Below are 55,767 nucleotides of genomic sequence, written 5' to 3'. Positions count from 1 at the left end.
GCCGCCCGCGCACGGGCCGAGCATCACCGAGATCTGCGGGATCACGCCGGAGGCCCGGGTGTTGCGCTGGAAGATGCCGCCGTAGCCGGCCAGCGCGGTGACGCCCTCCTGGATCCGGGCGCCGGCGCCGTCGTTCAGCGAGACCAGCGGCGCGCCGGCCGCGATGGCCATGTCCATGATCTTGTGGATCTTCTGCGCGTGGGCCTCGCCCAGCGCGCCGCCGAAGATCCGGAAGTCGTGCGCGTAGGTGAAGACGGTGCGGCCGTGGACGGTGCCCCAGCCGACGACCACGCCGTCGGTGTGCGGCTTCTTCGCCTCCAGGCCGAAGCCCTGCGCGCGGTGCCGGCGCAGCGGCTCCACCTCGTGGAACGAGCCCTCGTCCAGCAGCAGCTCGATCCGCTCCCGGGCGGTCAGCTTGCCCTTCGCGTGCTGGGCCTCGGTGGCCTTCTCGCTGGGGCCGCGGCGGACCTGCTCGCGCAGCTCGTGCAGTTCGGCGACCCGACTACGGGCGTCGGCCGGAGCCTCGCCGCCGACCGGCGCATCGTGCAGGACCGTCATTTCGAACCACTCCAAGCTCGCGTGGGTCAGCGAACACCTCTTCTGTTACGACAGTACGAGTCAGTGCACCCGCCTTTCGGCGTCGAATCCGTACAAGGTCGGGACCCGATCGCTGTACAGCCTCGACAGAAGGGGGCGCACGGGCCTCCTGCCGGGTCGGTCCGGACGGGTGGTCGGGCCGGGGTCGGGCCGGGGGCGGCCGGAGGGTCGAATTGGCAGGTCAGCGGCAAGATCGGGGCAGCAAGGAGGCCGCCGGTCCGCCGCGCGCCGACGGGGGCGCACGGCGGCCGGCGGCCGGGTGCTCGGGCTCCGGAGCAGGTCCGGATGGTAGGGATGCGCCAAAAGGCGGGATCAGCCCTTGGGGCGGTCGCCCTCCTCGGGGCGGTCCCCGCCCCGGCGCAGCTCCTCCTCGCGGCGGCGCAGGTCCGCCTCCCACTGCTTGAGCATGTCCTCGTGCCGCTCGTTGCCGCGCTTCAGCGAGGCCAGGAACTCCGGGTCGTCGTCCGGCGCGAGCGGCCGCCGCGGGCGCTCGTACTCCGGGTACCCGGCGGTCGGACCGGACGGCCAGGCCACCTGCCGGCGGCGGGCCCCGGTGCGGTCGCGCCCGGCCACCAGCCAGGCGATCGAGCCGACCAGCGGGAAGAACAGCACGATGATCACCCACACCACCTTCGGCAGGTGGCGGACCTCGTCCTCGGGGGTGGTCAGGCAGTCGATGAACGCCCACACCCACAGGGCCAGCAGCGCGACCACGGGCACGACTCTCAGCACAGCGCAGAACTCCGGAGCAGGTTCGGACAGGACCCTTGGCGGGCTCAGGGTAGCCCGTATCGGATACTGACAGGTATGGCATACGACGATCTCCGTTCCTTCCTCCGGGCACTGGAGCGGGAAGGCGACCTCAAACGGATCAAGGTCGAGGTCGACCCCCACCTGGAGGTCGGCGAGATCGTCGACCGGGTGCAGAAGGCCAAGGGCCCCGCGCTGCTCTTCGAGAACGTCAAGGGCTCGGCGATGCCGCTGGCCATGAACGTCTTCGGCACCGAGCGGCGGCTGTCCAAGGCGCTCGGCCTGAAGTCGCCCGACGACATCGCCGAGAAGATCGGCGGCCTGCTCAAGCCCGAACTGCCGCAGGGCTTCACCGGGTTCCGGGAGGCGTTCGGCAAGCTCGCCACGATGGCGCACGTCCCGCCGCGGAACGTGAAGTCCGGCGACGCGCCCGTCCACGAGGTGGTGCTCACCGGCGAGGACGTCGACCTGGAGCAGCTGCCCGCGCTGTTCACCTGGCCGCTGGACGGCGGCTCCTTCTTCAACCTCGGCCTCACCCACACCAAGGACCCGGACTCCGGCGTCCGCAACCTCGGCCTGTACCGGCTGCAGCGGCACGACAGGCGCACCATCGGCATGCACTGGCAGATCCACAAGGACAGCCGCAACCACGCCGCGGTGGCCGCCAAGCGCGGCGAGAAGCTGCCGGTGGCGATCGCCTTCGGCTGCCCGCCCGCCGTCACCTACGCCGCCACCGCGCCGCTGCCCGGCGACATCGACGAGTACCTGTTCGCGGGCTTCGTCGCGGGGGAGCGGGTCCGGATGGTCGACTGCAAGACCGTCCCGCTGCAGGTCCCGGCGGACGCCGAGGTGGTGCTGGAGGGCTGGCTGGAGCCCGGCGAACTGCTGCCCGAGGGCCCGTTCGGCGACCACACCGGCTTCTACACCCCGCAGGAGCCGTTCCCGGCGCTGACCATCGACTGCGTCACGATGCGCCGCCGCCCGATCCTGCAGTCCATCGTGGTCGGCCGCCCGCCGACCGAGGACGGGCCGCTCGGCAAGTTCACCGAGCGCTTCTTCCTGCCGCTGCTCAAGGTGATCATCCCGGACATCGTCGACTACGACCTGCCCGAGGCCGGCGGCTTCCACAACTGCGTGATCGTCTCGATCGACAAGAAGTACCCCAAGCACGCCCAGAAGGTCATGCACGCCATCTGGGGCGCCCACATGATGTCGCTCACCAAGCTGATCGTCGTGGTGGACGCCGACTGCGACGTGCACGACTACCAGGAGGTCGCCTGGCGGGCCCTGGGCAACGTCGACTACAGCCGGGACCTCTCGGTCGTCGAGGGCCCGGTCGACCACCTCGACCACGCCTCCTACCAGCAGTTCTGGGGCGGCAAGGCGGGCATCGACGCCACCCGCAAGCTCCCCGAGGAGGGCTACACCCGCGACGGCGGCTGGCCCGAGATGGTCGCCTCCGACCCGGAGACCGCCGCCCGGGTCACCCGCCGCTGGAAGGAGTACGGGCTGTGACCACCGCCGACGCGTTCGAGGCCCCGCCGAGCCGGACCCGGGCCTTCCTGCGCCTGGTCGCCATCGAGCACTCGGTGTTCGCGCTGCCCTTCGCCTACACCGCCGCGCTCACCGCGATGTTCCTCGCCGACAAGTCCGTGCACTGGCGCGAACTGCTGCTGGTCACCGTCTGCATGGTCGGCCTGCGGACCTTCGCCATGGCCGCCAACCGGATCATCGACCGCGAGATCGACGCCCGGAACCCGCGCACCGCCGGCCGCGAACTCGTCACCGGCGCCGTCTCGGTGCGCACCGCGTACGTCGGCTCGGCGATCGCCCTGGTGGTCTTCCTCGGCTCGGCCGCGCTGCTCAACACCCTCTGCCTGCTGCTGGCCCCGGTCGCCGTCGTCCCGATGGTGGTCTACCCCTACGGCAAGCGGTTCACCGACTTCCCGCAGGCCATCCTGGGGCTCGCCCAGGCGATGGGCCCGATCGGCGCCTGGCTGGCCGTCACCGGCACCTGGTCCTGGGACGCGGTGGTGCTCGGCCTCGCGGTCGGCATCTGGATCGGCGGCTTCGACCTGATCTACGCCTGCCAGGACGTCGCCGCCGACCGCGGCATGGGTGTCCGCTCGGTGCCCGCCCGCTTCGGCGTCCCGGCCGCTATCACCGGCGCCCGGGTCTGCCACGCGATCACCACCGCGCTGCTGGCCTGGTACGCGGTGCTGACCGACGCGGGCGCGTTCTTCTGGTGCGGGCTCGCCGTGGTGGCGGGCGCGTTCGTCTACGAGCACACCATCGTCAAGCCGAACGACCTGTCCCGGCTGAACCGGGCGTTCTTCTCCACCAACGGGTTCGTGGGCATCTCGCTGTTCGCCTTCGCGCTGATCGACCTGATCGCCCGCGGCCTGACGGTCTGACGGCCGCGCTAATCCGCTGGCCCGTGCCCGCCGCCCGTCCCTAGGGTGGCGGGCATGCGCGTCCCCTACCCGCGGACCCCGCACCTCCCGTGGTCGCCGGGGGCGGCGGCCGACGACCTCCGCAGCGGCGACCTCTCCGGCCTGGCCGGCGCCGAGGTGGTCGTCACCGAGAAGCTCGACGGCGAGAACACCACGCTGTACGCGGACGGGCTGCACGCCCGCTCGCTGGACTCCGGGCACCACCCGTCCCGGGCCTGGGTGAAGGGCCTCCAGGGGCGGATCGGCGCGGGCGTCCCGGCGGGCTGGCGGATCTGCGGCGAGAACCTGTTCGCCCGGCACTCGCTGGCCTACACCGACCTGGACAGCTGGTTCTACGGCTTCTCAGTCTGGACGGCCGAGGACCGCTGCCTCGACTGGGACGCCACCGTCCGCTTCCTGCGCCGCCTCGGCGTCCCGGCGCCCCGGGTGCTGTGGCGCGGCCGGTACGAGGAGCGGGCGATCCGCGCGCTCAAGCTCGACCCCGAGCGCCAGGAGGGCTACGTCGTCCGCACCGTCGCCGGGTTCGACCGAGCCGAGTTCGGACGGCGGGTCGCCAAGTGGGTCCGGCCGCACCACGTCCGGACCGACACGCACTGGATGCACGCCGCCGTGGTGGAGAACGGCCTCGGGCCGAACTCCGCGCTCTGGCACGTCCGTTCGGGCGGCGAACCGGACGCCGCCGGACTCGGCGCCGCGCTCGGCCTCCCGCTGCACCCCGAACTCGACGACGTCACCGCCCGGTTGGACGCGCTCGGCCGCACCGGCGACGCCCGGCTCGCCGGCGTGCTCGCGCACGGGCTGCGCACCGCCCGCCGCGCCGAGCTGATGCCCCGGCTGGCCGGGCCGCTCGGCCTCCGGCAGGCCCGCCGGGTCGCCGACCTGGTCGGCCTCCACCCGCGACTCGGGCAGCCTTTCCCCGACGAACACCGCCGGGCCGGACTCACCGCCCTCACCGCCGCCGCCGACCTCGGCGTGCTGCACGCCGTCGCCGCCGCCGCGCTGCCCGCCGCCGAGCAGGAGGTCGCCTGGTCCGCCCTGCACGCCGAGGACGCCGGGCTGCTCGGCCCCGACCCGCTCGGCTGGCTGCGCACCGGCCTGCGCGAGGCCCTGACCGGCCTCGACTCGGACGTCCGGGACCGGTGCTGGGCGCACGCCCGCGAGGCGTACGGACTCGGCCGGATCTCCACCGTCGAGGAGGCCGTCGCCGCCACCTGGACCTGGCGGGACGGCCGCTTCCCCCGGCTGACCCACCTGTGCGGCCCCTCCGGCAGCGGCAAGTCCACCCACGCGGCGACCCTGCCCGGCACCCGGATCTCGCTGGACGATCTGCGGGCCGCCCGCGGCTCCCGCACCGAACAGCGTGACAACCCCGAACTCCTGCGAGAGGGTCTCACCGCGCTGGAGGCCGCCCTCGCCGACGGCGGCACCGCGGTCTGGGACGCCACCTCGCTCAACCGCCACCAGCGCGCCCACGTGCACGCCGTCGCCGAACGCCGCGGCGCGCTGCTCACCCAGGTGGTCACCGTCGTCGACGAGGCCGAACTGCTCCGCCGCAACGCCGTCCGCCCGCACCCCGTCCCCGCCGAGGTGCTCACCGCCCAACTGCACCGCTGGAGCCCGCCCTACCCCGGGCAGGCCCACCGCACCCGCTACCTCGACGCCGACGGCACCGTGGCGGACGGCGCGGGATCCCTGGACGAGGAGGACTGATGCGTCCGATCGAGCAGGTCTGCCAACGCATCCGCTGGGACGACCGGTTCGACCCGGCCCGGTTCACGCTCGGCGTCCGGCAGCGCGACGACCGGATCAAACGCGTCCCGCTGGAGACCTTCACCGCCGCCGGGGACGTGCCCTGGCACCGGGTCCGGCAGGTCGAGGCCGACGGGCAGGTGGTCTGGGACCGCGAGCGCGGCACCGACCTGCTCGACACCACCACCGCCGGACGGCGCCGGCGCCCGCGCGGCCTGCCCGCGCCGTTCTTCACCCCGAGCACCCCGCACGCCTGGCACCCCGACCGCGGCTGGCGGCCCGCCGAGGCCGAACCGGCTCTACCCGCAGGAGAGTTGAAGGTCGTCACCTGGAACACCCTGTGGGACCGCTACGACGCCGACCGGATCCACACCGTCCGCCGCCGCCCGCTGCTGCTCGCCGAACTCGAAGCCGCCGACGCCGACCTGATCGCCCTCCAGGAGGTCGAACCCGCCCTGGTCAAGCTCCTGTTGAACCAGGACTGGGTGCGCGGGCAGTACACCCTAGGCGCCGACCCGTTCGGCCGCGAGATCGACGGCCACGGGCTGCTGCTGCTCTCCCGGCTGCCCGTCCTGGAGGCCGGCCGGCACGCACTGGGACCGCACAAGGCCGTCACCGCGATCACCGTGCCCACCGCCGCCGGACCGCTCACCGTCGCCGCCGTCCACCTCAGCAGCGACCACTCGGCCGACGGACCGGCCCGCCGCACCGCCGAACTCGCCGAACTGGCCCAGGGGTTCGCGGCCGTAGACGGCGAACTCCTGGTCCTCGGCGACTTCAACGACAGCGGCTGGGAGCCGTGCACCGCACTCGGCCTGCGCGACGCCTGGACCGAGCAGTACGGCCCCGAGGACCGCACCCCCACCTTCGACCCGACCGCCAACCCGCTCGCCGCCGTCGGCTCCCGCACCGGCCGGGCCGGCCGCCTCGACCGGATCCTGCTCCGCCCCGGCCGGGCCCGCACCGCCACCGCCCACCTGCTCGGCGACCGCCCCGACCCCACCGGCCTGCACCCCTCCGACCACTACGGCCTCGCCGCCGTCGTCGGCCTCACCGACACCCCCGGCGTCGAGGCGCTCGACGCCCCGCCGACCGTCCGGACCGCCGTCGCCTGGCTCCCGCCCGCCGAACTCCGGCCCGCCATCCAGGAGTTGCGGTCCCGCACCGACCCGCAGTACGACCGCTGGCCGCCGCACGTCAACCTGCTCCACGGCTTCGTCGCCGAGCACCACTTCGACCGGGCCCTCCCGCTGCTGGCCGAAGCCGCCGCCGAAACCGCCCCGTTCCGCACCACCCTGTCCGGCGTCCACACCTTCACCCACCGGCTCACCGCCACGCTCTGGCTCGACCCCGCCGTCGGCGCCGCCGCGCCCTGGGCCGCCCTCCGGCACGCCCTGGCCCGCCGCTTCCCCCGCTCCACCACCCACGGCGAGGGCTACCACCCGCACCTCACCGTCGGCCTGGCCTACGAACCGCACGACGCCGCCGACGCCGAGGCCGCCCTCGGCACCAGCACCGCCACGGTCGGCGAACTCGTCGTGCTCTCCCGGCGCGGCGACAGGCCGATGCTGCCGCGCGCGACCATTGCGCTCGGCACCGGCGAGATCCGCGAGCTGCCCGAGCCGGCCGCCCCGGTCGCCCGTACCGAACCTGCCTTGGACATCGGCGAGTTGACCGACCGGATCGCCGCCGCGCTGCCCGGCGAGACCCACCTGGCCGGCTCCCGCCGGATGGGCTGCCACCTCGACGGCGCCGACCTCGACCTGGTCACCGTCCTGCCCGGCGCCGTCCGACCCGCGCTGCTGGCAGGGAAGCTGGCCGAGGCGCTGCCCGAGGCCCGGAACATCCGGGAAGTCCACGGCGCCCGCGTCCCCGGCCTGCGGCTGGACGTCGCCGACCTCGCCGTCGACCTGGTGCTCGCCCCCGCCGAGGACTCCGCGATCGCGTACAGCGCCGTCACCGACGCCGACGCCGTCCTGGCCGCCGTCGGCCCCCGCCACGCCGCCTTCGCCGCCCTCACCCGCCGGGTCAAGAGCTGGGCCTCCGCCCGCGGCCTGGTCTCCGCGCCCTTCGGCCAACTCCCCTCCCTCGCCTGGACGGTGCTCGCCGCCCGGACCGTCACCGAGGCCGGCACCGAGGACCCGGCCGAACTGTTCCACCACTTCACCGAGACCTGGGCCGCACACGACTGGCGCCACCCCGTCACCCTGCACGGCGGCCCCACCACCCCGCAGCCCGACCCCGTCACCGTCCTCACCCCCACCGCCCCCGTCCGCAGCTGCACCACCCAGGTCGGCCCCGGCACCCGCGACCTGCTCACCGAAGAGCTCTACCGCGCCTGGGAACTCGGCCCCGACCACCCCGAACTCCTCGCCCCGCCCCCGCTGCACCGCCGCCACGCCGCCTGGCTGCTGCTCACCCCCGCCCCCGACCGCCTCGGCGCCACCCGCGGCCGCCTGCGCACCCTCCTCACCGCCCTCGACCCCCTCGCCCCCACCCACCACGCCTGGCCCCACCCCCTCCCCGGCCCCACCCTCGCCATCGGCCTCGGCCCCACCCCGCCCACCCCGGAAACCCTGGCCCCGCTCCTCCGCCGCACCCTCCCGGACGTCCCCACCCGCTACGCCTCCGGCGGCGACCTCGGCTTCTAGAACGGCGGGATGCGAAATCAGGGGCTCGGGGAACGGCGAGCCCGAGTCTGCTGGCGGTGCACTGCCGTTGCGCGCATCGGCTTCCGGTTCTGTCACTACACGCAGCAGCACGGACCTCCGATGGGCTCCGACCGCCAGCAGCATCGACTCGCCGTTCCCCGAGCCCCTGAATGCGCGTCCCTACGCCCCCTCCAACGCCAGCCGCGCGTACGCCCGGACGTCCGCGTCGCCGTCCGTCAGCCGTTCCCGCAGCGCCGCGGCGACGTCCGCCTCCGCGGCGCCCGCGGCCATCGCCCGGACGGCGGCCTTGCGGACGTCTCCGTTCCCGTCCGTCGCCAGCACCGTCAGCGCCTCCCAGCGTCCGGCCGCGCCCAGCACGCCCGCCGCAGCCTTGCGGACCTGCCAGGCCGGGTCCGGGCGCTGTGCCAGTTCCGCCAGCGCCCCGCCCAGGCCCGCCGCACCGGTGAAGGCGCCGGCCCGCACCAGCGGGTCGGGGTCCTCGGCCAGTACCACCAGCACTGCCGCCGAGGCGGGGTCGCCGATCACGCCCAGCCCCTCGCCGACGGCGACCCGGACCTCCCGGGCGGGGTCCGTCGCCCCGGCGGCCAGCGCGTCCGCCGCGTCCAGCGAGACCAGCCCCCGGACGGCCTGCAGCCGCACCGCCGTCTCGGCGTCGCGCAGTCCGGCCGCGAACAGCTCCACCGATCCGCCGCGCAGGACTCGGGCGAGTTCCTGGACGCCCGCCCGCACCACCGGGTCGGCGGATCCGGCCGCGGCGGCCAGCGCGGTCCCCAGCGCGGGGTCGAGGACCTCCACCAGCTCCCGCAGGCCCGCGACGGCCGCGCCGCGGACCCGCCCGTCCGGGTCGCCGAGCGCGGCGACCAGCGCGCGGCCGGTGCCGTCCGGGGTGTGCTCGGTGAGCGCGGCGACGGCGGCCAGCCGGACGTCCGGGTCGGGGTCGGTCAGGTAGTCGACGACCGCGGCGCCCTCGGCCCGCAGCACCTCCAGGACGCGCCCCTGCGGCTTCGAGGCGCCGGTGGCCCCCGTCCCGCCCGCCGCGACCGCGCTCACCCCGGTGCGGCCGACCACCATCGCCTCGACGGTGCCGAGCAGTTCGACCTCCCCGCCGGGCGGCTCCAGCCCGTCGACCGGCACGAGGTAGGGCGCGACCGGCCGGGTCAGGAACTCCATCGCGCCGTCCCCGGCCCGCTTGCGCAGGTTGAGGTGCCGGAACCAGCCGGTGTCGTCCCGCTCGGGCCGGTCGAGGCGCTGGTGGTAGAGGCCCCAGCGGGACTCGTCGCGGGCCAGCGAGGCGCGCGCCGCCATCTCGGCGCAGTCCCGGATGAAGTCGACCTCGACCGCCCGCATCAGCTCGTGCGGGGTGCGGGCGCCGATCGAGGCGACCTCGCCGCGCATCCGCTCGAAGTGGTCGAGCGCGACGGAGAGCCGGGCTCCGGTCTTCGGCGGGGCGATGTAGTCGTTGACGAAGCGCCGCAGCTTGTACTCGACCTGCTGCTGCGGCGGCCCGTCGGGGTGCTCCAGCGCCCGGTAGACCAGCCGGTGCGCGTCGGCGACCTGGTCCTGAGGCAACTCCGGCCGCACGGCGGGCAGTTGGCCGGCCGCGTGGGTGCCCGCCAGTTCGCCGAAGACGAACGCCCCGATCATGTAGTTGTGCGGCACGCAGGCCAGGTCCCCGGCCGCGTACAGCCCGGGCACGGTGGTCGCGGCGTTCTCGTCGACCCAGACGCCGCTGGCGCTGTGGCCGCCGCACAGGCCGATCTCGGAGATGTGCATCTCGACGTCGTGGGTGCGGTAGTCGTGGCCGCGCCCGGCGTGGAAGGTGCCCCGGCTGGGGCGCTCGGTGGTGTGCAGGATGGACTCCAGCGCCTGCACGGTCTCCTCCGGCAGGTGGGTGGTCCGCAGGTACACCGGGCCCCGGTCGGAGGCGAGTTCGACCGCGAACTCGGCCATCATCTGCCCGGACCAGTAGTCGGAGTCGACGAACCGCTCGCCGTGCCGGTTCACCTGGTAGCCGCCGAACGGGTTGGCGACGTACGCGCAGGCCGGGCCGTTGTAGTCCTTGATCAGCGGGTTGACCTGGTAGCACTCGATGCCGGACAGCTCCGCGCCCGCGTGGTACGCCATCGCGTAGCCGTCGCCCGCGTTGGTCGGGTTCTCGTAGGTGCCGTACAGGTAGCCGCTGGCGGGCAGCCCGAGCCGCCCGCACGGCCCGGTGGCCAGCACCACCGCCCCGGCCGAGACCAGCACGAACTCGCCGCTGCGGGTGTCGAACCCGGCCGCGCCGACCGCCCGGCCCCCGGAGGTGAGCACCCGCACCGGCATCACCCGGTTCTCGATGGTGACCTTCTCGCGCATCCGGCGCTCGCGCAGGACGCGGTACAACACCTTCTTGACGTCCTTGCCCTCGGGCATCGGCAGCACGTACGACCCGGAGCGGTGCACCTGCCGCACCGCGTACTCGCCGTGCTCGTCCTTCTCGAACTTCACGCCGTAGCGCTCCAGCCGCTGCACCATGGCGAAGCCGCGCCGGGCGGTCTGCCGGACGGTGGCCTGGTTGACGATGCCGTCGTTGGCGCGGGTGATCTCGGCGACGTACGCGTCCGGATCGGCCCGGCCGGGGACGATCGCGTTGTTGACGCCGTCCATGCCCATGGCGAGCGCCCCGGAGTGGCGCACGTGCGCCTTCTCCAGCAGCAGGACGCGGGCGCCGGCCTCGGCGGCGGCGATCGCGGCCATCGACCCGGCGGTGCCGCCGCCGATCACCAGGACGTCGCACTCCAACCGGCGCGCCTCGCTGATCTCGGGTGTGCGCATCTGCCGTGCCTCTCAAGTGTGTTCAGGTGTACGGGGTTCAGGCGTACTGGGTGAGGAGCAGCGCCCGCAGCGCGCTCCGGTCGGCCGCCGGGTCGCGCGGCGCGGGCACCTCGTGCAGGGCGGCCAGGGTGCCGCCGGACAGCACGGCGACCCGGTCGCCGAGCAGCAGCGCCTCGTCCACGTCGTGGGTGACGAAGACGACCGTGCAGCGCTCCTTCTCCCAGACGGCGAGCAGCAGTTGCTGCATCGCGGCGCGGGTCTGCGGGTCGAGCGCGCCGAACGGCTCGTCCATCAGCACGGCCTTCGGCGCGCCGACCAACGCCCGGGCCAGCTGGACGCGTTGGCGCTGCCCGCCGGACAACTCCCGTGGCAGCCGCTCGCCGTGGCCGTCCAGGCCGACCCGGCCCAGCCAGTCGGCGACCGGGGCGCGCCGCTCGGCGCGCTTCAACCCGGCGATGGCGAGCGGGAGTTCGAGGTTGCGGCGGACGGTGCGCCAGGGCAGCAGCCCGTCCTCCTGGAAGACCAGCGCCCGGTCCGCGCCGGGCCCGGCCAACGGCCGCCCGTCGGCCAGCAGTTCGCCGCCGGTCGGCCGCAGCAGCCCGGCCAGCGCCCGCAGCAGGGTGGACTTGCCGCAGCCGGACGGCCCGAGCACGGTCAGCACCTCGCCCGGCGCGACGTCCAACTCGACGCCGTGCAGCACCGGTTGACCCGGGTGGCCGACGCTCAGGCCGCGCGCGGTCAGTCGCAGGCTCATGCCGCCACCCCCGCCGGGACGGCGGCGGGCAGCCAGCGGGTCAGCCGCCGCCCGAGCAGCTCGACCGCGCCGGAGGTGGCCCAGCCGAGCAGCCCGATGGTGGCCATCCCGACGAACACCCCCGGGTAGTCCAGCACGGTGTACGCGGACCAGGTCCGGTAGCCGACGCCGTACTGGCCGGAGACCATCTCGGCGGAGATCACGCAGATCCACGAGACGCCCAGGCCGACCGACAGCCCGCCGACCACCCCGGGCAGCGCGCCCGGCAGCACCACGCCGAACAGCACCCGCCCCGTCCCGCCGCCCATCGTGCGCACCGCCTCCTCCCAGCGCGGCGGCACCGCCCGCACCGCGTGCCGGGTGGCCACCGTGACCGGGAAGAACGAGGCGGCGCAGGTGATGAACACGATGCCCTGCTCGTTCTCCGGGAACAGCATGATCGCCACCGGGACGAGCGCGATCGCCGGGATCGGCCGGATCAGCTCCAGCACCGGGCCGAGCAGGTCGGCGGCGGTGCGCGAGCGGGCGGTCAGCACCCCGGCGGTGACGCCGAGCACGGCGGCCAGCGCGAAGCCGGTGCAGATCCGCCGCAGGCTCTCGGCCAGGTCCTGCCAGTACACGGCGGTGCCGAGCTGCACCCGCAGCGCGTCGGCGACCTGCAGCACCGTCGGCAGGTGGTCGAAGCGCACCCAGGCCACCACCTTCAGCGCGGTGAGCAGCTGCCACAGCCCGAGGAAGCCGAGCAGCGCCGCCGCCCGCAGCAGCCTGCGCCGCGCGGTCACGAGGCGTCCAGCGCTTGCTGGTAGGTCAGCCCGGTCGCGGTCGGGTGGGCGGCCAGGTAGGTCTTCGCGCCGTCCTCGGTGGTGAAGGGCTTGAACGCGTCGCCGTCGCGCACCCACCAGTCCTGGTCGGCGAACCAGCGGGTGCCGGTGGCGGCGTCGGGCACGTACGCGGCCCGCAGCTTCCCGCCCGAAGCCGCGCCCGCCTTCACGGCCTTGAGCAGGCAGGTCGGGTCGGCGGCCGGCCGGGTGGCCTGCTCGCCCTGGTACCAGAGCTCGCCGGCCAGCGCCGGGTCGGTGACGGGCTTGCCGCAGACCGGGTCGGTGCCGGTGATCCGGGCGGGCTCGCCGTCGGTGACGCCGGAGTCCTTCAGGTAGGACGGGTCGGTGAACCGGTCCAGGTCGAGCGCCTTGAGGACGCCGACCGAGGCCAGGAACGGCACGTCGGTGCGCAGCGCGGCCAGCAGCCGCGGGTCGAGCGCGGTGGCGAAGGTGGCGATGCCGTTCGGGCCGTTGTAGAGGTACACCACCTCGGGCGGCAGGCCGGTGGCCTCGGCGACGCTCTGCGCGGCGGCCAGCGGGTGCTGGTTGAGGTCGCGGGTGGCGGCGTCCTGGGCGCGCAGGAAGGCCCGGACCACGTCGGCGTGCGCGGTGCCGAACTTCTGCCGCACCACCACGCCGTGCAGGGTGGGCCGGCCGAGCGCCGCGCCGTCGTACAGCAGCCGCCCGTCCCCGGCGAACACCACGGCGGCCGGCCAGGCCACGAACTGGGCCAGCGCGTCCACGCCGTGCGCCTTCAGCGCGGAGGCGCCGACGGCGGGCTGCTGGTTCTGCTTCTGGATGTCGGACTCGGCGACCCCGGCCTTGGCGAGGGCCTGCACCAGGGTGCCGTCGGAGGCCGAGCCGACCGAGCTGGAGACCTTCTTGCCCTTCAGGTCGGCCAGCGTGTGCGCGGGCGAGTCCTTCGGCACCACGACGGAGTTGAGCGCGCCGAGCAGGTTGTAGCCGGTCACCGAGACCAGCCGGGTGCCGGGCCCGCCGGCCGCCTGGGCCCGGGAGCCGTTGATCAGCAGCGGGTAGTCGCCCATCGAACCGATGTCGATCTTGTCGGCGAGCATCTGCGCGGTGATCGGCGCGCCCGCGTCGTAGTCCTGCCAGACCACCTTGTAGTGCCGGCCGTCCTGCTTCCCCAGTTCGGCGAGCTGCTGCTCGAAGTAGCCGCGGGCCCGCAGCAGCGTCCCGGCGGTGACGGTGTTGATGGTCTTCGACTGGTAGCCGACCACCACCTCGACCGTTTTTGAGTCGCCCCCGGAGGAGCACCCGGCGGCCCCCGCGACCAGCGCCCCGGCCGCCGCCAGCACGCCCAACTTCCTTACTGCACCAGACATGTGACGCATCCTCAGCGAATCAGGTAGGGCATGTTGACGGTGACCGCCCCGGTGGGGCAGCGGGCGGCGCACGGGCCGCAGTACCAGCACTCGTCCACGTGCATGTACGCGGTGCCGCTCTGGTCGTCGATCGCCAGCGAGTCCAGCGGGCACATGTCGACGCACAGGGTGCAGCCGGCGATGCACAGCGAGGCGTCGATGGTCACGGGCACGTCGGTGCGGTGCTCGGCGAGCGCCATCGGTCCAACTCCAAGGTGAGGAAGGTCAGTTCGGGTTTCGCGGGGTCAGGCGAGGTCGCGGAGCAGCCGGCCGCGCATGGCCAGCCGGTCGCCGCGGAAGCGCACGTACTCCAGGTCCACCGGCCGTCCGTCGGCCAGCGTGCTGAGCCGCTCCAGCATCAACAGGGCGGACCCGCGCGGGACTTCGAGCACCGCGGCGGAGTGCGCGTCGGCGTTGACGGCCTCCAGGGTGATGTCGGCGGCGCCCAGCGGCTGCCCGGCGGCCTCCTCGATCAGCCGGAACACGTCCCGGTGCGCGAGGTCGGCCGGCTCCAGCAGCGCGCCGATGTCCGGCGCCAGGTAGGTCAGGTCCAGCGACAGCGGCAGCCCGTTCAACCGGCGCAGCCGCTCCACGTACACCACGTCCGCGCCGTCCGGCAGCCCGAACCGGCGGGCCACCGCCCCCGGCGCCCGGACCGGCCCGAACGAGCGGACCTCGTTCACCACCTCGCCGTGCTCGTGCAGGGTCTCGGCCAGGCCCTCCAGCCGGTTCAGCCCGTGCGGCACCTTCTCCGCCGCCACCAGCGTCCCCGACCCGGGCACCCGGCGCACCAGGCCCTCCCCGCGCAGCAGGTCCAGCGCCTGCCGCACGGTGTTCCGGGACGCCCCGAACTCCTGCGCCAGCACGTCCTCGTGCGGCAGCGGACCGGCCCCGAACGCCTCGCTCAGCACCTGCTGCCGCAGCACGTCCGCGACCTGCCGGGCCCGGTCGGCCCGCGGTCGCCTGGCCGCGCCACTGTTCTGGCTGCGAACGGTGTTCTCGCTGGTCATCGGGTCTGCTCCGGCCCTCGGCTGCGCTGTCGGCGGCAACCCTAGGGCCGCGGCGCCCCGGTTTTCGTTGCCGCACCATTACGCCACCTGACGCCCCGTCGGAACCGGCTCCCACCTGCGAGAACACCGTTTCCGCCGGACGAACCGCCACCCGCCGCGCCGATGCGCCATGCTGGAGGACGGGGGGTCACCGCGAACGGAACGGGGAGCACGATGATCGGCACACTGCAGTGCGTGGTGCTGGACTGCCACTACCCGGCGGGCCTGGCCCAGTTCTACGCCGCCCTGCTCGGCGGCGAAGCGGACCGGCCCGACCCGCGCTGGTCGCTCGACGAGGCCTGGTCCACCGTCCACCTGCCCGACGGCCGGGTGCTCGGCTTCCAGCGGGTCGAGGACTACCGCCAGCCGATCTGGCCCGACCCGGCCCACCCCCAGCAGCTCCACCTCGACATCGACGTCGCCGACCTCGCCGAGGCCGAGCGCGGGGCGGTCGCCCTCGGCGCCGAGGTCAAGGCCCGGCACGAGCGCTGGACGGTCCTCACCGACCCGGCCGGCCACCCGTTCTGCCTGGTCCCGCGCCGGGCCGGCTGACCTGGCCGACTGACCGGGCCGGCTGACCGGGCCGACCGCTGCGGGTCGACGGGCGTCAGGCCAGCGAGAGCACGTCCCCGACCCGCAGCAGCCCCGGCCGCGCCACCGTCGCCAGCGCGCCCAGCTCGCCGTCCCGCTCGTGCGCGACGGCCTTCAGGATCTCCGGCGCGTGCGGCAGCCCCGGCTGCGCCGCCCCGACCATCGCGCACCGCACGCTGGCCCGGACGAACGCCAGCCGCACCCCGCCCTTCACCCGGCCCTCCCGGCCGAACCACCCGTCCTCGCCGAACGGCGGCGTCCCCGGCGGGGTCCGCAGCAGCACGTTCGGCCGGAACCGGCGCTCGTCGACCACCGCCGACGGCACCGCCTGCGCGACCCAGTCCAGGGTGGCGGTGGTCAGCACGCTCACCGGTAGCTCGTCGAAGTGCGACACCGCGTCCTCGCGGGCCAGCGCCACGTCCTCCTGCTCCAGGTAGGCGCGCAGGAAGGGGTCCGGGTCCGGCACCGGCATCCCCAGCGGGTCGAACAGCTCCGGGACGTCGATCCGCGGTCCCAGCCGGGCGCTGAGCCGCAGCAGCCCGTCCATCCGCCGGAACCGCCGGGTGCTCTTCCCCGACCCGAGCTTCCCGGCGCCGTCGCGCACCGCGTACAGCCGGTCGCCGACCAGACCGCGCCCCTCCACCTCGACGGAGTCGAGCAGCTCGCCGCCCGCGGACTTCACGGGATAGCGCCACAAGCGCTCGACCACACCGACGATCTCAGGCATGGCGGGAGCCTAGCGGGGCGCTCCGGGATGGTCTAGACCAAGTCCCGGAAGCGGGCGCTCCGTTGGCCGCCCCCGCCACCCCCGCCGCTCACCCGATCCGCGCCACCGCCCGCACCGGCGCCCCGTCCGCCGCCGTCAACCGCAACGGGAACAGCGACACCTCCACCGGCCGCCCCGCCGCCTGCGCCTCCAGCAGCGCCGACAGGTCGGTCAGGTTCTCCGCGATCACCCCGCCGCCCTCCGGCCCCAGCAGCACCCGGTGCGCCGCCAGCGTCGCCTGCTCCGGCTCCGGGTCGTGCTCGTCCGCCAACTCGGCCAGCAGACTGGCCACTTTCGGATCCGACGGCCCCGGATCCGGCGTCGGGTCCACCGACAGCGCGTCGATCCCCACCGTCCGCACCCCCGCCGCCACCACGGCCTCCGCCGCCTCCGGCGCCAGGTACGGGTGCGCGAAGTACCGGTCCGTCCCCCAGTACCGCGGCCACCCCGTCGCCAGCAGCAGCACCGTCCCCGGCCCCGAGACCGCCAGCGCCGGCGCCAGGTGCTCCGCCGTCACCACCCCCCGGGCCGGCAGGCTCCGCAGGTCCACCACCACCGCGGGCCCGGTGAACAGCTCCAACGGCAGCCCGTCCAGGGTCGGCCACCGCACGTCCAGGTGGTACGGCGCATCCACGTGCGTCCCCGTCTGCGACCCCAGGTGCACCGCCAGCACGTTCACCCCCTCCCCCTCCACCGTCAACGCCGCCCGCAACTCGACCCCCGGATCCCCCGGATACACCGGCATCCCGGACACCACCGGATGCGTCAGATCCACCAACTCCGCTGCCATACCCCCATTGTGGCCCCGCCGGGGGCCCGACAGAGAGCCCCGATAGAGAGCCCCGACAGAGGGCCCCTTCAGGGGCCCGGGGAACGGCGGGTCGATGCTGCTGCCGGTCGGAGCCCACCGAAAAGCCCGTGCGGCTGGGGGCCTGTAAAAACAGCACCCCAACCAACCGTCCCTGTCCGTCCTCGCCCTGCCCGCCCTTCCACCTCCGGCAACCTCAGGTAGCCTCGGCCGAGCCCCGACAATGGACCCATGAGCCCCACCCGCAAGCCCTGGATCGTCGGCGTCTCCGGCGCCAGCGGCACCCCCTACGCCGCCGCGGTGATCCGCGCGCTGCTGGCCGCCGGCGAGCCCGTCGACCTGATCGTCAGCCGGGCGGCACGCCTGACCATCCTGGACGAGACCGGCATCTCCTTCCGCGACGCGCACTGGCGCACCGACCTCGCCGCCTGGCTGGACACCCCGGAGGCGGACCTGCACGACGTCCGCCACTGGCCCGCCGGGGACTTCGCCGCGGGCCCGTCCTCCGGCTCGTACCCGGCGAAGGGCATGCTGGTCGTCCCGGCGACCACCGGCGCCGCGGCCGGCATCGCGCTGGGCCTGTCCAAGGACCTGCTCCAGCGCACCGCCTCGGTCACCCTCAAGGAGCGCCGCCCGCTGGTCCTGTGCCTGCGCGAGACCCCGCTGACCGGCACCACGCTGCGCCACCTGGTGGCGCTCGACGAGCAGGGCGCGGTGGTCCTCCCGGCGTCCCCGGGCTTCTACGCGGGCGGCTCGACCGCCCGCGAACTGGTGGACTTCGTGGCCGGCCGGGTGCTGGACGCCGTCGCCGTCCCGCACGCGCTGTACCGCCGCTGGTCGGGCACCCTCGGCGAGGCCGCGAGCACCCCTTCGCGGGACGGAGAAACCGGGCCGCGCCGGGGCGAGTGAGCGGGCACGTTACGGGAGAGTATGTTCTCTGGGATACCCGGGTTGATCGGCGCGCAGCGCCTTGGATTCCGGATAATGATCTGTGGTTCTGGTGAGGTTCGGAAGGACGCGGCAGGCAATGGACTCTGTGGACAGACAGCTCATCCAGGCACTCCGGGAGAACGGCCGCGCCTCGTACGCCGAGCTGGGCCGCCTGGTGGGCCTGTCCGGGCCGAGCGTGACGGACCGGATCAACCGGCTGGAGCAGGCGGGCGTGATCACCGGCTACCGGGCGACGGTCAACCCGGCGACGCTCGGCTACGGCGTGACGGCCCTGATCGGCCTCCAGCTCACCGACGCGGCCGACCACGACGACGTCTCGCACCGGCTGAAGGACCTCCCGGAGGTGGAGGACTGCTGGTTCATCGCGGGCGACGACTCCTACATGCTGAAGGTCCGGGTGCCGGACGTGGAGGGTCTGGAGTCGGTGGTCAAGCGGCTGTCCGGCACCAAGGGGGTGGCCCGCACCCGCACCACGGTGGTGCTCTCCACCAAGTGGGAGAACCGGGTCAGCGAACTCCCGCTGCACCTCGCCGAATAAGCCCCAGCCCGGAGGAAGCCCCGCCATGACCCTGGTCGACCTGGAAGACCTGCGCGCCGCCCAACGCCGGATCGCCGGCACGGCGGTGCGCACCCCGCTGCTGCCCTGCCCGTGGGCCGAGGACGGCGGGCGGCGGCTCTGGCTGAAGCCGGAGAGCCTCCAGCCGACCGGGGCGTTCAAGATCCGCGGGGCGACGAACCGGCTGGCCGCGCTCACCGACGAGGAGCGGGCCAGGGGAGTGGTCGCCCAGTCCAGCGGCAACCACGCCCAGGCGGTGGCGTACGCGGCGCAGCGGCTCGGCATCAAGGCGGTGATCGTGATGCCCGACACCTCGCCCGCCGTGAAGATCGAGAACACCCGCTCGTTCGGCGCCGAGGTGGTGATCGTCCCGGCCGAGCAGCGCGACACCGTCCCGGCCGAGCTGGCCGCCGCGCACGGCTACGTCTGGGTGCCGCCGTACGACGACCCGTACATCGTGGCGGGCCAGGGCACGGTCGGCCTGGAGATCGCCGAGGACGCCCCGGACGAGCTGGACACCGTGCTGGTGCCGGTCTCCGGCGGCGGGCTGATCTCCGGGACGGCCGCCGCGCTCAAGCTGGCCTGCCCGGGCGTCCGGGTCGTCGGCGTGGAGCCGGAGCTGGCGGCGGACGCGCAGCAGAGCCTGCGCGAGGGCGTCCGCACCGCCTGGCCGGTCGCCGACACCTACCGCACCATCGCCGACGGCCTGCGCACCCCGTCGGTGGGCGTCCTCCCGTTCGAGCACATCACCGCCTACGTGGACGACATCGTCACCGTCACCGAGGACGAGATCCGCGCCACCGTCGCCCGGCTGGCCCGCCGCGGCCGCCTGGTCGCCGAACCCTCCGGCGCGGTCGCCCCGGCCGCCTACTTCCACCACGCCGACGAGCTGGGCGGACGGGTGTTCGCGGCGGTCGTCAGCGGCGGCAACCTCGACCCCGCCCTGCTGGCCGAACTGCTCGCTGCGTAGGCGTAGTCTCGGGTCCGGCAACGAATCGAAGTCCCGAGGAGGCGGAGCACCGCATGGACGCAGGGCTCAAGCGCGAGCTGGAGGCGAAGGTCTACGCCGGTGAGCGGCTGACCCGCGAGGACGGGATCGCGCTCTACGCGAGCGACGACCTGGCCTGGCTGGGCGGGCTGGCGCACCACGTGCGGACGCGGAAGAACGGCGACGTCGTCCACTTCAACGTCAACCGCCACCTGAACATGACCAACGTCTGCAGCGCCTCCTGCGCGTACTGCTCGTTCCAGCGCAAGCCGGGCGAGAAGGACGCGTACACGATGCGGATCGAGGAGGCCGTCCGGCTCGCCAAGGCGATGGAGTCGGAGTCGCTGACCGAGCTGCACATCGTCAACGGCCTGCACCCGACCCTGCCGTGGCGCTACTACCCGCGCTCCCTCAAGGAGTTGAAGGCCGCGCTGCCGAACGTCTCGCTGAAGGCGTTCACCGCCACCGAGATCCACTGGTTCGAGCGGATCAGCGGCCTGAGCGCGAGCGAGATCCTGGACGAGCTGATCGAGGCCGGCCTGGAGTCGCTGACCGGCGGCGGCGCGGAGATCTTCGACTGGGAGGTCCGCCAGCACATCGTCGACCACGAGACCCACTGGGAGGACTGGTCGAGGATCCACCGCCTGGCGCACGAGAAGGGCCTCAAGACCCCGGCCACCATGCTCTACGGCCACATCGAGGAGCCCCGCCACCGGGTCGACCACGTGCTGCGGCTGCGCGAACTGCAGGACGAGACCGGCGGCTTCCAGGTCTTCATCCCGCTGCGCTACCAGCACGACTTCCACGACTCCAAGGACGGCAAGGTCCGCAACCGCCTGATGGAGCGCACCGAGATGGCCACCGGCGCCGAGGCGCTGAAGACCTTCGCGGTGTCCCGCCTGCTGTTCGACAACGTCCCGCACGTCAAGGTCTTCTGGGTGATGCACGGCGTCACCACCGCCCAACTGGCGCTCAGCCACGGCGCGGACGACATGGACGGCTCGGTGGTCGAGTACAAGATCACCCACGACGCGGACAACTTCGGCACCCCCAACAAGCTGGGCCGCGACGACCTGCTCCAGCTGATCCGGGACGCCGGCTTCCGCCCGGTCGAGCGCAACACCCGCTACGAGATCATCCGCGAGTACGACGGCCCGGACCTGCTGCGCCGGGAGACCCCGCAGGCGATGCGCCTCTGACTCCCCGCCACGCGCGGCCCGCGCCCGGTGACCGGTTTCCGGCCACCGGGCGCGCGGCGTTCCCCGGGGGCGCGGGGGACGAAGACGCACTACCGGGGCGGTCGGGAGCGCGAAGAAACGTTTCCCGGGCGCGTATGCTCACAGGCTCATCACACGGCCCGGGTTCCACCCCGTCCCCGCGGTCTGGGAGGATCGTTCGCATGTCCGGTTCCCATCGCACCGCCTCGCACCGCCGTCCGGCCGCCGCGCCGACCGACCGGAGCGAGGCCGAGCAGCCCCAGGGCCGAGCCGCCACCCGTCGCAGCCGCCGCAAGCCCAAGCCGCCGCGCCGCGCCCGCAAGCTCACCGTCGGCACCGCGACCCTGCTGGCCCTCGCGGCCGGCTGGTTCACCGTCGGCCCCGGCCGCAGCTTCCAGGGCCAGACCGCCAGCGCCGCCCCCGACCGCGAGCCCGAGGTCGTCCCGATGCAGGCCGCCGACGCCGGCCAGCACACCGAGGCCCCCGCCGCGGACCGCTCCGACCGGGACCGGATCACCACCATCCCGGGCATCGGCGCCGGCTGGATGGCCAAGGTCCCCGCCGACACCCGCCAGCTGCTGGTCGCCAGCGGCCAGGGCAAGGACTCCTCGGACAACACCGTCACGCTCTGGACCCGCGGCGACGACGGCAGCTGGCAGGCCGGCCAGGCCTGGCCCGCCCACAACGCCTACAAGGGCTGGACCGCCGACCACCGCTCCGGCGACCTGCGCAGCCCGATCGGCCTGTTCTCGCTCACCGACGCCGGCGGCCGCGAGGCCGACCCCGGCTCCAAGCTGCCGTACGACCACAACAAGAACTTCGTGATGTCCGGACGCGGCTTCAACAACGAACCGCTGGCCGGCTCCTTCGACTACGTGGTGGCGATCAACTACAACCGGGCCGAGGGCAAGTCCCCGCTCGACACCACCTACCCGGAGGGCGCGGCCAAGGGCGGCGGCATCTGGCTGCACCTCGACCACGGCGGCCCCACCCACGGCTGCGTCTCGCTGACCGAGGACCACATGGTCGAGCTGATCAAGACCCTGGACCCGGCGCTGCACCCGATGATCATGATGGGCGACGCCCAGTCGCTGGCCACCTGACCGCGTTCCGGTTGTGAAGGCCCTACAGCTTCCGACACTCGATCCTGTGTCAGGGCGTCACCGCCCGACTCGCCGGTAACCCGGTTGAGTGGCTGTATGACCGCCTCCCGCATCGTGGCGCTGGGCCACCACCAGCCGCCGAAGGTCCTGACCAACGACGACCTCTCGGCGATGGTCGACACCGACGACGAGTGGATCCGCTCCCGGGTCGGCATCCGCACCCGGCACATCGCGGAGGAGGAGACCCTGGTCGACCTCGCGGTGGGCGCCGCCGAGAAGGCGCTGGCCAACGCGGGGGTGACGGCCGACCAGGTCGACCTGGTCGCCGTCGCCACCTGCACCGCCGTCGAGCGCAGCCCCAACACCGCCGCCGCCGTCGCCGCCCGCCTCGGCATCCCCACCCCCGCCGCGTACGAGCTGAACACCGCCTGCTCGGGCTTCTCCTACGCGCTGGCCACCGCCGACCACGCGATCCGGGCCGGCGCCGCCACCCGGGCGCTGGTGATCGGCGTGGAGCGGATGTCCGACATCCTGGACTGGACCGACCGCACCACCTGCGTGATCTTCGGCGACGGCGCCGGCGCGGCCGTGCTGGAGGCGGTGCCGGACGAGCGGGCCGGCGTCGGCCCGGTGGTCTGGGGCTCCGAGCCGGAGAAGGGCGACGCGGTGGTGATCGGCGGCGACTGGAAGCCGGTCATCAGCCAGCAGGGCCAGACCGTCTTCCGCTGGGCCACCACCCAGGTCGCCCCGCTGGCCCGCAGGGCGTGCGAGAAGGCCGGCATCGACCCGTCCGAGCTGCGCGGCTTCGTCGCCCACCAGGCCAACCTGCGGATCATCGACGCGATCGCCGGCAAGCTCGGCCTGGCCGAGGACGCGGTCGTCGCCCGCGACGTGGTCGACTCCGGCAACACCTCCGCCGCCTCCATCCCGCTCGCGCTCTCCAAGCTGGTCGAGCGCGGCGAGCTGCACAGCGGCGACCCGGTGCTGCTCTTCGGCTTCGGCGGCGGCCTGGCCTACGCCGGCCAGGTCGTGCGCTGCCCCTGAGCGGCGCCCCGGCAGCACGAAGGGGCGGCCGGGAGAGGAATCTCTCCCGGCCGCCCCTTCGTCCGTTGTAGGACGGCGCTCCGCGGTACGTCGGCGAACCTCCCCCGAGGCACGGCCGCATCCGACACACCCGGACAGGAACCGGGGCCGAGCGCCAATTCGGGCCGGTTTTACTTCGGCGGCTTCTTTCCGGTGACTCCCAGGTAGACCTGGAGCGCCAGGTTGGGCTTGAGGTCCTTGACCTTCACGCCCCACGAGGTGAACGCCTTGCCGTGCTCGGCCGCCGCGGCCAGCAACGACACCAGGGCGCCGGCGACCGCCGACGGTTCGACCGTCTTGTCGGTCTTGCCCTGGTTGTTGCGCACCGCTTCGGTGAGCGGGGCCGCCACCGAGTTGAGGACCTTCATGCGGATCTTGAAGAACCGCTTGTCCCCTTCGGCGGCACCGAGTGTGACCACTCGGAGAATGGCGTCATTCTTGCGCCAGAAGGCGAGGAATCCGTCCACCAGTTCTTCGGAAGTGGTGAAGCCGGTCTTTCCCGCCCAGGACTTTCCATCGACGAGCTCTTTGAGCCCGCCGCTGTCCTCGGCCATTTCCTCGGCGATCTCAAGGACTGCGCCCTCGACATCCGGGAAGTACTGGTAGAAGGTCGCGGGGGAGGTTCCCGCCATACGGGCGACGTCGATGACCTTGACGTCCCGGTACGGCGACGTGCTGAGCATCTCGCGGAGGCAGTCGAGCAGCTTCTGCCGCGTCTCCTGTCCGCGCCGCCCGGCGACGCGACCGTCGACGGTGCGAACTTGTCCTGTCATGCCGTCAGCTTACAGCGGCGAGATCTTGGCGCTAATCGGTAGTGCGACTATTAGTCCGGGTGAGGGGGGAAACAGTGCCATTTCTGCTTGAGTTGTTGCCCCCCCGTGTGCTGATGACCCCACAGCGTGACGACAAGTCAGCTGCGGAGGGGTCGGAGGGTGCCGGGGGCGGAGCCGGAGCGGGCGGCTCCGGTACCGGGGGGCGTGTCACGGGCGGGGGAGATTGGCTCCCGGGCGGCGGGCATTGGAGAATCGGGGGGCGCCACCGCCGGGGGGCGTTGGCGGAAGGGGAGGTGGCTGCGGAGTGGACCAGCTGACGGCGCACGATCCGAGGCGGATCGGGCCCTTCGAAGTGCTGGCCCGGCTCGGCGCGGGCGGCATGGGCCTGGTGTACCTGGCCCGGTCGGCCTCGGGGCGCCGGGTGGCCATCAAGACCGTCCGCAGCGAGCTGGCCGAGGACAACCTGTTCCGGGTCCGCTTCGCGCGGGAGATCGCCGCGGCCAAGACGGTCGGCGGCTTCTACACCGCCGCCGTGGTGGACGCCGACGCCGACGCGGCCGTCCCGTGGCTGGCCACCGCGTACGTGCCCGCGCCCTCGCTGGAGGACCTGGTCACCGACTGCGGGCCGCTGCCCGCCGACGCGGTGCGCTGGCTGACCGCGGGCATCGCCGAGGCGCTGCAGTCCATCCACGCCGCGGGCCTGGTGCACCGGGACCTCAAGCCGTCCAACGTGCTGGTGGTCGAGGACGGGCCGCGGGTGATCGACTTCGGCATCGCCGCCGGGGTCTCCAGCACCCGGCTCACCATGACCAACGTCGCGGTCGGCACCCCCGCCTACATGTCGCCCGAGCAGGCCCGGGACAGCCGTAGCGTCACCGGCGCCAGCGACGTGTTCTCGCTCGGCTCGCTGGTGGTGTTCTGCGCCACCGGGCACCCGCCCTACCGCGGCTCCAACCCGGTCGAGACGGTGTTCCAGCTGCTGCGCGACCAGCCCGACCTGTCCGGGCTGCCGGTCGAACTGGTCGACCTGGTCCGGGCCTGCATGCGGCCCACGCCCGAGCACCGGCCGACGCCCGCCCAGATCCAGGCCGAGCTGGCCCCGCACCTGTTCTCCCGGGAGGACGCCTCCGGCGAGGCCGGCGACTGGCTGCCGCCCGCCGCGCTCGACCTGATCGAGGCCAAGCGCAGCAGCAGACGGCCCGTCAGCCAGCCGCCGGCCCGGCCGCAGCCGCCGGTGCTGCTGCCGGCCCAGCCGGTCGGGCCGCCGCTCTCGCCGCCGCCCGTCCCGCAGTCCCCGGCCCTGTCCCCGTCCCCGGCGCCGATCGGGGCGCTCGGGCCGGTCGGGTCGGCCGGGCCGGTCTCCGAGGCCGAGGTGGTCACCGAGCGGGTGCGCCCGCACCGGCGGCCGGTGCCCGGCGCCCCGGGCGGCGACGGCGAGATCCGGCTGGCCGGCGCGCACGTGCCGATAGGGCCCGGGCCGCGGGCCGAACCGGCCGCCCCCTCGGCCGCCCCGGCCGGCACCGACTGGGTGCGCCGCAGCTCCGCCCCGTCCGCCGCCCCGCCGCAGCCCGCCACCCGCTGGCGGCCCTGGCGGTTCCGGATGTCGAACGACGTGTGGGGCACCCCGGTGGTCGCCGACGGCACGCTGTTCGCCTCCAGCTTCGAGGTGCACGCGCTGGACATCGGCTCCGGCGAGCGCCGCTGGAAGACCCGCGACGTGGCCTGGGCGCTGGCCGTCGACGCCGGCCGGGTGCACGCCGCCGACGGCCCGCACCTGTACACGGTGGACGCCGCCGACGGCACCGAGCGCTGGCGGCATTCGCTGGACGGCTGGGTGTACTCGCTGGACGCCGCCGACGGCGTGCTGTGCTGCGGGGTGCGCGGCGGCGGCGTGCAGCTGCGCGCGGCGGCCACCGGCGCCGAGCTGTGGCGGGCCGACGACGCCCAGCAGGAGTACGAGAACCCGCAGTCCGGCCCGGCGCTGATCGCCGGCTCCGCCTACTACCAGGGCGGCGGCCGGCTGCACTGCGTGGACCCGCTCGGCGGCGGGGTGCGCTGGGCGGTGCCGCTGGGCGGCGAGGTGCCCTCCCGCCCGGTCGAGCGCGGCGGGGTGCTGTACGTGACGTCCGGTCAGCGGGTGCACGCGCTGGACGCGGCCACCGGCGCCGAGCGCTGGCGGTTCGACGCGCCGGTGGTGCTGTTCACCCCGCCCGCGGTGGACGGCCGCGCGGTGTACGTCGCCGACTACCTCGGCACCCTGTACGCGCTGGACGCCGCCACCGGGCACGGCCTGTGGCGGGCCGCCACCGCCTCCCGGCAGGGCGCCGAGCCGGCCGTGGTCGCCGACGGGGCGGTGCTGCTGGGCTCCGGCGACACCCTGTTCGCGTTCGAGGCGGCCGGCGGCCGGGAGCGCTGGCGCTACACCACCCGGGGCGACCTGGTCGGCTCCCCGGCGGTCGCCGAGGGCCTGGTGCACCTGGGCAGCCGCGACCACTCGCTGCACACCCTGGAGCTGGCCACCGGCCGGCTGCGCTGGGAGCTGGGCACCAAGGGCGAGCTGACCGGCTCCCCGGTGGCGGTCGGCGGCCGGGTGTTCGTCGGCTCCAAGGACCGCTGCGTGTACGCGCTGGACTCCTTCTACGGCACCGCCGTCCCGCAGTAGCCGCGGCGAAACGGTACGGCCCCGGACCTCGCGGTGAGGTCCGGGGCCGCCGCGCGGGCGGGCGCTACGGGTGGCGGTGCTGCCAGCCGGCCCAGGCCGAGGCGACCGTCTCGCGCACGTCGTACCGGGCGCTCCAGCCGAGCTCCTGCCGGATCAGGTCGGCGGCGGCCACCACCCGGGCCGGGTCGCCGGGGCGGCGCGGGGTGATCTCGGGGGTGGTGTCGAGGCCGGTGACCTCGCCGATCACGGTGAGCATCTCCTGCACCGAGACGCCCTCGCCGCGGCCGATGTTCAGGGTCAGGTTGACCCGCTCGTCCGGCCCGGCCGCGTTCAGCCGGCGGACCGCCGCCAGGTGGGCGGAGGCGATGTCCGAGACGTGGATGAAGTCGCGGACGCAGGTGCCGTCCGGGGTCGGGTAGTCGGCGCCGAAGACCCGCGGCGGCTGCCCGGCCGCCAGCCGCTCGAACACCATCGGGACCAGGTTGGTGACGCCCTCGTCGGACAGCTCCGGGGTGGCCGCGCCCGCCACGTTGAAGTAGCGCAGCGCCACCGTGGACGTCCCGTAGGCGGTGGCGCAGGCGTTCAGCAGCCACTCGCCGACCAGCTTGGTCTCGCCGTACGGGTTGATCGGCGCGCACGGGGTGGACTCGGTGACCAGGTCGACGTCCGGCATGCCGTAGACGGCGGCGGAGGAGGAGAGCAGGATCCGGCGCACGCCGCCGGCCACCGCGGCCTCCAGGACCAGGCGCAGGCCCTCGACGTTCTCCCGGTAGTAGCGCAGCGGCTCGTCGACCGACTCGCCGACCTGCTTCTTGGCGGCGATGTGCAGGATGCCGGTCACCCCGTGCTCGGCGATCACCTTGTCCAGCAGCGGCCGGTCCAGGGTGGAGCCCTCCACCAGCGGGACCCCGGCGGGCAGGCGGTCGGCCGAACCGCTGCTCAGGTCGTCCAGGACGACCACCGGCTCGCCCGCACCGGTCAGTTCCTTGACGACGTGTCCACCGATGTAACCGGCACCGCCGGTGATCAACCAGGTCATGGCCCGATCCTAGACGCGGCCTTTTCCCGGTGTTGTGGTGTGTCCGCACGGACATTCGGACATTTCGGTGAAACAGTGACAAAGTTCTGTCCTGCGACCGGAGGTGGCCGTGGTGCGCCCGAAGAAGGAACCGACCCGCCCGATCCCGGCGGGCCCCCGGCCCACCGGGCCCAAGCTGTGGCTCGGGCCCGCGGCGGTGCTCGCCGCGGCGGCGCTGCTGGCCACCGGCTGCTCCAGCTCCGGCTCCGGGACCAGCTCCACCGCGGCGGCCAGCAGCTCCTCGTCCGCGCCCGCCCCGTCCAGCAGCAACCAGCTGGAGCAGGACTACCAGCACGTGATCTCCCAGGTGCTGCCCTCGGTGGTGCAGATCACCGCGGGGGACAGCCTCGGCTCCGGGATCGTCTTCGACGACAAGGGCGACATCGTCACCAACGCGCACGTGGTCGGCACCGCCACCACCTTCACCGTGACGCTGGCCAACAGCACCAAGCCGCTGGACGCCACGCTGGTCGGCAGCTACCCGGACTCCGACCTCGCGGTGATCAAGCTGGGCAGCCCGCCCAGCGGCCTCAAGCCCGCCGCCTTCGCGGACAGCGCCAAGGTCGCGGTCGGGCAGATCACGCTGGCGATGGGCAGCCCGCTCGGCCTGTCCAGCAGCGTCACCCAGGGCATCGTCTCGGCGGTCGGGCGGACCGTCAGCGAACCGAAGACCACCGACTCGCCCGGCGCCACCATCGGCAACATGGTGCAGACCTCGGCCGCGATCAACCCCGGCAACAGCGGCGGAGCGCTGGTCAACCTCTCCAGCCAGGTGGTCGGGATCAACACGCTGACCGCCGTCGACCCCGAGCTGAACGGCTCGGCCGCGCCCGGCATCGGCTTCGCCATCCCCGCGGCCACCGTGACCAGCATCGCCAACCAGCTGATCAAGGACGGCAAGGTCACCAACTCCGGCCGGGCCGGGCTCGGGGTGACCGTCCGCCCGTACTTCGACACCAACTTCCAGCCGGCCGGCGCGGCCGTGGTCTCGGTGGTCGGCGGCGGGCCGGCCGCCTCGGCCGGGCTGCAAGCGGGCGACGTGATCAACAAGGTCAACGACACCACGATCACCAGCCCCTCGGCGCTGACCAGCGCGCTGGCCTCGCTGAGCCCCGGTGACAAGGTCACCGTCGGCTACCTGCGGGACGGGCAGCCCAAGACCGCGGAGGTCACCCTCGGGACGCTGTAGCGCCCGACAGGCCCGGGCCCGGAGTGCCGTACCGCGCAAGGGAGGCGGCACTCCGGGCCCGTCCACGTCCGCATCCGCGGGGGCTCAGCCCTTGTGGCCGGCCCGGGTGCGCCAGGGCAGCTCGACCGTCACCGAGGTCGGCCCCTCGGCCGGGCTGTCCACCACGAACACGCCGTCCACCGACTCGGCCCGCTCGGCCAGGCCGGCCAGCCCGCCGCCCGGGTGCACCCGGGCCCCGCCCCGGCCGTCGTCCCGCACCGTCAGCATCAGCCGGTCCTCCTGGCGCCAGACGTCCACCGAGGCGGTGCGGGCGCCGGAGTGCTTGGAGGCGTTCGTCAGCAGCTCGCTGACGGTGAAGTAGGCGATGCCCTCGACCGCGGAGTCCGGCCGCTCGCCGCCCAGCTCGACGTGCACCCGGACGCCGCCGGGCAGCGTGCAGCGGGCCGCGACCGAGGAGAGCGCCGCGTCCAGCCCGCGGTCGGTGAGCACCGCGGGGTGGATGCCGCGGGCCAGGTCGCGCAGCTCCTGCAGGGCCAGCTTGACCTCGCCGTGCGCCGCGTCGACCATCTGCTGGGCCGCCGCCGGATCCTCCGTCAGCTTCTCCTTCGCCAGGCCCAGGTCCATCGCCAGCGCCACCAGCCGGGCCTGCGCGCCGTCGTGCAGGTCCCGTTCGATCCGGCGCAGGTCGGCCGCGGCGGTGTCGACCACCACGCCCCGGTCGTCCTCCAGCTCGCGGACCCGCTCGGCCAGCGCGCCCGGCGCCAGCAGCACCTCCACCAGCCACCGGGAGACGCCGCTCAGCATCCGCATCGCCCACGGCAGCACCGGCCAGCCGACCACCAGCAGCAGCAGCGTCAGCACGAAGCCGAGGATGCCCCAGATCAGCAGCACCACGCAGTACAGCGCGGAGCGCCAGCTCAGCCCGTCCCCCAGGGCGGCCATCACCCGGCCGGCCACCCCGGCCCGGGACGGGCGCAGCGGCTCCGGCTCGGGGACGGTGCTGCCCAGGTCGGCCCGCGCCCGGGCCCGGGCCAGCCGGCCGAACTGGCGGCAGCAGCCCAGCCCGAAGGCCAGCAGCGGCAGCCCGATCACCGTCACCGCCAGGCCCAGCCCGGCCGTCAGCAGCACCGCCGTCACGGCGAACCCGGCCACTCCGATCGGCAGGTTCAGCAGCGCGTTGCGCACCTCCCGCCACAGCGGTGCCCCGTACAACGACGGGCGCTTCGCCTCGTCCTCCATGGTCGGCGCCCTTTCCTGGTGCTCTCGCCGGTGCTTCGTCGATCACCAGCATCCCGGCCGGCGACCTCCCCCCGCCATGGTGCTGCACACCGTCTTCTTCCGGGGGTTATCCCCACCCTCCGTCCTGCAGCCCGGGCCCGGACCGTCCGCAAGCGGAATTCCGCCGGCGTCCAGCGGACGTCCACCGTCCGTCTTGCAGAACGGGCGGGTGGCGGAGTAAACGAGCGGTGCACATAGACTCCCGCGATAGCGATGGTTATGGACGGGCAAAGAAGAAGGGCGTGACCCATGGAGTGGCAGCCGCTCGCTGCCGACCCCGCCGCCGGCAGCGGCTACTTCGACGCCTACGCGGCGATCGGTCTGCTGGCGGTCATCGGCGTCCTCTTCGTCGCGGTGGCCTTCACCGCGAACCGCCTGATGCGACCGGTGGTCGACACCCCCGAGAAGCTGCTCGCCTACGAGTGCGGGGTGGACCCGGTCGGCGAGGGCTGGGCGCACACGCAGATCCGGTACTACGTCTACGCCTTCCTGTACGTGATCTTCGCGGTCGACGCGATCTACCTGTTCCCGTGGGCCACGGTGTTCTCCGCCGCCGGCTTCGGGGCGGTCACGCTGGTGGAGATGTTCGTCTTCATCGGCTTCCTCGCGGTCGGACTGCTCTACGCCTGGAAGAAGGGCGTTCTGGAATGGACGTGACGCACTCGCACGGGACGCCCGGCTCCGGCCCCGTCCCGCTCGGCATCCCCGACCCGGCCCGCCCCGGCGCCGCCGTCGAGCAGCGCCGCCTCGGCCCGCTGGCCCGGCTCGCCCCGGACCCGGTCAAGGTGGTGCTCAACTGGGGCCGCCGCTACAGCCTCTGGTGCTTCAACTTCGGACTGGCCTGCTGCGCGATCGAGTTCATCGCCGCGTCGATGGCCAAGCACGACTTCATCCGGATGGGTGTCATCCCGTTCGCGCCCGGCCCCCGGCAGGCCGACCTGATGATCGTCTCGGGCACCGTCACCGACAAGATGGCCCCAGCCGTCAAGCGCCTGTACGAGCAGATGCCCGAACCGAAGTACGTCATCTCCTTCGGCGCCTGCGCCAACTCCGGCGGCCCGTACTGGGACTCGTACTCCGTCACCAAGGGCGTCGACCAGATCATCCCGGTCGACGTCTACGTGCCCGGCTGCCCGCCGCGGCCCGAGGCGCTGCTCCAGGGCATCCTCAAGCTGCAGGAGAAGATCGCTGCCGAGGACGTCCCGCAGCGCTACGCCGCGCCCGCCGCCGCGCTGGGCCGCCCGCTGCGGACCGCGCCGGGCACCGCGCCGGGGGAGGGGCAGCAGTGACCGACACCCCGGAGACCCCCGAGGTCCCCGAGACGCCCGCCGAGCCGGTGCCCGCCGCCGAGCCCACCCCCGCCGAGCGGACCGCCGCGTCCGTCGGCCCGTGGGCGAGCGCCACCGAGGCGTACGACCTGCTGACCGTCGACGTGCCCGCCGAGCACTGGATCGAGGCGCTCACCGCCGCCCGCGACGTCCTCGGCCTGGCCTTCCTGGACTGGCTGAGCGCCGTCGACGACCTCGACCGGGGCTTCGCCGTCTGCGCGCACCTGGCCGCCGTCGGCGGGCCCGGCGGCGTGCGCCGGCTGCTGCTGCGCACCCGGGTGCCGCGCGAGAGGGCCGAACTGCCCACCGCCGTCGGGGTGTACGCCGGTGCCGCCTGGCACGAGCGGGAGACCCTGGAGATGTTCGGCATCGGGTTCACCGGCCACCCGCACCCCGTCACCCTGCTGCTGCCGGACGGCTTCGAGGGCCACCCGCTGCGCAAGGACTTCGTGCTGGCCGCCCGGGTCGCCAAGGACTGGCCCGGCGCCAAGGAGCCCGGCGAGTCCGCCGACCACGGCGGCCCGGCCCGGCGCAAGATGCAGCCCGCCGGCGTCCCCGACCCGAACGAGTGGGGCCCGCTCAAGGGCACCCTGCCGCCGGTCGCCGAACGCCCCGCCCGCGGGGCCCGGGCCGCCGCCGCGGGCGCCGACCGCCCGCGCCGCACCCGCAGCACGGAGGCCGGCTCCGCGAGCCAGGCCGCCGCCGACGCCCCGCCGGTGCGCGCGGACCGGCCGCGCCGCACCCGCAGCGTCGGCGAGGGCTCGGTCAGCCAGGCCGCCGAACCGGCCGAGCAGCCCGAGGCGCCGCGCCGCACCGCCCGCACCCAGTCGTCCGACGCCCCGTGGCACGCGCCCGTCCCGGCCCACGACGAGCAACCGGAACAACCGGAACAGCCGGATCAGTCGGACCAACCCCAGCAGCCCGAACAGCAGACCGAGAAGCAGGACGGAGACAGCGCGTGAACCTCCTCGACACGCTGCTGCGCTGCGTCGGCACGCTGGTGGCGTTCCTGGTGCTGCCGCTGGTGGTCGGCCAGGCCGAGCACAAGGTGATGGCGCACATGCAGGGCCGGCTCGGCCCGATGTACGCGGGCGGCTTCCACGGCTGGGCGCAACTGGTCGCCGACGGCGTGAAGTTCGTCCAGAAGGAGAACGTCGTCCCGTCCGGGGCGGACCGGAAGGTCTTCCAACTGGCCCCGGCCGTCGCGCTGCTGCCGTACCTGCTGGTGCTGCTGGTGATCCCGGTCGGGCCCGGCGGGATGGTCGGCCAGGTGGTCGACGCGGGCATCTTCTTCGTGCTGGCCGTGATGGGCGTCGGCGTGCTGGGCTCGCTGATGGCGGGCTGGGCGTCGGCCAACAAGTTCTCGCTGCTGGGCGCGCTGCGCACGGCCGCGCAGCTGATGTCGTACGAGCTGCCGATGCTGCTGGCCGCCGCCTCGGTGGCGATGGCGGCGGGGACCGTCTCGCTGCCCGGCATCGTGGACGCCTACCACTGGTGGTGGGTGCCGTGGCAGGCGATCGGCGCGTTCGTGTTCTTCACGGCCGGCCTGGCCGAGTTGCAGCGCCCGCCGTTCGACATGCCGGTGGCCGACTCGGAGATCATCTTCGGCGCGTACACCGAGTACACCGGCCTGCGCTTCGCACTGTTCCTGCTCGCCGAGTACGCGGGCATCGTGGTGCTCTGCGCGCTGACCTCGGTGCTGTTCCTGGGCGGCTGGCACGGCCCGTTCTCCGATCAGCTCGGCTGGCTGTGGACGCTGGCGAAGACCTTCGCGCTGGCCTTCGTGGTGCTCTGGCTGCGCGTCACCTACCCGCGCCTGCGCGAGGACCAGCTGATGCGCTTCGCGTGGACGGTGCTGATCCCGCTGGCGCTGGCCCAGCTCGCCCTGACCGGCATCATCAAGGTGGCGATCTCCTAATGGGAATTCCCGGCTCCGGCCTGGCCAAGGGCCTGGCCGTCACCCTGCGCACGATGATGCGCAGGACCGTCACCGCGCAGTACCCGGACGTGCAGCCCGACCTGCCGCCGCGCTCGCGCGGCGTGATCGCGCTGCTCGAGGAGAACTGCACGGTCTGCATGCTGTGCGCCCGCGAGTGCCCGGACTGGTGCATCTACATCGACTCCCACAAGGAGACGCTGCCCGCCGCCGACCCGAACGCCCGCGCCCGCACCCGCAACGTGCTGGACCGCTTCGCCATCGACTTCTCGCTCTGCATGTACTGCGGGATCTGCGTCGAGGTGTGCCCGTTCGACGCGCTGTTCTGGTCCCCGGAGTTCGAGTACGCGGAGACCGACATCCGCGAGCTCACCCACGAGCGCGAGCGGCTGCGCGAGTGGATGTGGACCGTCCCGCCGCCGCCCGCGCACGACGCCGCGGCGGAGGAGCCCAAGGAGATCGCCATGGCCCGCAAGGCCGCCGACAAGCTGGCCGCCGCCGCTGCTGCCGAAGCCGCTGCCGCCGCTGCCGCCGAGGAGGGTGGGGAGAGTTGAGCACCCTGCTGGCCGCGGCGGGCTCGCTGGAGCCCGCCGCGCGCTCGTACCTCTCGCCGACCGGGCAGGAGATCGTCTTCCTGCTGGTCGGTGTGCTCGTGCTCGGCGCCGCCGTGGTCTCGGTGACCACCCGCCAACTGGTGCACGCCGCGCTCTGGCTGGTGGTCGCGCTGGGCGGGCTGGCGGTCGAGTTCCTGCTGCTGACGGCCGAGTTCGTGGCCTGGGTGCAGGTGCTGGTGTACCTGGGCTCGGTGATCGTGCTGGTGCTGTTCGGCCTGATGCTGACCCGCGCCCCGATCGGCCGCTCCCCGGACGCCGACTCCGGCAACCGCCCGGCCGCCCTCGCGGTCGGCGCCGCCTCCGCCGCGACCCTGGTCACCCTGGTGGTCGACGCGTTCCGCTCGTCCTGGATCGACCTGTCCGGCGCGGCCGGCACCACCCGGCTGACCGGCGAGTACCTGTTCTCGCACTGGGTGCTGCCGTTCGAGGCGCTCTCGGTGCTGCTGCTGGCGGCCCTGGTCGGCGCGATCGTGCTGTCCCGCACCGAGGGCGGCCGCGCCAAGCCGCGGGCGGGCAGGCTGCGGGCCGGGAAGCCGTCCGCCGCCGCCCCGACGAAGCCGAAGGAGCGCTGACGTGCACCTCGCCTACCCCGCCGTCCTCGCCGTGCTGCTGTTCAGCGTCGGCGTGTACGGCGTGCTCGCCCGGCGCAACGTCGTCCTGGTGCTGATGTCGGTCGAGCTGATGCTCAACGCCGTCAACCTCAACCTGGTCGCCTTCGACGTCTGGCTGCGCGACACCCTGCACGCCGGCCAGGCGCTCACCCTGTTCACCATCACCATCGCCGCCGCCGAGATCGGCCTCGGCCTGGCCATCGTGCTGCTGGTCTACCGCACCCGCCGCACCGCCGCCGTCGACGAGGTCACCGCGCTCGGCGACCGCCACGAGGCGGACCCCGAGGAGCTCGCCCGATGAACCTCGCGCTGCCGATCCTCGTCCCCGTGCTGCCCGCGCTCGGCGCCGCCGCCGGCCTCGCCACCGGCCGCCGCCACCCCGGCCTGGCCCGCCCGCTGGCGGTGCTGCCGGTCGCGGTCTCCGCCGTGCTCGCCCTGGTCACCGCCCTGCAACTGGGCACCGGCGCCACCCTGGACGCCGCCACCCGGCTCGCCCCCACCGGCGGCCCCGAGATCTCGCTGGCCCTGCACCTGGACGGCTTCTCCTCGCTGATCTCGGTGCTGGTCGGCCTGGTCGCCACCTGCGTGCAGGTCTACTCGACCGCGTACCTCAAGGACGACCCGCGCTACCCCTCGTACGCGGCCCTGGTCTCGCTGTTCACCGCCGCGATGTTCCTGGTCGTCTACTCCGGCGACCTGATCGTGCTGCTGGTCGGCTGGGAGGTGATGGGCATCTGCTCGTACTTCCTGATCGGCCACCACTGGGAGACCGCCGACGCCCGCAGCGCCTCGCTCAAGGCGTTCCTGGTCACCAAGCTCGGCGACGTCCCGTTCCTGTTCGGCCTGTTCCTGCTCGGCGCCGACGCCGGGACCTTCCGGATCACCGAGGTGCTGCGCACCGCCACCGGCGGCGGCCTCGACCACCCGACCCTGATCGCGCTGCTGCTGCTCGCGGGCGTCGCGGGCAAGAGCGCCCAGTTCCCGCTGCACACCTGGCTGCCGGACGCGATGGCCGGCCCCACGCCGGTCTCCGCGCTGATCCACGCCGCCACCATGGTCGCCGCCGGCATCTACCTGGTCGCCCGGCTGCTGCCGGTCTTCCTGCTGTCCTCCGCCGCGCTGCTGGTGCTGGCCGTGATGGCCGCCGTCACCATGGTCGGCTCCGCGCTGTGCGCGCTCGCCCAGGACGACCTCAAGCGCGTCCTCGCCTACTCCACGGTCGGCCAACTCGGCTACATGGCCGGGGCGCTGGCCTCCGGCGACCGGCAGGCCGCGGTGTTCCACCTGGTCGGCCACGGCGCGTTCAAGGCCCTGCTGTTCCTCACCGCCGGCGTGGTCATCCACGCCGCGCACACCAACTCGATCAGCGCCATGTCCCGGATCGACGGCCTGCGCCACCGCGTCCCCGACGCCTACTGGACGATGGGCATCGCCCTGGTCGCCCTGGTCGGCCTGCCGCCGTTCGCCGGCTTCTTCTCCAAGGAGTCGGTGCTCACCGCCGCCGAGCACGCCGCCCACGGCGAGGCCCTCACCGGCCGCCTCGGCCCCGCCTCGGCCGTCCCCGCCGCCGCGGGCTGGACGGTGCTGGTCGCCGGACTGCTCACCGCGCTGCTCACCGCCGCCTACGCCGCCCGGCTCTGGCTGGTCGCCTTCCACGCCAAGCCGGTGACACCGGTGGCCGCCCCCGCCGGCGCCCCGTACTCCCCGGAGATCGACGAGGCCGACCCGGCGCACGCCGAACCCGCCGCGATGCGCTGGCCGCTGTGGGTGCTGGCCGTGCCCACCATGGGCTTCGGCCTGCTCGGGCTGCGCTCCGACTGGCTGCCCGCACTGCTCGACGGCGAACCGCTGCGCCCCGGCTCCGAGACCATGGTGCTCGGCACCGGCACCGCGCTGGCCGGCCTGCTGATCGGCTGGGCGGCCTGGCGCACCGTCAACGCCCGGGCCGCCGTCCAGCCCGCCCGGGTGCCCCCGCAGGCTGGCCCGCCCGCCGCCGAGACGCTCACCGCCCCCGCCGCCCCGGCCGCCGCCGACCCCGGCCGCCTGCTGCTCGGCCCGCTGTACGGGCCCGCCCAGCACGGCTTCGGCGTCGACCGCCTGTACAGCGCGCTGTTCGTCCGGCCCACCCGGGCCGCCGCCCGGCTGGTCCGCTTCCTGGACCGCGCCGTGGTGGAGACGTACGTGCGCGGGGCGGGCGCCGCCCCCGGCTGGCTCGGCCGCGCCGTCCGCTTCGCCCAGACCGGCAACGCCCAGGGCTACCTGAACGCGCTGCTGGCCGGGGCCGTGCTGCTCGCCGTCCTGGTGGCGGTCGGCTCATGACCCGTCCTCACCTCCCCGTCCCGGCACGACCTTGGAGCCCCCGATGAACGCGGTCCTCATCGCCCTCCTGGCCCTGCCGCTGCTCGGCGCCGCCCTGACGCTCGCCCCGATCGGCGACAAGCAGGCGCTGCGCCTCGGCACCACCGTCACCGGCGGCACCCTGCTGCTGGCGGTCGCCCTCGCCGCGGGCTTCGACCACGGCGACCCGGGCCGGATGCAGGCCGTCACCGACGTGTCCTGGATCCCCGCCCTGGACGTCCGCCTGCACCTGGGCACCGACGGCATCTCGCTGCCGCTGCTGGTGCTCACCGCGCTGCTCACCTTCCTGTGCGCGCTGTACTCGGTGAAGAAGCTCCCCGCGGGCCCCGGCGGCCGGGCCTTCACCGGCCTGCTGCTCCTGCTGGAGACCGGCATGCTGGCCACCTTCGCGGTGCTCGACCTGGTGCTGTTCTTCCTGGCCTTCGAGATCGTGCTGATCCCGATGTACTTCCTGATCGCGCGCTGGGGCAGCGGGCGGAAGGTCGCGGCCGCCAACCGGTTCATCCTGTACACCCTGCTCGGCTCCGCCGTGATGCTGCTCGGCTTCCTGCTGATCGGCGTCAACGCCGGCACCTTCGACATGGTGAAGCTCGCCGCCGCCCACGGCAGCGGCCTGTCCCACACCACCCAGCTGATCGCCGCGCTGGCGATCCTGGTCGGCCTCGCCGTGAAGGCCCCGGCCTGGCCGCTGCACTCCTGGCTGCCCGACGCGCACACCGCCGCCCCCACTGCGGGCTCGGTGCTGCTGGCCGGCGTGATGCTCAAGATGGGCACCTACGGCCTGGTCCGGGTCCTGCTGCCGGTCGTCCCCGACGGCACCGCGACCTTCGCCCCCTACCTGGGCGCGTTCGCCGCCGTCGGCATCGTCTACGGCTCGCTCGCCTGCCTGGCCCTGGCCCGGCCGGGCGCGAAGGGCGACCTGAAGCGGCTGATCGCGTACTCCTCGGTCGGCCACATGGGCTTCGTGCTGCTCGGCATCGCCTCGCTCACCCCGACCGGCCTGAACGGCGCGCTGTTCGCCAACATCGCGCACGGCCTGATCACCGGCCTGCTGTTCTTCGTGGTCGGCGCCGTCAAGGACCGCTACGGCACCGCCGACCTCGACACCCTCGCCGGGGCCACCGGCGCCGCCCTGTACGGCCGCGCCCCGCGGATCGGCGCCCTGCTCGCGTTCGCCGCCGTGGCCAGCCTCGGCCTGCCGGGCCTGGCCGGGTTCTGGGGCGAACTGCTCGCCATGTACGGCGCGTTCGACCCGGCCGCCGGGCTCTCCCGGCCCGCGTTCGTCACCTACATGGTGCTGGCCGGCCTCGGAACCCTGCTGACCGCCGGCTACCTGCTGGTCGTGGTCAAGCGGGTCTGCATGGGCGACCCGGAGCAGCCCGCCCCGGTCGCCGACCTGCCCGACCTCAAGGGCTACGAGGCCGCCAGCTGGACGCCGCTCGCCGCGCTCACCCTGCTCGCGGGCCTGTGGCCGGCCCTGCTCCTCGGCCTCTCCGACCCGGCCGTCAAGCACCTCCTCGGAGGCGGCTGATGGCCACCGCTCACGACCTGGGGCAGCCCCTCATGACTCCGCTGACGCCGCTCGCCGTCGCCGACCCGGGCGGCCTGATCCAGTCCGTCGACTGGGTGGCCGTCGCCCCGCCGCTGATCGCCGCGCTCGCCGCCCTCGCCGTGCTGGTCACCGACCTGTTCCTGCCGCCGGCCCGCAAGCGCCTGCTGGGCCTGCTGAGCGCGGCCGGCCTGCTGGCCGCGCTGGCCACGCTGATCCCGCTGGCGGTCGGCGACACCCGCTCCACCTTCTGCTTCAAGAGCGGCGGCTGCTCCTACACCGCCGACCACTTCGCGCTCGCCTTCCAACTGCTGGCGCTGGGCGGCGCGCTGCTGACCGTGCTGCTCTCGCTGCACACCGTCGAGGACGAGAAGCTCCCCGGCGGCGAGTACTGGTTCCTGCTGCTCTCCTCCGCCTGCGGCGCCGCCCTGCTGCCCGCCGCCCGCGACCTCGCCACCCTGGTGATCGCCCTGGAGGTCGCCACCCTGCCCGCGTTCGCCCTGGTCGCGCTGCGCCGGGACGGCCGGGGCGCGGAGAGCGCGCTCAAGTTCTTCCTCTCCTCGGTCACCGCGACCGCCGTGATGCTGCTCGGCGTCAGCTTCGTCTACGCCGCCGCCGGAACGATCCAGCTCCAGGGCATCGCCGACGGACTGGCCCACGCCCCGGCCCAGCTGAAGCCGCTCGCCGAGGCGGGCGCGGTGCTCACCCTGGTCGGCTTCGCGTTCAAGACCGCCGCCGTCCCGTTCCACTTCTGGGTCCCCGACACCTACGTCGGCGCGCCGCTCCCGGTGGCCGGCTACCTCTCGGTGGTCGGCAAGGCGGCCGGCCTGTCCGGCCTCGCGCTGGTCACCACCGTCGCCTTCCGCCCGTACGGCCACACCTGGGGCCTGGTGCTGGCGGTCCTCGCCGCGCTCACCATGACGGTCGGCAACGCGGCCGCGCTGCGCCAGCGCACCGACACCCCGCACGGGGCGGTCCGGCTGCTGGCCTGGTCCTCGGTCGGCCAGGCCGGCTACCTGCTGGTGCCGCTGGCCGCCGCCGGGTACGCGGGCTCGGCCGAGCCGCTGGGCGCGACCGTGGCGTACGCGCTGATCTACGGCCTGGTGAACCTCGGCGCGTTCGGCGCGGTCGCGCTGGTCGGCGGCTCCGGCCGGCTGGACGGCTTCCGCGGCCTGGCCGGGCGCAACCGGTGGGCGGCGTTCGCGCTGGCGTTCTTCCTGCTCTGCCTGGCCGGCCTGCCGCCGGGCGTGGTCGGCCTGTTCGGCAAGGTCGTGGTGTTCCGCGCGGCGGTCGACGCGGGCCTGGGCTGGCTGGCCGTGGTGATGGCGGTGAACGTGGTGGTCGCGCTCGCCTACTACCTGAAGTGGACCGCCCTGCTGTTCGCGCCCGCCGAGACCGAGCCCGGGTCCGGGTCCGAGCCCGCGTCCGGGTCCGCGCCCGCCCCGGAGGCGGCCGGCCCGCGCCGCGTCCCGGCCTCCCTGACCGCCGCCCTGGGCCTGGCGGCCTGCGGCGCGGTGGTGCTCTCGGTGGCTCCCCAGCTGGTGCTCCAGGTGGTGTCGGGCAGCCTGTTCTGACCTGTGGTCGAATGCCGAGGGGAACGAACCGGCCAGTTCGGCGCGTTGATCCCGGCAGAGGGAAGCGGCTCCACGGCTTCCACCGGCACCACAGGAGGGCCCGCAGTGCACAGCCACCACAACGGATTGCGGACGGCCGTCCTGCTGGGCGGTCTGTCCGCACTGATCCTGGTGATCGGCGGCTTCTTCGGCCGCACCGGCCTGCTGGTGGCCCTGCTGGTCGCGGTCGGCACCAACGCCTACGCGTACTGGAACAGCGACAAGCTGGCGCTGCGCGCGATGCGGGCCCGCCCGGTCAGCGAGATCGAGGCCCCGCAGCTGTACCGGATCGTCCGCGAGCTCTCCACCTCGGCCCGCCAGCCGATGCCCCGGCTGTACATCTCGCCCACCCCCGCGCCGAACGCCTTCGCCACCGGCCGCAACCCGCGCAACGCGGCGGTCTGCTGCACCGACGGCATCCTGCAACTGCTGGACGAGCGCGAGCTGCGCGGCGTCCTGGGCCACGAGCTGAGCCACGTCTACAACCGGGACATCCTGATCTCCTCGGTGGCCGGGGCGCTCGCCTCGGTGGTGATGTTCCTGGTCAACTTCGCCTGGCTGATCCCGGTCGGCCGCTCGGACGACGACGACGGCCCGGGCCTGGTCGGCATGCTGGCGATCATGATCCTGGGGCCGATCGCCGCGGGCCTGATCCAGCTGGCCGTCAGCCGCTCCCGCGAGTACCAGGCGGACGCCGACGGCGCCCGGATCACCGGCGACCCGCTCGCCCTGGCCAGTGCCCTGCGCAAGCTGGACGCCGGCACCCAGCGCCTCCCGCTGCCGCCCGAGCCGCAGCTGCAGACCGCCAGCCACATGATGATCGCCAACCCGTTCCGGCCCGGCGAGCGCGGCGCGAAGCTGTTCTCCACCCACCCGCCGATGCGCGAGCGGATCGCCCGGCTGGAGCGGATGGCCGGGCGCTGACCCCTTCGGGCGAGCCTGCGGCGAGCGTCCGCCGCCCGCTCCCGCCCCGCTGGTAGGGCTGAACGCACTGACCAGTCCGAGGCCGGAGGTGCGGTGCGGTGACGATGCTGCCGAGCGATGCCGAACTGGGCGGCCCGACCGGCCCGCCGGTCCCGCAGCCGCTCCCGCGCCGCCGCTTCGGCCGGGCCTCCCGCCCGCGCCGCGGCCGGGCGCTGGTGACGTGGCTGACCACCACCGACCACAAGCAGATCGGCACCCTCTACCTGGTCACCTCGTTCGCCTTCTTCCTGTTCGGCGGGGTGCTGGCGCTGGTGATGCGGGCCGAGCTGGCCCGGCCGGGGACGCAGATCCTGTCGAACGAGCAGTTCAACCAGGCGTTCACCATGCACGGCACGATCATGCTGCTGATGTTCGCCACCCCGCTGTTCGCGGGCTTCACCAACTGGTTCATGCCGCTCCAGATCGGCGCCCCGGACGTGGCCTTCCCCCGGCTGAACGCCTTCGCGTACTGGATGTACCTGTTCGGCTCGCTGATCGCGGTCGGCGGCTTCCTGACCCCGAACGGCGCGGCCGACTTCGGCTGGTTCGCCTACGCGCCGCTGAACAGCGCGGTGCACTCGCCGGGCGTCGGCGCCGACATGTGGATCATGGGCCTGGCCTTCTCCGGCTTCGGCACGATCCTCGGCTCGGTCAACTTCATCACCACCGTGGTCTGCCTGCGGGCGCCCGGCATGACGCTGTTCCGGATGCCGATCTTCGTCTGGAACGTGGTGCTGACCTCGATCCTGGTGCTGATGGCCTTCCCGGTGCTGGCCGGGGCGCTGCTCTGCCTGGAGGCGGACCGCAAGTTCGGCGCGCACGTCTTCGACCCGGCCAACGGCGGCCCGATCCTGTGGCAGCACCTGTTCTGGTTCTTCGGCCACCCCGAGGTGTACATCATCGCGCTGCCGTTCTTCGGCATCGTGACCGAGATCTTCCCGGTGTTCTCCCGCAAGCCGGTGTTCGGCTACACCGGTCTGATCGGCGCCACCATCGCCATCGCGGGCCTGTCGGTCACCGTCTGGGCGCACCACATGTTCGTCACGGGGCAGGTCCTGCTGCCGTTCTTCTCCTTCATGACCTTCCTGATCGCGGTGCCGACGGGCGTGAAGTTCTTCAACTGGGTCGGCACCATGTGGCGCGGCTCGCTCTCCTTCGAGACCCCGATGCTCTGGTCGGTCGGCTTCCTGGTGACCTTCCTGTTCGGGGGTCTGACGGGCGTCCTGCTCGCCTCGCCGCCGATCGACTTCCACGTCTCGGACTCGTACTTCGTCGTCGCGCACTTCCACTACGTGGTGTTCGGGACGGTGGTCTTCGCCATGTTCGCCGGCTTCTACTTCTGGTGGCCGAAGATGACCGGGCGGATGCTGGACGAGCGGCTCGGGAAGATCCACTTCTGGACGCTGTTCATCGGCTTCCACACCACCTTCCTGGTCCAGCACTGGCTGGGCGCCGAGGGCATGCCGCGCCGGTACGCCGACTACCTGGCGAGCGACGGCTTCACCACGCTGAACACCGTCTCCAGCATCGGGTCCTTCCTGCTCGGCCTGTCCACCCTGCCGTTCCTCTACAACGTCTGGCGGACCGCCAAGTACGCGCCCAGGGTGGCCGAGGACGACCCGTGGGGCTACGGCCGCTCGCTGGAGTGGGCCACCTCCTGCCCGCCGCCGCGGCACAACTTCACCACCCTGCCGCGGATCCGCTCCGAGTCCCCGGCCTTCGACCTCCACCACCCGGAGATCGCCGAGTTCGACCGGCTGCAGAACGACCCGCACTGACGCCCGCACCGACGCCCGCACCGACGCCCGCGCCGACGCCCGCGCCGCCCGGAGTGCGGTGCCCGTTTCGTGATGGTACGAATCGTTTCGTCCCTGTGCCGTCCCGGGCGCGGGGACGTGCCGTCCGACTGCACGCGGGATCGGAGCGTCATGGACAACTATCCGCTGCTCAACATCTTCTGGACGATGCTGGAGCTGTTCCTCTGGATCCTCTGGTTCTTCCTGCTCTTCAAGATCATCACCGACATCTTCCGCAGCCACGACATGGGCGGCGGCGCCAAGGCCGGCTGGACGATCCTGGTGATCCTGCTGCCCTTCCTGGGCGTGCTGGTCTACCTGATCGTCCGCGGCGGGTCCATGCACGAACGGGACGTCGCCCAGGCCCAGCAGGCCGACGCCGCCTTCCAGGAGTACGTCCGCAAGGCGGCCGGCACGGGGGGCGGCCCGGCCCCCGCGGGCGGCGGCCACGTGGAGGACCTGGCGAAGCTGTCCGAGCTCAGGAACAGCGGCGCGCTGAGCGAGGAGGAGTACCAGCGGGCCAAGGACAAGCTGCTCGCCTGACACCCGTCCGGCGCAACGACGGCCGGGCCGGGTCCGTTCCGCCGGTCGCTCCGCACCGCTTCGCCCCGTCGATCCGTTCGACGGGGCGAAGTGGCGTGATCCGGCCCGGCCACCGGTGTCCGGTACGGCACCGGTGCGGGACGGGATCAGTACAGGTCGGTCAGCAGGTCGGGCTTCTTGGCGTAGGAACCGTTGAGGGAGAAGCGGCCGGTGCCGGTGAGGACGCCGAAACCGGCGCGGCCGACGTTGTACCAGTCGCCGACCACCGGGGAGTTGCCGTAGGTGCCGAAGGTCGTCGCGGTGACCGTGCCGTTGTCGTGGCGCAGCGCGAAGTCCTTCGTGGAGGGGCGGTAGATGCCCATCTGGGTATGGCCGGTGCCGTCCCAGTCGCCGACGATCGGGAAGTCGTTCGGGTCGCCGAAGGAGACGGCGCTGACGCTGCCGTCGTCGTGGCGGACCGCGAAGAGGTGGCTGCTGGGGCGGTAGATAGCGAGCTGGGCGTGCTTGTTGCCGTCCCAGTAGCCCGGGACGGGGACGTCACCGGCTTCGCCGAAGCCGACCGTGGTGACGGTTCCGTTGGCGTGCTGGAGGGCGAACAGCCCGTTGCGGTAGATGCCGATCTGGTCGTAACCGAGGCCGTCCCAGTCGCCGACCGCGGGCTTGTCGCCGCTCTGGCCGAAGCCGAACCTGTTCACCGTCGCCGCGTTGGGCGAGATGGCCGAACGCAGTTCCCAGGCACCGCTGTTGAACACGCCGATCGAGACCGGGCCGGCCTTCCAGCGGCCGGACACCGGGACGTCGTTCGGCCGGTTGGTGGAGACCCGGGCGGTCAGCCTGCTGGTTCCCACGCGGCCGTGGTCGTCCGTCAGGGTCACCTTCACCTGGTAGTCGCCGCGGGCCGAGTAGGGGTGCCGCGGGCCCACGTAGTTCTGGGTGGTGAGGTCCTGCACCTCGGTGCGGCCGTCGCCCCAGTCGACGGCCACCTTGGTCACCGGCCAGGGGCTGACGGACAGGTCGATGCGGAGGCCGAGGTCGATCAGGCCCTGGTCGGTGAAGATCTCGGCGGGCAGGCCGGTCTGTATCGCCGGGACCTCGGGCACGTCCACCCGCGCGGTGGTCGTCTTCACGACTCCGCCGGCGCTCGTCACGGTCAGCGTCGCGGTGAAAGTGCCGGCGCGCGGGTAGTCGTGCAGGACGGAGAAGCTCCGGGCGGGGGAGCCCTGGAACGTCTGGACCGGCGAACCGTCACCGAAGTCGAGCGAGGCGGTCAGCTCGTCCTGGGACCAGGACGAGTCGATGCTCGACTCGAGCAGGAACTGCTGGGGGTGGGAGGTGTCCCGGTGGTAGGTCACGGCCAGGTAGGCCGACAGCGGGTCGTTGAGCTCGAACGCGCCGCGGTCGAGGATGCCGGAACCGGTGCCGGTGTTCGGCGTCGCGGGGTCATCGACCCGGGCGCGGCCGAGGATGTCCGGCCCGTCGGCACCCGGGGCGGAGGCGTCGCCGGAGTCGATCGCGGGGGACCCCGGCTGGGGGATCAGCTGCAGGTTGAAGGCGCCGTTGTTCGCCCCGAACTTCGGGTCGGCGTAGATGTCGTGGGCGCCCTGCCCGCTGGCTGCGGCGAAGGACCCCTGCGAGGTGTACGGGGTGCCGGCCCACGAGTAGCCGGTGCCGCCGGCCTTCGCGTAGACGATGTTGTAGTCCACCGTCGTGCCGGCCGTCGACCCGGCGGAGACGCTGAGGTCCACCTCCGGAGTCGTGCAGGTGGAGCCGCTGGTGTTCAGCGCGATCACGTTGTTCTTCACGACCGAGCCGGACGAGGCACCGTCCAGCACCAGGCCGTTGCCGCAGTTGCCCGCGAGGGTGTTGCCCGCGACGACGGTGCCCGGCGCGTCGGTGGCGGTCACTCCGCCGGTCCTGTTGTTGATGAAGGAGCTGTTGGTGATCACGGTGCCGGTGGCCCCTGCTTCGACGGCCACGCTCGCACCGCTGTTGCGGCCGATCACGCTGCGGTCGATCACGGTACCGGCGCTGGTGCCCGTCACCCGGATGCCGGGCTCGGCCGTCGGCACGGTCGGGCCGGGGGCGCCGGCCCCGGAGATGGTGGTCCGGGCGACGGTGATCCGGTCCGAGTTCTCGACCAGCACCGCCTCCTTCCGGGTCCTGGACACGCTGAGGTCGCTGATGACGATGTCGTGCACTCCGGACAGCACGAACGCGTACGGCTTCTCGGCCGAGGCCGGCACCCCCACGTAGGCGCCGCCGAGCAGGCCGGTCCGACTGCTCTTGACCGTGATCGGGTGCTCGGGCGTCCCGGAGCGGTGCGGGGTGACCTGCTCGTTGTACACCGCTGCTTCCACCAGCACCGTGTCCCCGGGCTGGGCGTAGTCCACGGCGGCCTGGATGGTGCAGAACGGCGTCGTCGTGCTGCCCATCCCGGCGCCGGGACCGGTGTCGGTGCACAGCCCGGCCTCACCGTCGACGTGGAGCGTGGCATTGGAGAAGGTCGCGGCGGCCGCCGCGGGGAGGTTCACGCCGACGAGCGCGGCGGAACCGACGATCGCGGCGGTCAGACCGACACGACGGCTGATGGAACGTCTGGGCATACGGCCAAACCCCTCATATCGCAAGGAAATCCACGAACCCGACTCGCTGGAGCGGGCGGATCGGACCGGCAGCCGCGCCAGAGGCGAGGCGAACAATATCCACACCCATGACCTGTTCTTTGCGTCGGGGGGCATCCGAATGACCCTTGCCGCACCGGGCCGAGGGCCGGTTCCCAGCAGCGGATTCCACTCAGGCGGCGGAGAACCGGCCGAGAGAGGGCGTTCTTCGCAGGCCGGAGGTGACAGGGCGCCAGCTCCCGGCCCGCCACGCCGCCGCCACGGAGCCGCGCCGCCGACTGCCCGTCCCGGCCCCGGTGTGCGAGCCTGGAGGCATGAAGCTGGTCAACTTCCTGCTCAACGTGATCTGGCTGCTGTTCTGCGGCCTGTGGATGGCGATCGGCTACGCGGTCGCCGGGATCGTCTGCTTCCTGCTGATCGTCACGATCCCGTTCGGCGTCGCGGCCTTCCGCCTGGCGGGCTTCATGCTCTGGCCGTTCGGGCGCACCACCGTGGTCCGGGACGACGCGGGCGCGCCCTCCTGCGTGGGCAACGTGATCTGGCTGGTGCTGGCCGGCTGGTGGCTGGCCCTCGGGCACATCGTCACCAGCATCCCGCTGTTCCTGTCGATCATCGGGATCCCGTTCGGCTGGGCCAACCTCAAGATGGTCCCGATCTCGCTCACCCCGCTCGGCCGCGACGTGGTCTCCACCGACCGGGGCTTCGGCACCCGCTGACGACCGGCGCCCCGGCGCCCGCCGACCGGAAAACCGTTCGCGCCCCGGCGGCGCCCGGGGTAGAACCGTCCGGTCGCGGCAGGTCGTCGAAGGGGTGTCAGGTGGCGGACGGCGAGCTCATGGCCGGCGGGGTCAACCAGGTGGAGCGGCGCGGCGACCGGGTGCTGCGGCCGACCGGGCCGTGGTCGCCGGCCGTGCACCGACTGCTGGCGCACCTGCGGGCGGCCGGGTTCACGGCCGCCCCGCGGTTCCACGGCCTGGCCGAGGACGGGCGGGAGGTCCTGGACTTCCTGCCCGGCGACGTCCCGAACTACCCGGCCACCCCGGCCTCCGCCTCCCGCACCGCGCTGCTCGACGCCGCCCGGCTGCTGCGCCGGTACCACGACGCCACGGCGGGCTGCACGGCCGAGGGCTGGATGCTGCCCGCCCGGGAGCCCGTCGAGGTGATCTGCCACGGCGACTACGCCCCGCACAACTGCGTGCTGGACGGCGAACGGGTGGTCGGCGTCATCGACTTCGACACCGCCCACCCCGGCCCCCGGATCTGGGACGTCGCCCACGCCGTCTACCGCTGGGCGCCCACCACCGCGCCCGGCAACGCCGACGGCTTCGGCACCCCCGACGAACAGGCCGCCCGGGTACGGGAGTTCTGCGACGCGTACGGGCTCGGCCGGGCCGACCGGGCGGGCCTGGTGGACGCGATCGAGGCCCAACTGCACGCCCTGGTCGCCCACATGCGGGCCGAAGCCGCCGCCGGCAGCGCCGCGTTCGCCTCGCACCTGGCCGACGGGCACCACCTGCAGTACCTCGCCGACGCCGCGTACGTGGTGCGCGAGCGGGCCCGGTTCGAGGCCCGGCTCCTGGCGGACTGACGGGGCCGACCCTTCCCGTGCCGGTAACGGCCGCGGCGCTACTCCGCCGACCGCTCCAGGTGCTCGCGCAGGGTCCGGAACTCGGCCGCGAGCCCGTCCAGCGTGTAGTGCGCGTTCAGGCCGCTCGGGTTCGGCAGCAGCCAGACCTCGGTGCCGCCGATCGGCTCCGGCTGCGGCCCGACCGCCGCCCGCGGCCGGCCGAACGCCACCCGGTACGCCCCGATCCCGAGCACCGCCAGCGTGCGCGGCCGCAGCCGCCGCACCCGGGCCTCCAGCGCCAGACCGCCCTCCCGGTACTCCTCGGCGGTCAGCTCGGACGCCTTCGCGGTGGTCCGGGCCACCACGTTGGTGATCCCGAGCCCGAACCCGAGCAGCTCCCGCTGCTCGTCCGGCCGCAGCTGCCGGGGCGTGAAGCCGGAGCGGTGCAGGGCGGGCCAGAACCGGTTGCCCGGCCGGGCGAAGTGCTGCCCGGTGGCGCCCGACCACAGGCCCGGATTGATCCCGCAGAACAGCACCCGCAGGCCGGGCGCGGCCACGTCCTCGATGGTGCTGTCCTGGGCGGCGGCGAGCTGTTCGGGCGTGGGCCTGGCACCGGCGGCCGGGCGCTGTTGCGGCGGAGTACGGGTCACCCCGCCCACTCTGCCGTACCGGCGCCGTACCGGCGCTGTACCGGCGGGCGCGCGCACGCCGTCGAGCGCCTGCGAACAGTTTTCGGAACCGCCTTCCCGGAAGGGTGTTCCGGCAGGTCGGAACGGGTGCGGTCGATGTCCGGCATATCGGATGGATAGTCAGTTCGATTGTTTTCCTGACCTGATGACTTCTCTGACGGAGAATGGGGCGGTGTCATACGAACTGAACGCGTTGATCGCCGCGTCGGAACTGATCGCGGTGGTGGCGGCCGAAGTCCCGCTCGCCCGTCCCGCGCCCCTGCCGCACGGTCTCGCACTGGTGCCGATGACCGACGAACTCCACGACGCGCTCCAACACCCCTCCAACACCCCGGACTTCGGCTTCAAGCGGTTCCCCTCCGGATTCGCCCTGCGGATCGCCGGCTGGTCCAAGGCCGCCCCGATCGCCTACGCCGAGACCGACGAGGGCCACCCCGGCGGACGCCGCACCGCGCTCTGGTACGACGGCCGGATCACCCTCGGCCCGCTCACCCCCGCCGACGGCACCCCGCTCGACCGCGTCCTGCACGCCCTCGGCGCCACCGGCCCCGCCGCCCCGGCCGTCGCCACCGCCCTCGACGCGTACCGCCGCCGGCCGACCGAGGACTGACCCGGCCGCCGCCCCCGACACCGCCGGCCTGCTCGGCGCCCTCCCGACCACCCCGCCCGGCGCTCCCTGGCCCCCGGCCCCCGCTGAAACGCCGGGAGGGCGCACCGTCGCCGGTGCGCCCTCCCGGGGCGGTTCGTGCCGCTGCTCAGCGGTAGTTGACGAACTGGACGGCGAAGTCCAGGTCCTTGCCCTTGAGCAGCGTCTGCACGGCCTGCAGGTCGTCGCGCGACTTCGAGCTGACCCGCAGCTCGTCGCCCTGGACCTGCGCCTTGACGCCCTTCGGGCCCTCGTCGCGGATGATCTTCGCGACCTTCTTGGCATCCTCGGTGGTGATGCCTTCCTTGATGTCGGCGAAGATCTTGTACTCCTTGCCGGACAGCTGCGGCTCCGCCGCGTCCAGCGCCTTCAGCGACAGCCCGCGCTTCACGAACTTGGTCTGCAGCACGTCCAGGATCGCCCGGACCCGCTCCTCGCCGTTGGCCTTCATCTCGATCTTCTCGCCGGACCGCTTGATCTCGGCGCCCACGTTCTTGAAGTCGAAGCGGGTGGCGATCTCGCGGGAGGTCTGGTTGATCGCGTTGTCGACCTCCTGCCACTCGACCTTCGAGACGATGTCGAAACTGGAGTCGGCCATGGGTGTTGGTCTCCTTGCACTACAGGCTGCACGGTCGCGCCGCCCGCCACCGGCGGGCGACGCCCCAGCCTATCCAGCACCCCGCGCCCCCGCCCGCAACAGCCGCGCGCCGACCTTGATCACGACGTGACGTAACCGAGTGGCAGACCACCCCCCAACATCAGGTATCGTTTACGACGTCGAACGGGGCACCACCCCGTGAGACACCATCCCTGGCTGGTTGCCCGAGCGGCCAAAGGGAGCAGACTGTAAATCTGTCGCGCAAGCTACGCAGGTTCGAACCCTGCACCAGCCACCGGATAGCCACGTAGGCCCTGGTCAGCAGAAATGCTGGTCAGGGCCTACGTGTGTAAGTTGGACATGTGGCTCTCGTGCGGCTGCCGTTTTACGGCCTTTGTCTCACTTGCACACACCTGGTCTCACTGCTGACCAGCGCGTACGGACCAGTCACGGACCAGGATCCGGAGGCCCGGCCGGCCGGGGGAGTGCGCTGGACCGCCGGGCGAGCCCCTGCGAGATGAGCGCGTTCGAGTAGTCCTCGGTGCCGTGCAAGCACTTCGCGTACACCCGCAGGAGCACCACCACGCTGTGGCCCGCGCGCCGGGCGACCTCGGTGGGGTCTACACCGGAGTTCAGCGCGAGCGAGACCCCGGCGTGACGAAGGTCATAAGGCCGCTTGCCGAGCGGCGTCTCGCAGTCGGCGGGGGAGAGCACCTCCGCCCTGGCGCGCTTCCACACCACCCCGTAGCCGCTCTCCTGGACCATGCCGCCACGGGAGGTCCGGAACAGCCGGCCGTCGGCGGCAGTGCCGTACGTTTCGATGTGCGTCCGGAGGATCGCCACCAGCTCCGGCGGTATCGGCACGGGCCTGGTCGCTTTGGCTGCTCGGTGCTTCAGCCCGCGTTTGTCGTGCGGTTCGCCGTCGTCCGTCCAGGAGGATCCGACCCGGGGCCGGGTCTCGTCCAGAACGAGTTTCCCCCAACCCTCCGCAGGGAGCTGGCATCGCTGGATCTTGAGGTTCACCACCTCGGCCGGGCGCATCCAGGCGTAGTAGATGCAGGCGAAGAAACCCACCAGGTGAGCCCCGCGCCGTCCCTGCCGGCCGACCGCCTCCAGGAGCGATGCCGCCTGCTCCGGGTTCACTACGACGCCCGGATCCACGGCCTCTTCGACCTCTGGCGGCTGCCACTGCACCAGCGGCAGAGGGTTGGCGACGAGCAGGCCCTCCTCCACCGCGTAGCCGAAGATGTGGTTCAGGATCCGCCGCTTCCGAAGGCGGACGGTGGGTGCTGCCGGCTTGCCGTCGAGCTTCACGGCCAAGGCGTCGAGAAGGCGGCGGACCGTCTTGGGCTCCTCGAAGGCGGACACCGGGAGGGAGTTCTTCGCCACCCAGGCGAGGGCGCGCTCCACCTCTGCGGGCGGTTCCTCGGACCACTGGTTGACGTTGAAGGCCCAGCTGTAGAGCGCCCGACGGACGAACCGCTTGTCCGGCATCCCGGCCTTGGACTTCACCAGCTCGAACGTGACGGTCGCCAGCGCATCGGCCCACGTCGTCCGGGTCTTGGCGGGCGCACCGGTCCAGCGCTTCTCCACGTAGTTCCGGCCGAGCTGGTACCACGTGATCTGCTTCTCCTTGCGCAGCTCGGAGAGTGGCAGCCCGCGATCCACGTTGAACGGCTCCCCGGCACGGGCGGCAGTGATCAGCTCCGCCTTGCGGCCGTCGGCCTGCGTCTTGGTGAGGAAGGACTCCGAGAACTCCCGGCCGGCCACGGTCCAGCGCACCATGTAGGGCTTCTTGCGGTCCGGGCGGTGGCGGTGCTCCCAGAACTGGACCTTGTAGGAAGTCGCCATCAGGCCGCGCGCCCTTCCTGCTCGGCCCACCAGTCGTCCAGGGCTTCGCGGGTGATGCGGATCTGGCCGTTCGGCAGCTTGGCGCACTTCGGTGCCTTGCCCCGGGCGCGCATCCGGTAGAACGCGGCGCGGGAGAGGCCGATCTCGTCCAGTACCTCGCTGAGGGTCAACCTCTGCTGCCTAGCCATGGTGGGTCGGTTCTCCTTCCGATCCGGGTGCGGGTTGGACGGCAGCGGCCAACCAGGACTCGCCGCGGCTGAGGCCCCGGCCGGCGAAGGCCCAGTGCGCGAGCACGAGGGTGCTCTCCTCATCAGTCGGGGCACTGGGGCCGTGGAGCTGCTGGAGGGTCTGTGCGCGGCGCCAGGCGGCGCGGGTTGCTCGGAGTGCTCCGAGGGTGGTCGAGTACTTCCGGGTCTTGGTGGAGAAGTGGCCCCGGAAGCCGAGCATGTGGGCCCAGGCGCGGAGGCGGAGGTCTTCCAGCTCGGGGCGGGCGCCGAGCGTCCAGCAGGTGCGGATCAGTCGGCGGGCGTGCTCGGGGATCTCCAGGTTGGCGATTTCGGCGAGCAGCCGGAGGGGCCGGTCGAGCGCGCCCGTGGCGGTCTCCGCGCCCTTGGTGGCGTACTTGGCGATGTAGGCCGCGACCGCCCGTTCCGTGATCGGGACCGGGCCGGTGAAGTCCGCACTGCGGATGGTGCGGACATCGAGTTGGCGGCCCCAGACGAACCGGTGAGCACGGCCGTTGACGAGCGGGCCCGGGATCTCGGTGCGGGCGGCGGCGGCCCGGATCGCGTCGGTGAGCAGTTCGGCCGAGGCCCACACCGGCGGGGGCTCGTGGCCACCTTCCGGGCCGTCGAGGCGGATCACCGCGTGGAAGTGGATCGCCCCGCGCTTCTGGTACTCGGCGACCTTCCCGAAGGAGACCCGGGCGTGCTCACGGAACTCGCGCTGCGACAGGCCGGCGCGCTTGGCGACCTCCCGGCGGAGGTAGATCGAGAAGCGGGCCCAGAGCTTGCCGGCGTGGGCGTTCCACAGCACGGCGGCTTCGTAGTCGTACGTCTCGGGAGCGAGCGGCGAGCCGAGCAGGGCATCGTCAGAGGCGTGTACGGCGCCGCACCTGCAACGGCCGGAGGCAGGCCGGTTATGCACCGGGCCGAACGACGGGGCGGTGAAGGTGGCGAACACCCGGGGGTGCGCGGCGACGGTCTCCGGGATGCCCTTGCCACCGACCAGCCCGGCGGTGATCAGGTGGTAGGTATCCCGCCGGTACGTCTCGGCGCACGGGGCGCAGCGGGTGATCCGCCGGTTGCCGCAGCGCACCAGCAGGTGGCCAGCGGGCAGGCGAGAGGAGTCCAGATGGTGCAGCACCTCCCCGGTCCCTCCGTTGACCTCGGTTCGCCAGCCGGCGAGCCGGATCGGCGAGGTGCACCCGGCGAGCCCGGAGAGCTGTCGGACCAACGCGGGCATGGTGCCCAGCGACGCCAGCGCGGAGAGGTCGGCAATGGGAGGTGCCTTGAGTGCGCTCATGCGGCGGCCTCGGTGAGGGTGTTGAGGAAGCCGTGGGCGATGTGGGCGGTGTAGGCGGGCGGGATGGCTTCGGCGATCTCTCGGCGAACGGTGGTCCAGTGGATGCCCATGGCGTTCTGCCACTGGGGGACGGTGCCCTTGCCTCCGCCTTCTCCGTAGACGGCGAAGTAGGGGCCGTCGTACCACTTGCCGTGGCGCATGCCGGCGACGCGGCCGCGGTGGGGCAGGTGGGCGGGGGCGGCGACGGTGAAGCCGTGGAGTTCGAAGTAGCGGTGCCGGATGACGCCGAGACCGAACATCTCGCCGCACAGGGTGAGGTCACGGCGGAGCGGGGAGCCCTGGACGTTCTCCAGGACGAACGGGATGCCGGCGGCGGTGAGGGTGTCGCGCAGTGGGGCGACGAGGTCGGGGTAGGTGCGGCCCTTGTTGGTGCCCTTGGTGAGGGTGGAGTGGGTCTGGCAGGGCGGGGAGGCGTGGACGAGGTCGAATCGGTGGGCGTTGGCGGCGGCGTACTCGACGGCGTCGGCGCGGACGAATTCGAACGGGTAGTTGGGCTGCGGGTCGATGTCGACACCGACGACGTCGAAGCCGGCCGAGTGGTAGCCGACGGCGGCGCCACCGGCGCAGCAGCACAGGTCGAGGACACGCAGTCCGTTGGCGGGGCGGGCGGGGAGTGGGTGGAGCACGGGGGTCACCTCCTGCGAGGGCCCCGGGGCCGGTGCGGTCACGGTCCCGGGGCCGGGTGGGTCAGGACTGGTCGGGTGCGGGCTTGGCGTGCTGCTCGGTCCACTGCTCGGCGCAGACCTTGTGGACGGGCTTGCCGCGGTCGGAGCGGAGGTTGGTGGGCTGGGTGCAGACGCCGCAGGGGGCGGGCTTGTTGTCCCAGTGGCGGGAGTCGCGCCAGTCGAAGAGCGGCATGTCAGAGCGCCGGCAGGAAGGCGCGGGCGACGGTGCCCCGGCCGTGGCAGGTGGGGCAGTTGACCGGGGTGGTGGTGCGGGTGCCGTCGTGGCGGTGGCCGGTGGTGATGGCGCGGCCGAAGCCGTCGCAGTTGTGGCAGATCAGGCGTGCGGGGCGGGTGTGCTGGGGCATGATGGTGGTCTCCTTCGCGGGCTTCGGTTCGGGGAGGGTTGAGGTCCCCGGCGTGGCGGGATGCTTGGCGGCTTGCTGCCGTGCCGGGGACCGGTTCGTTTTCAGCGGCGGCGCGCGGTGCGGGCGCCGGGCTTGGCGGCGTACATCTGGCGGTCGGCCGCCGACAGCGCTTCGGTGAGCAGCAGGGTGGCCGGGTGCGAGGTGCCGACGGACGCGCTCACGCTCAGCAGCTCGGTGCCGTACGGGACCGGGTGGTGGAGCTGGTCGCGGAGGTCGGGGACGCGGTGTTCGGCGTCCAGGACGACGGCGGCGAACTCGTCTCCGCCGAGGCGGGCGGCGATGCCGTCGGTGCCGCACCAGGTGGCCAGGCGGCGGGCGGTGGCGGTCAGAACGGTGTCTCCGGCGGCGTGGCCGTGGGTGTCGTTGACGGCCTTGAAATCGTCCAGGTCGATCAGCAGGACGGTGGTGCGCTCGGGGTGCCGGCGGATGAGGCGTTCGGCCCGGGTGGTGAAGCCGTCGCGGGTCAGGAGCCCGGTGAGCGGGTCGCGGCGGGCGGTGGCCAGGCGGCGGGAGAGAACGGTGCTGTGGGTGGTCCAGCCGAGCAGGGGGACGCTGGCGGCGAGGAGCGGGGCGAGTTCCATGGCGGTCCTTCCGGAGCGGGTCGAGGTCTCCGGGGCGGCGGGATGCTTGGCGGCTTGCTGCCGTCCCGGGGACCGGTCAGATGCCGAGGGAGAGCGCGCGGGCGGAGGCCCGGTCGAGCAGGTGGTGCACGTCGGCCTGGCGGGTGCCGGAGGCGTCGTTGAAGGCGTCCGGGGAGGCGACGGGCCGTCCGGTGGCGTGCAGGACCTCCATCACCTGGTTGCGGGCCCGGCTGACCGTGTACGGCGTGCCGTAGCCGTTGAGCAGGACGGCGGCCTGGGCGCCGAGGAGGCAGACGCGGCCGGCCGCGTCCCACAACTGGCCCTGGATCCAACCGAATTCGGCGAGGTAACGGGAGGTCAGCCGCAGGTGGTCCGCGACGCTGACGACGACCGGCCGGGCGGGGCGGTGCGCGAGCCGGTCCAGCACGGACAGCCGAGGCAGCGGGAAGCCCGCGTTCCACCGCTGAACCATGCTGCCGTAGGTGCAGATCAACGGCGCGACGGTGCGGGCCTGGACGGGCAGCGTGGCCAGGTACGCCTCGATCTCCGCGACCAGGGCCGAGCCTTCGGGGGTGAGCGACAGCGAGTCCGGCAGCAGCAGCGTGGGCGTCATCGTCCGGCCCTCACTTGCTGCCGGTGCGGTTGACGACCTCGACGCCGGAGCGGGTGGTGTCGTCGATCAGCGGCGCGGCCGGGGTGCTGGCGAGGTAGAAGCCGAGCAGCAGCAGCGCGGTGACGGCCCACCAGCGGAGGCGCGTGTGCCGGATGACCAGCCAGCCGACCACGGCGAGGACGGCGACGAACGGGAGCGTGAGCGTCATCTCTGGCTTCTCTCAGGTCAGTTCGGCGGCGAGCGCCGAGGCGAGGGGGTCCGCGATGCCGAGTCGGGCGCGCAGGGTGCTGGCGTCGATCGGGCTGCCGGTCCGGGCGCGGTGGTCGTCGGCGAGCTTGCGGGCGTGGTCGAGCAGGAACGGCGGGACGGGCGTGGCCGTGGCCGGAGCCGGGGCGCTGACCGGCGAAGCGGGCGGCGGGGCCGAAGGCGTGGGCGGGGCTGCCAACGCGGGCACCGGTTCGGGTTCCTCGATGGCGGCCGGTTCGGGCTCGGGCTGGGGTTCCGGCTCCACGACGTACATCGGAGGGAG

At 73.3% G+C, this 55,767-nt stretch carries 55 protein-coding genes and 1 tRNA gene (2 of these 56 running past the window's edge); 30 read left to right on the top strand and 26 right to left on the bottom strand.

The window, feature by feature from the left end; all coding sequences use genetic code 11:
• Positions 1-558, bottom strand: partial view of an acyl-CoA carboxylase subunit beta gene (locus tag OU787_RS13130; RefSeq protein ID WP_268659417.1) — the 5' portion only. Its footprint begins 1,035 nt before the window's first position; only the first 558 of its 1,593 coding nucleotides appear in the window; it begins with the start codon at positions 556-558; the stop codon falls past the left edge of the window.
• A 351-nt stretch (positions 559-909) separates the two neighbouring features.
• Positions 910-1,311, bottom strand: coding sequence for a PLD nuclease N-terminal domain-containing protein (locus OU787_RS13125; RefSeq protein WP_442788630.1), 402 nt, complete (start codon positions 1,309-1,311; stop codon positions 910-912).
• A 93-nt stretch (positions 1,312-1,404) separates the two neighbouring features.
• On the opposite strand from OU787_RS13125, the gene OU787_RS13120 reads away from it, so the two are divergent.
• The 4 genes from OU787_RS13120 to OU787_RS13105 are packed head-to-tail and all read left to right on the top strand — an operon-like array spanning position 1,405 to position 8,200.
• The gene (locus tag OU787_RS13120) at positions 1,405-2,862 is read left to right on the top strand and encodes a menaquinone biosynthesis decarboxylase (RefSeq protein ID WP_268659415.1); all 1,458 of its coding nucleotides are present in this window, start codon (positions 1,405-1,407) and stop codon (positions 2,860-2,862) included.
• Positions 2,859-3,761 (top strand): menaquinone biosynthesis prenyltransferase MqnP, encoded by a 903-nt coding sequence (gene mqnP / locus OU787_RS13115; protein ID WP_268659414.1) that lies wholly within the window; start codon positions 2,859-2,861, stop codon positions 3,759-3,761. The genes OU787_RS13120 and mqnP overlap by 4 nt, the downstream gene beginning before the upstream one ends.
• Positions 3,762-3,815: 54 nt before the next feature.
• A complete protein-coding gene (locus OU787_RS13110) occupies positions 3,816-5,510 on the top strand; it encodes an RNA ligase family protein (protein ID WP_268659413.1) in 1,695 nt (564 codons plus the stop codon).
• Positions 5,510-8,200 (top strand): RNA repair domain-containing protein, encoded by a 2,691-nt coding sequence (locus OU787_RS13105; protein ID WP_268659412.1) that lies wholly within the window; start codon positions 5,510-5,512, stop codon positions 8,198-8,200. Before OU787_RS13110 ends, OU787_RS13105 begins: the two co-directional genes overlap by 1 nt.
• Before the next feature lie 180 nt (positions 8,201-8,380).
• Here OU787_RS13105 and OU787_RS13100 read toward each other — a convergent pair whose 3' ends face one another.
• From OU787_RS13100 to OU787_RS13075, 6 genes are read right to left on the bottom strand one after another with little or no spacing between them, the layout of a single operon-like run.
• On the bottom strand, positions 8,381-11,035 hold the full coding sequence (locus OU787_RS13100) for a fumarate reductase/succinate dehydrogenase flavoprotein subunit (RefSeq protein WP_268659411.1): 2,655 nt from the start codon (positions 11,033-11,035) through the stop codon (positions 8,381-8,383).
• Between the two features lie 37 nt (positions 11,036-11,072).
• On the bottom strand, positions 11,073-11,789 hold the full coding sequence (locus tag OU787_RS13095) for an ABC transporter ATP-binding protein (RefSeq protein WP_030462111.1): 717 nt from the start codon (positions 11,787-11,789) through the stop codon (positions 11,073-11,075).
• A complete protein-coding gene (locus tag OU787_RS13090; protein ID WP_268659410.1) occupies positions 11,786-12,571 on the bottom strand; it encodes an ABC transporter permease in 786 nt (261 codons plus the stop codon). Before OU787_RS13090 ends, OU787_RS13095 begins: the two co-directional genes overlap by 4 nt.
• Positions 12,568-13,956, bottom strand: coding sequence for an ABC transporter substrate-binding protein (locus OU787_RS13085; protein ID WP_268659409.1), 1,389 nt, complete (start codon positions 13,954-13,956; stop codon positions 12,568-12,570). Before OU787_RS13085 ends, OU787_RS13090 begins: the two co-directional genes overlap by 4 nt.
• An 11-nt stretch (positions 13,957-13,967) precedes the next feature.
• Complete coding sequence (locus OU787_RS13080; RefSeq protein ID WP_030462114.1) at positions 13,968-14,195, bottom strand: 4Fe-4S dicluster domain-containing protein; 228 nt, start codon at positions 14,193-14,195, stop codon at positions 13,968-13,970.
• 45 nt (positions 14,196-14,240) lie between these two features.
• Positions 14,241-15,005 carry a GntR family transcriptional regulator gene (locus OU787_RS13075; RefSeq protein WP_030462115.1) on the bottom strand — a complete coding sequence of 255 codons (765 nt, stop codon included), beginning with the start codon at positions 15,003-15,005 and terminating at the stop codon, positions 14,241-14,243.
• Between the two features lie 213 nt (positions 15,006-15,218).
• Here OU787_RS13075 and OU787_RS13070 point away from each other — a divergent pair, with 213 nt between their 5' ends.
• The gene (locus OU787_RS13070; protein WP_030462116.1) at positions 15,219-15,596 is read left to right on the top strand and encodes a VOC family protein; all 378 of its coding nucleotides are present in this window, start codon (positions 15,219-15,221) and stop codon (positions 15,594-15,596) included.
• A gap of 55 nt (positions 15,597-15,651) precedes the next feature.
• Here OU787_RS13070 and OU787_RS13065 read toward each other — a convergent pair whose 3' ends face one another.
• Both OU787_RS13065 and OU787_RS13060 read right to left on the bottom strand, forming a co-directional pair.
• Positions 15,652-16,362, bottom strand: coding sequence for an MOSC domain-containing protein (locus tag OU787_RS13065; protein ID WP_030462117.1), 711 nt, complete (start codon positions 16,360-16,362; stop codon positions 15,652-15,654).
• 88 nt (positions 16,363-16,450) lie between these two features.
• Positions 16,451-17,191, bottom strand: a complete 741-nt coding sequence (locus OU787_RS13060; protein WP_268659408.1) for a cyclase family protein — start codon at positions 17,189-17,191, stop codon at positions 16,451-16,453.
• A gap of 249 nt (positions 17,192-17,440) precedes the next feature.
• Between OU787_RS13060 and OU787_RS13055 the strand changes: the two genes are divergently transcribed.
• The 6 genes from OU787_RS13055 (at position 17,441) to OU787_RS13030 (ending at position 23,068) form a co-directional block, all read left to right on the top strand.
• The gene (locus tag OU787_RS13055) at positions 17,441-18,118 is read left to right on the top strand and encodes a UbiX family flavin prenyltransferase (protein ID WP_268659407.1); all 678 of its coding nucleotides are present in this window, start codon (positions 17,441-17,443) and stop codon (positions 18,116-18,118) included.
• Positions 18,119-18,236: 118 nt separating this feature from the next.
• Positions 18,237-18,698, top strand: a complete 462-nt coding sequence (locus tag OU787_RS13050; protein ID WP_030462120.1) for an Lrp/AsnC family transcriptional regulator — start codon at positions 18,237-18,239, stop codon at positions 18,696-18,698.
• 25 nt (positions 18,699-18,723) lie between these two features.
• Positions 18,724-19,686, top strand: a complete 963-nt coding sequence (locus OU787_RS13045) for a threonine ammonia-lyase (protein WP_030462121.1) — start codon at positions 18,724-18,726, stop codon at positions 19,684-19,686.
• A gap of 53 nt (positions 19,687-19,739) precedes the next feature.
• Complete coding sequence (gene mqnE, locus OU787_RS13040) at positions 19,740-20,903, top strand: aminofutalosine synthase MqnE (RefSeq protein WP_030462122.1); 1,164 nt, start codon at positions 19,740-19,742, stop codon at positions 20,901-20,903.
• 200 nt (positions 20,904-21,103) lie between these two features.
• Positions 21,104-22,024, top strand: a complete 921-nt coding sequence (locus OU787_RS13035) for a L,D-transpeptidase family protein (protein ID WP_030462123.1) — start codon at positions 21,104-21,106, stop codon at positions 22,022-22,024.
• Between the two features lie 96 nt (positions 22,025-22,120).
• On the top strand, positions 22,121-23,068 hold the full coding sequence (locus tag OU787_RS13030; protein WP_030462124.1) for a beta-ketoacyl-ACP synthase III: 948 nt from the start codon (positions 22,121-22,123) through the stop codon (positions 23,066-23,068).
• Between the two features lie 170 nt (positions 23,069-23,238).
• On the opposite strand, the gene OU787_RS13025 is transcribed toward OU787_RS13030, so the two are convergent.
• Entirely contained in the window at positions 23,239-23,880 is a 642-nt protein-coding gene (locus OU787_RS13025) for a TetR family transcriptional regulator (protein ID WP_030462125.1), read from the bottom strand.
• A 304-nt stretch (positions 23,881-24,184) separates the two neighbouring features.
• Here OU787_RS13025 and OU787_RS13020 point away from each other — a divergent pair, with 304 nt between their 5' ends.
• Complete coding sequence (locus tag OU787_RS13020; protein WP_030462126.1) at positions 24,185-26,542, top strand: serine/threonine-protein kinase; 2,358 nt, start codon at positions 24,185-24,187, stop codon at positions 26,540-26,542.
• 64 nt (positions 26,543-26,606) lie between these two features.
• On the opposite strand, the gene galE is transcribed toward OU787_RS13020, so the two are convergent.
• Entirely contained in the window at positions 26,607-27,581 is a 975-nt protein-coding gene (gene galE / locus OU787_RS13015) for a UDP-glucose 4-epimerase GalE (RefSeq protein WP_030462127.1), read from the bottom strand.
• Positions 27,582-27,723: 142 nt separating this feature from the next.
• On the opposite strand from galE, the gene OU787_RS13010 reads away from it, so the two are divergent.
• Positions 27,724-28,809: a S1C family serine protease gene (locus tag OU787_RS13010; RefSeq protein ID WP_051817318.1), complete on the top strand. Its 1,086-nt coding sequence runs from the start codon at positions 27,724-27,726 to the stop codon at positions 28,807-28,809.
• Between the two features lie 84 nt (positions 28,810-28,893).
• On the opposite strand, the gene OU787_RS13005 is transcribed toward OU787_RS13010, so the two are convergent.
• On the bottom strand, positions 28,894-30,048 hold the full coding sequence (locus tag OU787_RS13005; protein ID WP_030462129.1) for a sensor histidine kinase: 1,155 nt from the start codon (positions 30,046-30,048) through the stop codon (positions 28,894-28,896).
• A 288-nt stretch (positions 30,049-30,336) separates the two neighbouring features.
• Between OU787_RS13005 and OU787_RS13000 the strand changes: the two genes are divergently transcribed.
• From OU787_RS13000 to OU787_RS12940, 13 genes are all read left to right on the top strand, one after another.
• Positions 30,337-30,744 carry an NADH-quinone oxidoreductase subunit A gene (locus tag OU787_RS13000; RefSeq protein ID WP_030462130.1) on the top strand — a complete coding sequence of 136 codons (408 nt, stop codon included), beginning with the start codon at positions 30,337-30,339 and terminating at the stop codon, positions 30,742-30,744.
• On the top strand, positions 30,735-31,376 hold the full coding sequence (locus OU787_RS12995; protein ID WP_035956398.1) for an NADH-quinone oxidoreductase subunit B: 642 nt from the start codon (positions 30,735-30,737) through the stop codon (positions 31,374-31,376). Before OU787_RS13000 ends, OU787_RS12995 begins: the two co-directional genes overlap by 10 nt.
• A complete protein-coding gene (locus OU787_RS12990; RefSeq protein WP_035956400.1) occupies positions 31,373-32,377 on the top strand; it encodes an NADH-quinone oxidoreductase subunit C in 1,005 nt (334 codons plus the stop codon). Before OU787_RS12995 ends, OU787_RS12990 begins: the two co-directional genes overlap by 4 nt.
• The gene (nuoH, locus tag OU787_RS12985; protein WP_030462132.1) at positions 32,374-33,333 is read left to right on the top strand and encodes an NADH-quinone oxidoreductase subunit NuoH; all 960 of its coding nucleotides are present in this window, start codon (positions 32,374-32,376) and stop codon (positions 33,331-33,333) included. The genes OU787_RS12990 and nuoH overlap by 4 nt, the downstream gene beginning before the upstream one ends.
• Positions 33,333-33,905 carry a NuoI/complex I 23 kDa subunit family protein gene (locus OU787_RS12980; protein ID WP_268659406.1) on the top strand — a complete coding sequence of 191 codons (573 nt, stop codon included), beginning with the start codon at positions 33,333-33,335 and terminating at the stop codon, positions 33,903-33,905. The genes nuoH and OU787_RS12980 overlap by 1 nt, the downstream gene beginning before the upstream one ends.
• Positions 33,902-34,537 (top strand): NADH-quinone oxidoreductase subunit J family protein, encoded by a 636-nt coding sequence (locus OU787_RS12975; protein ID WP_063759685.1) that lies wholly within the window; start codon positions 33,902-33,904, stop codon positions 34,535-34,537. Before OU787_RS12980 ends, OU787_RS12975 begins: the two co-directional genes overlap by 4 nt.
• 1 nt (position 34,538) lies before the next feature.
• Positions 34,539-34,877 carry an NADH-quinone oxidoreductase subunit NuoK gene (gene nuoK / locus OU787_RS12970; protein WP_035956402.1) on the top strand — a complete coding sequence of 113 codons (339 nt, stop codon included), beginning with the start codon at positions 34,539-34,541 and terminating at the stop codon, positions 34,875-34,877.
• Entirely contained in the window at positions 34,874-36,895 is a 2,022-nt protein-coding gene (locus tag OU787_RS12965; RefSeq protein WP_268659405.1) for an NADH-quinone oxidoreductase subunit 5 family protein, read from the top strand. Before nuoK ends, OU787_RS12965 begins: the two co-directional genes overlap by 4 nt.
• A gap of 43 nt (positions 36,896-36,938) precedes the next feature.
• Complete coding sequence (locus OU787_RS12960) at positions 36,939-38,465, top strand: complex I subunit 4 family protein (protein WP_268659404.1); 1,527 nt, start codon at positions 36,939-36,941, stop codon at positions 38,463-38,465.
• Entirely contained in the window at positions 38,465-40,057 is a 1,593-nt protein-coding gene (locus tag OU787_RS12955) for an NADH-quinone oxidoreductase subunit N (protein WP_442788460.1), read from the top strand. The genes OU787_RS12960 and OU787_RS12955 overlap by 1 nt, the downstream gene beginning before the upstream one ends.
• Before the next feature lie 105 nt (positions 40,058-40,162).
• Positions 40,163-41,020, top strand: a complete 858-nt coding sequence (gene htpX / locus OU787_RS12950) for a zinc metalloprotease HtpX (RefSeq protein WP_268659403.1) — start codon at positions 40,163-40,165, stop codon at positions 41,018-41,020.
• Positions 41,021-41,124: 104 nt separating this feature from the next.
• A complete protein-coding gene (ctaD, locus tag OU787_RS12945; protein WP_268661858.1) occupies positions 41,125-42,837 on the top strand; it encodes an aa3-type cytochrome oxidase subunit I in 1,713 nt (570 codons plus the stop codon).
• A gap of 150 nt (positions 42,838-42,987) precedes the next feature.
• Positions 42,988-43,398, top strand: coding sequence for an SHOCT domain-containing protein (locus tag OU787_RS12940; protein ID WP_030462140.1), 411 nt, complete (start codon positions 42,988-42,990; stop codon positions 43,396-43,398).
• 146 nt (positions 43,399-43,544) lie between these two features.
• On the opposite strand, the gene OU787_RS12935 is transcribed toward OU787_RS12940, so the two are convergent.
• On the bottom strand, positions 43,545-46,001 hold the full coding sequence (locus OU787_RS12935; RefSeq protein WP_268659402.1) for a PKD domain-containing protein: 2,457 nt from the start codon (positions 45,999-46,001) through the stop codon (positions 43,545-43,547).
• Between the two features lie 332 nt (positions 46,002-46,333).
• On the opposite strand from OU787_RS12935, the gene OU787_RS12930 reads away from it, so the two are divergent.
• Together OU787_RS12930 and OU787_RS12925 are read left to right on the top strand one after the other, a co-directional pair.
• A complete protein-coding gene (locus OU787_RS12930; protein WP_030462142.1) occupies positions 46,334-46,735 on the top strand; it encodes a YccF domain-containing protein in 402 nt (133 codons plus the stop codon).
• A 101-nt stretch (positions 46,736-46,836) separates the two neighbouring features.
• The gene (locus OU787_RS12925; RefSeq protein ID WP_268659401.1) at positions 46,837-47,607 is read left to right on the top strand and encodes a phosphotransferase; all 771 of its coding nucleotides are present in this window, start codon (positions 46,837-46,839) and stop codon (positions 47,605-47,607) included.
• A gap of 38 nt (positions 47,608-47,645) precedes the next feature.
• On the opposite strand, the gene mug is transcribed toward OU787_RS12925, so the two are convergent.
• Positions 47,646-48,236 (bottom strand): G/U mismatch-specific DNA glycosylase, encoded by a 591-nt coding sequence (mug, locus tag OU787_RS12920; protein WP_268659400.1) that lies wholly within the window; start codon positions 48,234-48,236, stop codon positions 47,646-47,648.
• A 211-nt stretch (positions 48,237-48,447) separates the two neighbouring features.
• On the opposite strand from mug, the gene OU787_RS12915 reads away from it, so the two are divergent.
• Positions 48,448-48,885, top strand: coding sequence for a hypothetical protein (locus OU787_RS12915; RefSeq protein ID WP_030462145.1), 438 nt, complete (start codon positions 48,448-48,450; stop codon positions 48,883-48,885).
• A 145-nt stretch (positions 48,886-49,030) separates the two neighbouring features.
• Here the strand turns inward: OU787_RS12915 and OU787_RS12910 are convergent, their stop codons facing one another.
• Positions 49,031-49,519, bottom strand: a complete 489-nt coding sequence (locus OU787_RS12910; RefSeq protein ID WP_030462146.1) for a YajQ family cyclic di-GMP-binding protein — start codon at positions 49,517-49,519, stop codon at positions 49,031-49,033.
• Between the two features lie 214 nt (positions 49,520-49,733).
• Between OU787_RS12910 and OU787_RS12905 the strand changes: the two genes are divergently transcribed.
• Positions 49,734-49,814, top strand: a tRNA-Tyr gene (locus OU787_RS12905).
• A 152-nt stretch (positions 49,815-49,966) separates the two neighbouring features.
• Here OU787_RS12905 and OU787_RS12900 read toward each other — a convergent pair.
• From OU787_RS12900 to OU787_RS12855, 10 genes are all read right to left on the bottom strand, one after another.
• Complete coding sequence (locus OU787_RS12900; protein WP_327059374.1) at positions 49,967-51,304, bottom strand: tyrosine-type recombinase/integrase; 1,338 nt, start codon at positions 51,302-51,304, stop codon at positions 49,967-49,969.
• 65 nt (positions 51,305-51,369) lie between these two features.
• On the bottom strand, positions 51,370-51,558 hold the full coding sequence (locus OU787_RS12895) for a helix-turn-helix transcriptional regulator (RefSeq protein WP_268659399.1): 189 nt from the start codon (positions 51,556-51,558) through the stop codon (positions 51,370-51,372).
• Entirely contained in the window at positions 51,551-52,894 is a 1,344-nt protein-coding gene (locus tag OU787_RS12890; protein ID WP_268659398.1) for a replication initiator, read from the bottom strand. Before OU787_RS12890 ends, OU787_RS12895 begins: the two co-directional genes overlap by 8 nt.
• Positions 52,891-53,580, bottom strand: a complete 690-nt coding sequence (locus OU787_RS12885) for a DNA cytosine methyltransferase (protein ID WP_268659397.1) — start codon at positions 53,578-53,580, stop codon at positions 52,891-52,893. The genes OU787_RS12890 and OU787_RS12885 overlap by 4 nt, the downstream gene beginning before the upstream one ends.
• A gap of 61 nt (positions 53,581-53,641) precedes the next feature.
• Entirely contained in the window at positions 53,642-53,812 is a 171-nt protein-coding gene (locus OU787_RS12880) for a hypothetical protein (protein WP_268659396.1), read from the bottom strand.
• Between the two features lies 1 nt (position 53,813).
• Positions 53,814-53,984, bottom strand: coding sequence for a hypothetical protein (locus OU787_RS12875; protein WP_268659395.1), 171 nt, complete (start codon positions 53,982-53,984; stop codon positions 53,814-53,816).
• A gap of 101 nt (positions 53,985-54,085) precedes the next feature.
• Positions 54,086-54,625 (bottom strand): GGDEF domain-containing protein, encoded by a 540-nt coding sequence (locus OU787_RS12870; RefSeq protein WP_268659394.1) that lies wholly within the window; start codon positions 54,623-54,625, stop codon positions 54,086-54,088.
• Positions 54,626-54,701: 76 nt separating this feature from the next.
• Complete coding sequence (locus OU787_RS12865) at positions 54,702-55,238, bottom strand: DUF6197 family protein (RefSeq protein WP_268659393.1); 537 nt, start codon at positions 55,236-55,238, stop codon at positions 54,702-54,704.
• Between the two features lie 10 nt (positions 55,239-55,248).
• On the bottom strand, positions 55,249-55,446 hold the full coding sequence (locus OU787_RS12860) for a hypothetical protein (RefSeq protein ID WP_268659392.1): 198 nt from the start codon (positions 55,444-55,446) through the stop codon (positions 55,249-55,251).
• A gap of 12 nt (positions 55,447-55,458) precedes the next feature.
• On the bottom strand, positions 55,459-55,767 hold the end of the coding sequence (locus OU787_RS12855; protein WP_268659391.1) for a DUF2637 domain-containing protein. Its footprint extends 405 nt past the window's final position; the window shows 309 of its 714 coding nt (coding positions 406-714); the start codon falls outside the window, past its right edge — the gene reads right to left on this strand; the stop codon is at positions 55,459-55,461.

The sequence above is a fragment of the Kitasatospora sp. YST-16 genome (assembly GCF_026802215.1).
GTDB classification, from domain to species: domain Bacteria; phylum Actinomycetota; class Actinomycetes; order Streptomycetales; family Streptomycetaceae; genus Kitasatospora; species Kitasatospora cineracea.
Note: the sequence above shows the minus strand (reverse complement) of the source record. Positions and strands in the feature narration are given on the sequence as shown.

Coding starts and splice junctions, on each gene's coding strand:
- OU787_RS12880 (WP_268659396.1), bottom strand. CDS start 53,812: ATGCCGCTCTTCGACTGGCGCGACTCCCGCCACTGGGACAACAAGCCC.
- OU787_RS12955 (WP_442788460.1), top strand. CDS start 38,465: ATGGCCACCGCTCACGACCTGGGGCAGCCCCTCATGACTCCGCTGACG.
- mqnE (WP_030462122.1), top strand. CDS start 19,740: ATGGACGCAGGGCTCAAGCGCGAGCTGGAGGCGAAGGTCTACGCCGGT.
- OU787_RS12935 (WP_268659402.1), bottom strand. CDS start 46,001: ATGCCCAGACGTTCCATCAGCCGTCGTGTCGGTCTGACCGCCGCGATC.
- OU787_RS13120 (WP_268659415.1), top strand. CDS start 1,405: ATGGCATACGACGATCTCCGTTCCTTCCTCCGGGCACTGGAGCGGGAA.
- OU787_RS12980 (WP_268659406.1), top strand. CDS start 33,333: ATGGGAATTCCCGGCTCCGGCCTGGCCAAGGGCCTGGCCGTCACCCTG.
- OU787_RS12910 (WP_030462146.1), bottom strand. CDS start 49,519: ATGGCCGACTCCAGTTTCGACATCGTCTCGAAGGTCGAGTGGCAGGAG.
- OU787_RS13105 (WP_268659412.1), top strand. CDS start 5,510: ATGCGTCCGATCGAGCAGGTCTGCCAACGCATCCGCTGGGACGACCGG.
- OU787_RS13110 (WP_268659413.1), top strand. CDS start 3,816: ATGCGCGTCCCCTACCCGCGGACCCCGCACCTCCCGTGGTCGCCGGGG.
- OU787_RS13085 (WP_268659409.1), bottom strand. CDS start 13,956: ATGTCTGGTGCAGTAAGGAAGTTGGGCGTGCTGGCGGCGGCCGGGGCG.
- OU787_RS13050 (WP_030462120.1), top strand. CDS start 18,237: ATGGACTCTGTGGACAGACAGCTCATCCAGGCACTCCGGGAGAACGGC.
- OU787_RS13005 (WP_030462129.1), bottom strand. CDS start 30,048: ATGGAGGACGAGGCGAAGCGCCCGTCGTTGTACGGGGCACCGCTGTGG.
- OU787_RS13075 (WP_030462115.1), bottom strand. CDS start 15,005: ATGACCAGCGAGAACACCGTTCGCAGCCAGAACAGTGGCGCGGCCAGG.
- OU787_RS12930 (WP_030462142.1), top strand. CDS start 46,334: ATGAAGCTGGTCAACTTCCTGCTCAACGTGATCTGGCTGCTGTTCTGC.
- OU787_RS13065 (WP_030462117.1), bottom strand. CDS start 16,362: ATGCCTGAGATCGTCGGTGTGGTCGAGCGCTTGTGGCGCTATCCCGTG.
- OU787_RS13080 (WP_030462114.1), bottom strand. CDS start 14,195: ATGGCGCTCGCCGAGCACCGCACCGACGTGCCCGTGACCATCGACGCC.
- OU787_RS13000 (WP_030462130.1), top strand. CDS start 30,337: ATGGAGTGGCAGCCGCTCGCTGCCGACCCCGCCGCCGGCAGCGGCTAC.
- OU787_RS12960 (WP_268659404.1), top strand. CDS start 36,939: ATGAACGCGGTCCTCATCGCCCTCCTGGCCCTGCCGCTGCTCGGCGCC.
- OU787_RS12890 (WP_268659398.1), bottom strand. CDS start 52,894: ATGAGCGCACTCAAGGCACCTCCCATTGCCGACCTCTCCGCGCTGGCG.
- OU787_RS13035 (WP_030462123.1), top strand. CDS start 21,104: ATGTCCGGTTCCCATCGCACCGCCTCGCACCGCCGTCCGGCCGCCGCG.
- OU787_RS12900 (WP_327059374.1), bottom strand. CDS start 51,304: ATGGTGCGCTGGACCGTGGCCGGCCGGGAGTTCTCGGAGTCCTTCCTC.
- OU787_RS12965 (WP_268659405.1), top strand. CDS start 34,874: ATGAACCTCGCGCTGCCGATCCTCGTCCCCGTGCTGCCCGCGCTCGGC.
- OU787_RS12875 (WP_268659395.1), bottom strand. CDS start 53,984: ATGCCCCAGCACACCCGCCCCGCACGCCTGATCTGCCACAACTGCGAC.
- OU787_RS13100 (WP_268659411.1), bottom strand. CDS start 11,035: ATGCGCACACCCGAGATCAGCGAGGCGCGCCGGTTGGAGTGCGACGTC.
- OU787_RS13055 (WP_268659407.1), top strand. CDS start 17,441: ATGAGCCCCACCCGCAAGCCCTGGATCGTCGGCGTCTCCGGCGCCAGC.
- OU787_RS12860 (WP_268659392.1), bottom strand. CDS start 55,446: ATGACGCTCACGCTCCCGTTCGTCGCCGTCCTCGCCGTGGTCGGCTGG.
- OU787_RS12895 (WP_268659399.1), bottom strand. CDS start 51,558: ATGGCTAGGCAGCAGAGGTTGACCCTCAGCGAGGTACTGGACGAGATC.
- OU787_RS13030 (WP_030462124.1), top strand. CDS start 22,121: ATGACCGCCTCCCGCATCGTGGCGCTGGGCCACCACCAGCCGCCGAAG.
- OU787_RS12995 (WP_035956398.1), top strand. CDS start 30,735: ATGGACGTGACGCACTCGCACGGGACGCCCGGCTCCGGCCCCGTCCCG.
- galE (WP_030462127.1), bottom strand. CDS start 27,581: ATGACCTGGTTGATCACCGGCGGTGCCGGTTACATCGGTGGACACGTC.
- OU787_RS13070 (WP_030462116.1), top strand. CDS start 15,219: ATGATCGGCACACTGCAGTGCGTGGTGCTGGACTGCCACTACCCGGCG.
- OU787_RS13060 (WP_268659408.1), bottom strand. CDS start 17,191: ATGGCAGCGGAGTTGGTGGATCTGACGCATCCGGTGGTGTCCGGGATG.
- OU787_RS12865 (WP_268659393.1), bottom strand. CDS start 55,238: ATGACGCCCACGCTGCTGCTGCCGGACTCGCTGTCGCTCACCCCCGAA.
- OU787_RS13025 (WP_030462125.1), bottom strand. CDS start 23,880: ATGACAGGACAAGTTCGCACCGTCGACGGTCGCGTCGCCGGGCGGCGC.
- ctaD (WP_268661858.1), top strand. CDS start 41,125: ATGCTGCCGAGCGATGCCGAACTGGGCGGCCCGACCGGCCCGCCGGTC.
- OU787_RS13045 (WP_030462121.1), top strand. CDS start 18,724: ATGACCCTGGTCGACCTGGAAGACCTGCGCGCCGCCCAACGCCGGATC.
- OU787_RS12940 (WP_030462140.1), top strand. CDS start 42,988: ATGGACAACTATCCGCTGCTCAACATCTTCTGGACGATGCTGGAGCTG.
- OU787_RS13095 (WP_030462111.1), bottom strand. CDS start 11,789: ATGAGCCTGCGACTGACCGCGCGCGGCCTGAGCGTCGGCCACCCGGGT.
- OU787_RS12870 (WP_268659394.1), bottom strand. CDS start 54,625: ATGGAACTCGCCCCGCTCCTCGCCGCCAGCGTCCCCCTGCTCGGCTGG.